Here is a 57,671-nt window from a genome sequence, read left to right as displayed (position 1 = left end):
GACGCGAAGTATAGTTGAATCCAAATAGAGGTCAGCCGGCTCGTCGGCATCGCCGGCTTTGCTGCGAGTAGCAGCATGATATCGTTCGTGCTGACCAACTGTGGCACGCGCGAAACATTCGCGATCCCTTCCAGGACGAGGAGCATCTCAAGGCAATATCGGCGCTGCGCTCCGTGCTTAGGACCGTTAAAACGTGAGGTTCTTTGGTAGTGTCAGCGATGCGGTCGCGCAGGACGACCAGCGGAGCACTGGCGCACTCAGCATCAAGAAATGTTTCGAGGATCGAGTGATCGAAAGTGACAGAGCGGGGAGCGTCGATCCCCTCGTCGATCTCACCGCTCCGACCGTCCAGCCCACATTTTCTTAAGACACGGTGCAGCGGTTCGTCCACGAGGCGGTATCTCTGACCAAGGCGCCTCGGGATGCGCTTTTTCAGCGCGCGACTGCACCACAACGCAAAAAACCTGCGCTGTAATGCTGTAGTCTGATTGTTGTTGAGCGCTCAGCGCACCTCAGCGAAGAAGCGAATAACATCGAGTGTGTGATTGTCGAGCTCCGTAGGTTCGCCGGTCGCGAGAAGGCGGGGATAGTCAGTATTCTGCACGCGAAATTGCAGGGTTCGCCTAAGGCGTTTGTTGCTTATAATGTTTCACGGCTGGACGAGTGCCTCTATCATTAAATCGATCCGCATGGCCGGGCTTGACTGGCCGGATGCTTGCCTAGAAGCGGTTCGCCAGCCGCTTCCTTCCGACGAACGGCTGCTCTGTCAAGGGAGGCACGGCAGCGCCTGACATGACCGACGTACAAAAGCTCGAGACGCTTGGCGGCGATGGCATCACAGCGCCGCTTCGCCATGCTACTTTTCGCCGCGTCTGGCTCGCGGGTCTTCTCTCAAATATGGGCGCTCTTATTCGCAGCGTTGGCGCCGCCTGGGCGATGACGCAGATGACGTCGTCGGCCGACATGGTCGCATTGGTTCAGACTGCGCTTACGCTTCCGGTTATGTTTATGGCAATGCCTGCGGGCGCGATCGCCGACATGCACGATCGCCGAATCGTATCCCTTATTTCTCTGGGAATCGCATTCGCCGGTGCCGCTGCGCTGACCACACTTGCTTGGCTCGACATGGTTACGCCGATGCTGTTGCTGGCCTTATGCTTTGTGGTCGGGAGCGGCGTGGCCCTCATGGATCCAACGTGGCAATCGTCGATAAGTGAGCAGGTGCCACCCGACGCGCTGCCTGCTGCCGTTGCACTGAACGGTATGAGTTACAATATCGCGCGCAGCGTCGGACCTGCACTAGGCGGCATCGTCGTTGCGACCGCCGGCGCTGTAGCGTCATTTGCACTGAACGCGCTGCTATATCTTCCGCTCATGGGGGCACTATTTGCATGGAACCGCGTGGCGCAGCCTTCGCGGCTGCCTCGCGAGAAGTTCAACCGCGCCATTATTTCTGGGGTGCGATACATCGCCAATTCCCCCGCCATCAAGATCGTTCTGGTCCGCTCCATGGTGATCGGGCTAATCGGCAGCTCGATAATCGCGTTGATGCCTATTGTTGCGCGAGATCTCCTGCATGGCGCCGCGCAGACCTATGGTCTTCTGCTGAGCGCTTTCGGCGTCGGCGCGGTAATTGGTGCAATCTACATTCCGGAAATGCGCAAGCGGCTAACCGGTGAAGCGGCCGTCCGGGCCTGCTCGCTCTCGATGGGCGGCGCCCTCGTCGCGGCGGCGCTGAGCCAGGACTCGATCTTGACCTCGGTCGCACTGGTCCTGGCGGGGGCCGTGTGGACGATGGCTTGGGTTCTTTTCAACGTCGGTGTGCAGCTATCGGCGCCACGCTGGGTTGCCGGTCGCTCCCTGGCAGCCTATCAGGCGGCCGGATCAGGAGGGGTTGCCATTGGTAGCTGGGGCTGGGGCAGCCTGGCTGATGTCGCCGGTGTGGAAGCGGCGCTTCTGGTGTCCGCCGTCTTAATGCTGCTCTCGCCTTTGCTAGGGCTTTGGCTACCCATGCCGCGCGTTGGTGCGCGGGGTGAAGAGCCGGAACTGCTCGAGGATCCCGACGTGAAATTGCCGCTGACCGGGAGGAGCGGCCCTCTGGTAGTCGAGATCGAATATCGAGTCGCGCAGGAGAATGCGAGGGCGTTTCACAATGCCATGCAGGCCGTCCAGCTGTTCCGACAGCGTAATGGCGCATACGGATGGTCGATCGCGCGCGACATTGCCGATCCGGACTCCTGGACGGAGCGCTTTCACTGCCCCACCTGGTTCGACTACCTGCGCCAGCGTAACCGCGCGACGAGAGCGGAGCGCGCGCTGGAGCGTGAGGCAGCAGCTTTTCACGTCGGTCCCGATCCTGTGCGGGTTCGTCGTATGCTGGAGCGACCGTTCGGATCCGTGCGCTGGAAGGAAGAGATCCCGGATCGCTCGGACAACGATGTCTTGCTGCATGAGAGCAGTCCCGGCAGGAGCCGGTAGCGGCAGCCTTACTGAAAAGCCACCAAATGCGAGACTATCGTTCGACAGGTGTAGTCATTGTCAGAGCGCGCGAAGGCGCGGCCAGCGCCCCACGATCTCTTCTGAGCAATTCGCCTTGGTTTCCCCAACACGCGCTTTGTCGCAGTTCTTACGCGTCCTCAGACCAAGAGCGACAACTTCGTGCGTGGAACCCACGAGATGCTAGGAGCCGAGTAACGTGGGACGTTCAACTGTCAGCGTGGAATGGCGGGGTTGTCCAGCGGTTCTCCGGGTGCGGCAGACTTAGAATGAAATCGGGTGCTGCATTCCTTCTTCTTGTTATCTTCATTGTACCTGCGACCGCTCAGAAGGCGCTCAGAGTCCTACTTTTCAAAGCAGCTCGCAAAATCAGGTTGAGTTCACAAACATGCGAGCGGTAGCATGATGGCAAAATAGCAGGTACCGCTTTGAGAAATGGGTGCCCGTGCATCTCCAGACGGGCTTGATCAAGGGCGGCCGCCCTCCGGGAGGATTCGACTTGTGCTCAGCTAGACACTCGACACTGCTGCCACGAGGTTTCGAACTTCCAGATCGAGTGCGCGAGAGCGGGGTCAATAGGCGACGGAATGGTCACGGAGATCACGGTCAACTCGGAACTCGTTCGAAGCTACTGTGGATCAAAGCTACGCTGAAAGGACCCCCATGAAGACTATTCGCCTGGGCTGTGGAGCCGGCTTTTCGGGGGACCGAATCGAGCCGGCCATCGAGCTCGCAGAGCATGGCAAGCTGGACTATTTGATCTTCGAGTGCCTCGCAGAGCGAACAATAGCGCTGGCTCAGCAGGCACGTCTGAAGGATGCGTCGGCGGGTTACGATCCGCTGCTGCAGGCACGCTTCAAAGCGGTGTTGCCCGCTGCGGTCAGGCAGGGCACAAAGATCATAACCAACATGGGAGCCGCCAATCCTGCAAGCGCAGCGCGTAAAGTTGTGGCGCTTGCGAAGGACTTAGGTCTAGCCGAGCTCAAGATCGCTGCCGTTGAGGGAGATGATGTCCTTAAACGCATCATAGGCAGGCAGTTTCCGTTGGTCGATGGTCAAGGCCATCTTTCTGATATCGCCGATCGCGTCGTATCGGCCAATGCATATGTTGGGGCGGCGCCGATCGTAGAGGCGCTGGCGAAGGGCGCGAACGTCGTGATCACCGGCCGGACCAGCGATACGTCTCTTTTTGTGGGTCCGTTGCTGCACGAATTCGGCTGGAGCATGGATGATTGGGATCGCCTTGGACAGGCCACTTTGATAGGACACCTACTCGAGTGCGCCGGACAAGTGACCGGGGGCTATTTTGCCGATCCTGGATATAAGGACGTACGCAACCTTGCACGCATAGGTTTTCCTCTTGCGGAAGTCAGCAAGGACGGCTCCGCGATCATCACGAAGGTCGAGGGCAGTGGTGGCGAGATCAGTCTGAGGACGTGCAAGGAGCAGTTGCTTTATGAAGTGCACGATCCCTCGCGCTATTTCCAACCTGATGTTGTCGCAGACTTCAGCAAGGTGAAGTTGGAGGAAGTTGGCCGTGATCGCGTTGCCGTCACCGGTGGTAAGGGGCATCCGAAAACAGATACCCTGAAAGTGACAGTGGGGTACCGGGACGGCTTCATTGGTGAGGGCCAGATCTCCTATGCTGGACCGGGCGCAAGGGCGCGCGCAGAGCTCGCGCTGGAGATCGTCGAAGAGCGCTTGAAGATTGTCGGGGTGCACGTCGACGAGCTTCGATTGGAGATGATTGGTGTCAATGCCGTTCATCGAGGCGCTTTCCGTGGCGAGCCTCTTATCGAGCCGCCTGACGTGCGCATCAGAGTGGCGGGACGGACGCAGTCCATTGAAGAGGCGATCCTTATCGGAAACGAAGTGGACTCGCTGTGGCTTAATGGACCAGCCGGAGGTGGCGGTGCGACCAAATCCGCAAATGAGGTTATTGCAGCCGCGTCGATCCTTGTGCCGCGTAACCTGGTGCAGCCAAGCATCACTTATGAGGTTGTGTAAAATGAAGTTGCGGGAACTCGCCCATGCCAGAGCAGGCGACAAGGGCAACATATCCAACATCTCGGTTATCGCTTTTGAAGCGGGTGACTACGCCTTTCTTCTCGAACACGTCACCGCGGAAAGGGTGAAACTCCATTTTTCCGACATCGTAGCCGGCAAAGCTGAGCGCTATGAATTGCCCGCGCTCGGAGCAGTGAATTTCGTGCTGCACGATGCACTCGGCGGGGGAGTTACACGTTCACTGTCTCTCGACGCGCACGGAAAGTCGCTATCATCATCCTTGCTGGAACTCGAACTGCCAGAGCACCATCGTCCCCCGAATCGATAGGGTTTCGATGCAGGTGACCGGACAGCCAGCGCCCCCTCTTTCGGACCTTCGTCGTTCTGCATATGTACGACGTTGCGCGGGGTACCGCGGGTTCTCATCATGAGGGGCTTGGCCCGCAGTATTTCTGCACAACATATGTGTACTCGCAGTACATCTTCATACAATGGGCCATTCTCAGGGGAAACGAATGCAAAACACGGGATAAGGCTTTAATTGCAGATCTGCGTTTGGGACTTCACAGCGGCGGTGCCGCACCAGAGAGGGGCAATCGAATTGAACCGAGAATTGCATTTCGCGAAGATTGAATTCGCCGCTCGCCTGGATGCGGTGAAACGGGAAATGGGCAAGAGGGGTATCGATGTCTTGCTCATCTCTGAACCGCCTAACATGAACTATCTGACGGGCTACGATGCGTATTCCTACTACGTCCCGCAGTTCGTCATCGTGTCTTTGAAGAGAGAGCAGCCCATTTGGATCGGCCGTTTCATGGACCGCGTTTCTGCGGTTATGACGACTTACCTCGATGAGGATAATATTCGGGCTTATGAGGACAAGTACGTCCATTCCGCGAGCTTCTCCGCGTACGACGTTATCGCTGAGACAGTCAAGGAAGTTGGCGGTGAGAAAGGGCGTATCGGCGCGGAAATGGGCGGATACTACTATTCCGCGCGCGCACACGCCGATTTTGCGCGTGCGCTCCCCTCCGCGCAATTCATCGATGCGGATCTGCTCGTCAACTGGATCCGCGCTGTAAAGAGCCCGGCCGAAATCGCGCTCATGCGTCAAGCGGGAAAGATCGCCGACGCCATGATGGCCAAGGCGATTGACGCGGTTGCGCCAGGCGTTCGCGAATGCGACATCGCGGCTGCTGTCTATTATCAGATGGCGGCTGGTACGCCTGAATTCGGCGGATCCTACGGCTGCGCCCCGCCGATGCTTTGCGTGGCCGAGCGGGCCATTGCGCCGCATGCTGCGTGGACGGACAAGCCACTTCCGGAGTCAACAACGCTCAATCTTGAGCTGTTCGGAAACCGGTTGCGCTATCAGGTTAACCTCAGCCGCTCGATCTCGGTCGGCAAACCGAAGCCCGGGTTCCAGAACCTATCCGAAATCGCTGTCGAAGCGATGAACGCTGCCCTCGATTATGTTGAGCCTGGCCGGAAATGCTCAGACGTGGCCGAGGTATTCCGCCGATCGCTAGCTCGGCATGGTCTCGAAAAGGAAGCGAGACTCGGCTATTCGATCGGTTTGGGCTATCCGCCAGGCGCAGTGGAGCGCACCGCCAGTCTGCGGAAGGGCGATGACACAATTCTCCGCCCTGGCATGTGCTTTCATATGATGCCAGGACTTTGGCTGGATGACGTTGGCATCGCAATTACTCAGTCGTTTACGGTGACCGACAAGGGCCACGAGCCGTTGTCATCGACGCCGCGCAAGCTGTTCGTCAAATAGGCTGAAGCTCGGCAGAATGCCGGCCGTAGATTGTGCTACGGCCGGTTTCAGTTGGGTGACCGCCCACTGTTCGGGCGACGACGTCAAGACGTCCTGAAGAGCTATTGTGTCCGCCATGTTAGCCAACCTTGCTCAAGGTGGTCTGCGTTGATCTTCCCGTCTGCGCGCTTGGCCACGAGCCAGATCCAGTCATCAATGATGGCCTTCGAAGCGTTTTCCGGATTCACGGCGAGAAGCTGAGTCAAGTCGACCGGGAGGTGTTTCAGCTGGCTTACATTTGGGCCAGGAAAGTCCGTGGCTCGTGAAGGACGAAGATCAGGGCGGAGCCCGGGGAAATTCTACGTGTGTAGCCGTCGCCCTTGAAGCCCGCGAGATGACCGAACGGCTCGGCGGCCGGGTGCTTAGACATACGCGATGCCTAAAGCATCGACGCGATGCAGGACCTCGTCGGCGGCATCGCCCCAGAGCTGATCTTGGCGCGCCCTCACCGGAATCGAGCACGACCGGCCTCCCCTCGATGATGCGGGCTTGTGGGCGAGAACCACGCCGCCCCGTCTCAGTCATCATTTACAGCCAAGGCAGCGATACGTGCGATTCAACCGTAGAGTCAAAGATAACCCCCTCAGGAAAATGCTGAGCCTCACCTATCCGAAGCGCCGGGAGAACAGGGCCAAAAGCTTTCCATAATGCATCATAACCGACGGAATGTCAGAAGACGCCTCTGACCTCACGTGGGCAAGTCCCAATCAGAGCAAGCTGGAGCTCTAGGCCCGACGAGTGCTGCTATGCGGCATAGCGATTGAATCTCTTCTCCAGCAGTTTAATTCCTGCCGCAGAAGTCAGGCTTGCAGCCAGATATCCGAGCGCAACGATCGTGATCGGCTCGAGGTAGCGATAATTGTAGTCCGCCTCAGCCATAGCAGAACCCATGAATTCAAGAACTGTGATGGCCGAAAGAAGCGCGCTTTCCTTGAACATGGCGATCAGATAATTGCCGAGCGGAGCAATCATCGGAGGAATTGCTTGCGGGAGTATGACGTGTATCCACGCTTGTGCACGCGTGAGGTTGCATGCCTTTGCTGCTTCCCACTGGCCAACGGATACGTTGTCGACGCCGGCCCGGTAAACCTCGGAAATATAAGCCGCATTGTGCATGGCAAGGCCGATGATCCCCGCTGTCAACGGTGAGAGCAGGACTCCAAGATCAGGCAGCACGTAGAACAAAAAGTACAGCTGAACCAGCAGTGGTGTGCGTCTGATGCCTTCCGAAAGAAGCTGCACGCTGTTTCCCACCGACTTGACGGAAGACGTCCTGGCCAAGGTAAAGATCAACCCTAGCGCGAGAGCGGCGGCATAGGAGACGAGCGTGACGAGAATCGTCACTCTAAACCCGTGGACGAGGTTGGGTGCGATTTCAGCGACGAATTTCCAGCTCCAATTCATCTCTGCCTCATGCCCCCACTTTGATAATTCCGCGACCGAACGAGCGTTCTAGCCAACGGACCACGGCCATAATCAGCGAGGCGATGGCCAGATAGCTGATCAAGATCAGTATGAAGGGAAATGCGGTTTCTCCCGTGTGCGCTCGCACGGTCTGTGCTTGAAACGTAAGCTCAGGGACCGAAATTAACGAGGCAGCGGCCGTGCCTTTCATAATTTCTATCGCGATGTTGCCGAAGCTCGGCAACATAATCACAAAGGCTTGCGGCAAGATGATCCAGCGCATCGTTTGCCAACGTGTCAAATTCACCGCAATCGAGGCTTCTCGTTGATCTCGCCCGACGGCTAAAATGGCGGACCGGACGACTTCGGCCGCATAGGCACCGCCATTGAAGCCAAGGGCCAGGGTGCCAGCGACGATAGGGCTAAGTTTCAGACCAAGAAGAGGGAGAACATAGTAAGCGACGAACAATTGTACAAAAACGGATGTGCCGCGAAATACCTCAACGTAGATGCGAGAACAGGCGCGTACCAAGAACCGCTTGGATAGCAACGCGATACCGGAAGCAAACGAGACAAACAGTGCGAGCGCGCAGCTCAAGAGTGTGATCGAAATAGTCGATCCCGCTCCCTTCAGGATGAACCACCAGTACTCTGTCATCGCCTTGCCCCCATCATCTTTGCGATGCTCATACCCTCTGCCCGGCAGCGATGACCTTCTTCAAGAAGCTCTTGGTCCGATCGTGATGAGGGTTGTGAAAAATGGTCGCGGGAGGGGCATCCTCAATAATGTTGCCTTGCTCAAAGAAAAGCACGCGGTCGGCGAAGTCCTTAGCAAAGCTCATCTCGTGCGTGACTAGCAGCATTGTCATGTCAGTCTCGTTGCGAAGTGCCGAAATAACGGCGAGCACCTCCTCCACGAGCTCTGGGTCGAGGGCCGAGGTGATTTCGTCAAGAAGCAGAATCTTTGGTTGCAACGCTAATGCCCTGGCGATCGCCACGCGCTGTTTCTGTCCGCCGGACAGCCGCGCTGGATACTCATCAGCTTTGCTAGACAGCCCGACTTTCTCCAGCAGTTGCAAAGCGCGTTCCGACGCTTCTCTTTTCGAGAGTTGACGGGTCAGGACGGGCGCTAGCGCAATATTTTCCAGTGCGGTTTTGTGAGGGAAAAGATTGAAGTGTTGGAAAACCATGCCAATGTTGGCACGGATCTTCCGGACGTACCCCTCGGAGGCAGGGACTACTTTCCCACTTCGCTCCTCATAGATCATGGACTGCCCATCGATCAGGACATCGCCGCCGGTGATGCCCTCAAGCGTCATCAATATTCGAAGAATGGTCGTCTTACCGGAGCCGGACGGACCAATCAGTGCCAGGTGCTGACCGGGCGCGACGCGGAACGATAGCTGCTCGAGAACCTTGAGGGATCCAAAGCGTTTGTCGACGTTCCGAAATTCAATCATTGGCTTTAGCAAATGGCTTTCCCGACATGGCTTGCGGTGCAGACTTATCTGTGTGTTGGGCTTTGGCGTGGGTGGCATAAGGGACCCACGCCAATGCCGGGCCCCCTCATCTTCCGCAGATCGCTGCCGTTGACGGAGCGTTCTTGATGAGGGGCACTCTTGGCCCCATACCATAGCTGACCAGGATCTTGTCGAATTCCCCGCTCTCCCTCAGCTTCTTCAAGCCGCTATTATAAGCATCCCTTAGTGCGGTATCGTCCTTCCTGAAGGCGGCAGCCGCGCAGAAGACCTCGACATCTTTTAAGGGAACAACGATCTGGAGCGACGGATTGGCTGAGAGTTGTTTCATCTTCTCCAGCGAGTAATCGGCGAGCGCGATTGCGTCAATTCGCCCGTCAGCAAGCATCTTGATCGCGCTGGCTTGGTCAGGAAATACGACTGCATTCTCCCGCTTAACACCCCGAGCAAGTGCATCCTTCTCCTGCAACCCGCCGGCAATGACTCCGATTTTCACGCCAAGTTCGCCGGCTTTGGCGTAGCTGTCGAACTCTCCGGCCATCTCCGGCCGCACAAGAAGGCCGGTCGAACCGCAAGTCACGGGCTCGGAGAAAATGACCTGTTCGCAGCGCTCCGGACGGATAGCAAGCCCACCGGAAGAGACCATCTTGACGCGGCTGGCCTGCAGTGCCGGAATCATCGCTCCGTATTTCATCACTTCGCCCTTGAATTGGGTGAAGCCGGCCTCTTTGAGTATCGCGATATCGACGTCTGGGCCAGACCCGGTAAGTGTGCCGTCGGGCTTGAGCTCGGTAAATGGCGGCTCATTCGCTATAGCAATTGAGACCGGCTCGTTTGTGTTGAGCTGCTGCGCATAAGCGCTACTGAAGCTCGCGACCAGGAGGGCAGCTGCAATGGGAGCGTTGCGCAAGGATGTGAAACTTAGTGGGTGAGAAGAAGCGCGAATGTTGAACATGATGCCTGTTACTCCTTTTGGAAGTGCCGTTGGCGAGAATATCGCATCAATTGTCGAGTCCGAATCTGCTAGTCTGGTCTACGAAAGCGCCGAAGTCCCGCCGCCGAATTGCGTCATCCTAGGCGGCGCTGACAGAGGTCTCGCCCGGCCGGAAATCGGCGCATTCAAATGTGCCGAGTTCCTCCAGCAATCGTGGCCAGGTCGAAAGGCCTTCCGCAACAGAAGCGATGCGGAAGAACTCATTCGGGGCATGCACATCTTCGTCAGGCAGATTAAAGCCAAACATCAGCGTCTGCAGCCCCAGCATTTCCTGGAAAATAACAGTGATCGGCACGGTCGCACCAAGGCGAACCAACACCGGCACCTGTCCCGTCGCCTCTTGCAGCACTTTGCTGGCAGCCATCACCAAAGGATGCGACTCCGGCAAGCTGAAGGCTGGTGCGCCCGTATCGTTGTCATGGACGGTAAGCGCGACATCGGGAGGACAGATCGCGGTCAAATGCGCCTTGATTGCATTAAGCGCTCGATGGGTATCTTGGCCTGGCACGGTTCTCAACGAAAGCTTCGCATGCGCGCTGTCCGGGATGATCGTCTTGCTGCCGACGCCTGTGTAGCCGCTCCATACACCATTTACATCCAAGGCGGGGCGCAGCGTTAGTTGCTCACGGACCGAGAAGCCCGGCTCTCCACAGGCTGCAGCACCCACCTCCTCCACGAACTCGACGCCATCGAAGGGAAATCTTGCTGTCTGATCTCGAGCCTCGCGCGTGAGGCCTGGCACGCTGTCCATCAACGCCGGAATGGCAATCGCCCCGGAGTCATCATGGAGAGAGGCGATAATCCTGGCGATTTCATGGGCCGCGTTTCGCACAGCGCCCCCGTATCGACCGGAGTGGAGGTCCTTGTCTGCCGTCCGAATTGAGAATTCGAGTTCAAGCAAACCGCGACAACCGACGTTGATCGTCGGGATTGTAGCGCTCGCGCGGCCGCCATCAGCTGAAATCATCGCGTCGGCTTGGAGGAGCGGTCGAAAGCGGCGCACAATTTCACGAAGGCTTTGGCTGCCACTCTCCTCCTCGCCCTCCAAAAAGACCTTGACGTTCACGGGGCAGCCGCCGCGCAGCCGCAGGAAAGCGGCGATTGTCTCAAGCGCGATCACCGTGGAGCCCTTAACGTCGGACGCGCCACGGGCGTATAGCTTGCCATCTCGGATGGTTGGCTCGAAAGCTGGCGCGTGCCAGGCCTCGAGCGGATCCGGCGGCATGACGTCATAATGTCCGTAGATCAGGATGGTGGGTTTGCCGGGTGCGCCATTCCATGCACCATAAACAGCAGGATGTCCGCCTCCATCCAACAGTTGAACGTTCGCGAGCCCCATGCGCTTAAGCCAATCGAGAAGAAATCGCTGGGCATCGCTCATCCCCGCGGCGAATGCAGGATCGGTACTTACACTGGGCATCCGTAGAAAGGTACAGAGGCCGTCCAATATGTCGTTCTGCCGCGCTAAGAGATCCTGGACTATATTGTCTACGTGCATGGGCATCTCCAACCTGTAACTTCTGGCATTGGCTTCCTGGAACAGCACTGTTCAAAGGTGTGCTCTCAGCTCGACGGCAACACTCTAGCTCCATCCGTATGTCCGAAGCCAAGCTCGGTCCGCGATACGGATCGTCTCGACGAAAAGGCCACGGCCATGCTTGGTGCCGCAGTCAATAGCCCAGATCCAGGTCGATCGCACGGGTTGGCACTGCGCCCTTAGAGAACTCGACCAGGCTCTGGATGCCCCACTGCAGGTGACGGTCCAAAACGTCATCCGCATTCGATGCCTGATCGATTGAACTGATGACGTTCGGGAGCTTGTGAACCTCGAGCCGAGGCATGTATCCGATCGGGAAAGCGCGGCCAAATTCATACCGCCACCACACATCGGCCGCGTATCCACGCAACCGACCGGATGTGAGTGCCTCATAAAGTGGCTTTTCCTGGATCAGGTTGCCGCGCGCAATATTAATCAGGAATGCGGACGGCTTCATCACATTCAATTCTGCTTTTCCAAAGGACTGGAATGTGTCCGGCGTGTTTGGCGTCGCAAGGACGACATAATCGGACTTGGCAAGGACGTCGCGCAGCTCGTCCATGCCGTACATCATATCGACGCCGGCGGCGGGACGGTCCTTGTTGCGACGCACGCCCAGCACGTGCATTCCAAAGCCTTTGGCGCATTTGGCGATGTGTCCGCCAATGTTACCGATGCCGACGACTGCGAGCGTTCGACCGTAGAGCATCGCCGAGCGATATTCATCCGCATAAACGGGGAACAAGCGGCGTCCCTCTTGAGCAGCGTGATGCTTAAACAAGGCCTGCTTTGCGAGGGCCAAGACAAACATGATGGCCTGCTCAGCGACCGCAATTGCATTGGCGCCGCGGGTGTTAGCGACCGTAACCCGGCGTTCCTTCAGGAGCCTTATATCGAGATCGTCACAACCAGCATGCAGCCAGCAAAGCAGCTTGAGCTTGTCCGCGATCTCGAGGAGTCCTTTCGGAATCGCCCAACCGATCATTGCGTCCGCATCTACGGCGTGTCCCTTTAGTTCCGCAAAAGTGCTTTCAAAGCGCGAGAAGTACTCCCCTTGAGGCGCAACGACCTCCGCTTCGGCAGGCAGGGCTGCCTTGAGCCGCGAAATTTCGGCGTCAGTGGCATACCACAAGCAAAGAATTTTCATTCTTCCCATCCTGCCCTGGCCGTGGAGGACCCGGCCGTCAAACCGGCGCGAAGACGCTAATCGCGACTGATCGTGGGTTTCAGGCCAAGTTTCGCCAAATATAGCCGTTTTTCTGCTTGCGTCCGCGGATACGCGCAGAAAACAGTCCGATTGGCCCACGACCTTGCCGTGGCGAGGCATGTGGGGTTAAGAAAAAGTAGCCCTACGGGAATAGCCCGCGAGTTTCCTTTGCTCCGCGAACGCGCTCGACACCTATGCCCATGGCTGCGGTGCGATTGAACAGGTTTTCGCCTTTGCTCCGCGCGAGGACCCGTTCGAAGGCGCGATCTAGAACTTGATACTCTCGGCGCATGACTTCCTCCTCCTCCCAGAACAATCGTTGGAGGTCCTGCACCCACTCGAAGTAGCTGACCACCGCGCCTCCCAAATTGCGAAGAATATCGGGAATAACGAAGATCTCTTCCTGGCGTCGTTCCAAGCTTCGGTCGGCTTCTGGCGTGGTCGGGCCGTTCGCGCCTTCGGCAAGGATGCGGCAGCTCAGGTTACCGGCAATTCGACGGTCGATGACGCGCTCCACCGCAGCTGGGACAAGCACGTCGCATGGTATTGAAAGGATCTCTGCTGGGTAGGCCGAGCTCATTGGAATAACTCTCAAGGCTATCGTGCAAACCAGCGTGCCGGATGAGCTGTGGTAGATCGAGACCGCCGGGCGGATAGAGCGCTCCCGTGTGATCGCTGATCGCGACGACTTCGACTCCCATGTTGTGCAGCTCGAGCGCGGCGATGGAACCGACATTGCCAAAGCCCTGTACAACTGCTGTCGCGCCATTGAAACGTATGTTTAGCTCGCCTGCGGTGCGCCGAACCAAATGCGCCACACCTCGACCTGTCGCTTCACGACGCCCCAATGTGCCGCCGGCACTGACAGGTTTCCTGTTACAATCTCTGTAACCGTCTAGCCCTGATTGTGAACCAGGCCACGATCTGTTCGTTCGTGCCCATGTCGGGCGCCATGACATCGGTATGCGGCCCTACAAATGGAATCATCTCTTGCAGGTTCGAGCTCGCGCTTGGACGAGGTCGATGGATCAACGCTAATTCCGCCCTTCGCCACCATAGCGTAGCCCCACCAGGGCACATTTCCAGCTCATCCAGATCGCGAGGGCAGCGACCTCACCGAGGTCGACACTCGGCGCGAACTTGGCTCCGCCTTTCGTCGGGCCAAGCGTGAGATGATGCGGTACCCGGTAGCCTTCGAAGACCGCGGTTGTCCCATCGTCACAGTGAATGGGACAGGATACGGCGACCGATCACTTGGGTAACGACAGGCGTAATCTTGCGTCATCGGGTTTCTCCCAAATAATCCGCGATGACCTCGAATTGCTTTGAGGCCATGTCAAACACCGGGCCATGGTATGCAGTCATGCGAGATCCTGAAGGTTGAGTTGAATTATAGGTGGTGATGCTCGGCGAAGGGTTCGCTGCCGATCAATGATTAGAGAGTCGATAACGCGATTTAAGAGGACAGACACAGCGAGATCGACAGCGCTTACGAGCAATCTGACGAGCGAAGCGAGACCCTCACGTGAGACCAGAATAGAACGGGAAGCGCTCCGCCGATTCGGCATCAAACGCGCATTGTTTGCGAAATCCCCTGTGAATTGCCGCAAATGAGCGACTTGCGATCTGTTCGGTCAAATGGGGATCGCAGAATTGGAGGCTCTAAGGAAAAATGACATCTCTGAGTCAATGTCGCTGTGACTACGGAACCGGGGACACGGAGACAATCTTGCATAGCCTTTGTGCGCCGTGGTCTATCGCCATCGGTTCAAAAGCAAGTAGTGAGTAAACGATAGACACCAAGCCGACGCGCAGACGCGGCCGAGTGGACCAGGTCTATCTGCTACTGCTTCCTAAGATGGCCTCCCCCGATATCAGAATGCGCGGCAGGCCGAGACGCTAGTAGCCCATTGTCGGGACGAACCCGATGCGTTTGTCGGTCCTGCGCGACGCTGCGAGGGCGTGCCGAAGCTCAGTATTCGTTGTTATTGTCTGCATGTTCAGGGCTTATCAGAATGGGATGGAGGGGCCCGGTTTGCGATCAGCGGCCGCATCCCGCTGTCGCGGAGATCGACGGAATCCACGTCGATGCGAACTCCGTCGATCTCGGCGGATTGATGAGGCGAGGCAGCGGTCCGCAGACGGTAGCGCTCCGGCACGACCCGATCGGATGAGACGTTACCAAGTCGCGCAACGACTTCGGTGTCACTTGCTCCTTCGAGCCCGGCCTGAATTGGCTTCTAATAGCTGGCCCGAGGAGACCAGCGAACCCCACGGGAAACACCGTCTTCCGATTCCGGTGTCCATACCGGACCACGATTCGCAGGCTCATCGAAGCCACCCCCTCGTCTCGTCGCTGAGCGCATCGAGCATGGAACAGACATCAGTCTCGTTGACGTTCAGCGTTAATGAGATGCGGAGGCGAGCTGTGCCTGGGGGCACCGTTGGTGGCCGGATGCCCCGGATATCAAAGCCGCGCACCTGCAGTGCAGAGGCTAGCTGCATCGTATGTGCGTTGTCGCCGACGATATATGGCACGATCTGTGACTTGGAGGGACATAGCAGGCCGCGCGTCTGCATTTCGCGGTGTGTGAATGCAACCAGTGTTTGCAGGCATTGCTGGCGCTCTGGCTCTTGCTGCAGGATCAACAGTGCCTCTCGGACCCCAACAGCAATCAGAGGGGGCAGGGCGGTCGCGAAGATGAATGGACGGCAGCGATTGATCATGAAGTCGCGTATTGCCATCGAGGTAGTCACCAGCGCCCCGGCAGCCCCCAAAGCCTTTCCGCAGCTATGAACGACTATCAAATTGTCGCGCCCCTCGTACGGCGCGGCGAGCCCCCGCCCCCGCTCGCCGTACACGCCCGTGGCGTGCGCCTCATCTACCATCAGGAACGCATCGCAACGGTCCGCAATCGTGATCAGCTCTTGGAGCGGCGCGAAATCGCCATCCATGCTGTAGAGGCTTTCGACCGCGATCCAGACGCGGCCGGCGCCACCCGCTGCCCGCCAGTCACGGATTGTGCTCTCGACCGACTGCAGGTCGTTGTGGACGCTTGTCCGGAATTCGGCGCGACCGGCTCGCGCGCCTTCATGGATGCTCGCGTGGACGAGAGCATCGACAACAAGCAGGTCGCCCCGTTGAGGCAACGTTGTTAGAACCGCGAAATTCGCAATATAGCCCCCGTTAAAGAGAAGCGCCGCCTTTGCACCAAAGAACTGAGCCGCTTCTGCTTCAAGAGCTTCGTGTTCCTCGCAATTGCCCCGGAGGAGGCGCGACCCGCCCGCGCCGATCGGTGTGCCCGCATCAATGGCCGCCAAAACGGCCATTTTCATACGGGGCGCACTCGCCAGGGCCAGATAATCGCTGGAAGAGAAATCAGTACCGGCGCGAGGCTTGAGGCCGCGCGGCGGGTCTTTCAGGGCTTGCAAGGACGCGAGATAGTTAGCGGTGTGGGATGCATGAACAGGGGTCATTCGTCACTCCAGAGTGGAGCAATAGCGCGCCGGCACCGGTTGCGTCCGAAACCAGAGCTATCAGCGTGTCGCATGGCGGTTGAAACCGTCTAGCCAGTCAGGATGCGATTGTCGCGGTCAACCAAGACAACGCGCGGTGTGAAGACCCTGGCCTCCGCTTCATCAAGGGAGGCATATGCAACGATGATGATTTTGTCTCCGGGCATTGCAAGGCGCGCGGCCGCACCATGCAAGTCTATGATGCCAGACCCGCGGGGCGCCTCGATCACATAGGTTGTAAAACGCGCGCCGGTATCGATGTTGAAGATCTCGACGCGCTCATGAGCCAACAAGCCGGCTGCCTCCAGCAGCGCACCATCGATCGAGATCGAGCTTTCGTAGTGCAGATCGGCTTGGGTCACCGAAGCGCGGTGAATCTTGCCTATCATTAACGTGAGCTGCATTCTTACCTACTGAGAAGTTGCAAGCAGCGCCGTCGCTCCTCGCTCGGTAAAACTTGTGGTCGTGGCTGAGGCGTCGGCGTGGAGGCGTTGGGACCGGCTAAGTCAGATATTGTAACTGAGCGATTCGGCTCCCTAGTGGTCCGCTGTATTGAGGGCGGCCGCCTCATACCGGTCGCACTTTTTCGCTTCCCGCAGGAGACACAGACAGTTGCCCTCGTTCATGCTGCGGCTGCAAATGCACCCCTTTGCGCAGTCTAGTAGGCGCCGAGGAGGAAAATCGATAACTTCTGCTTCTGGAGTGCATAGATCTAGCAAAGTTTGTTTGACGCAGAATTCAGTCGTCTTGGTCGGCCTCGTTCAAGCAGATGAGAGCTCAAGCGGCCGCGGGTTCTTCCGTAAAGGAAGCTCCAGATGACGCCCAGAGGCCATCGGGAGGCCGCCCGCATAGAACACGGGGAAGCATCGAATTGAACTCAGTCCCGGCTATCGAGACGATTGTCCGATTCAGGACTTGACCGCCAGTGCGTGAATGTACGCATCCGCGGTGATGGTCGGGTACAACTGAGCCGGGCACTAGCGTTGAACGCTCGGATCCTACCCGCGATGCCCGCAGATCGGCTCCGAGCACTGCCTCGTCATCGCCCACGAGTGCAATCCCGGATGGGTGAGGCCCAAGATATCGCCAGCTCCCGAACAGCTCCAGACCAGTGGGTGATCGACAAACCGCCGAGCTTCAGCTGCGCGATCCTGATTGCACCACGCGAGCACCGACGGCCGGGTCTGGCAAAGTGCCGGGCGCCACTGAGTGCTAAGTGCGCTGTCGTCCGAGTCGCAGGAGGAAGCCGCTATCGAACGCCCCAGCTCCATTTCCCATCTCGGAAATGACAGTACAATACGCGCTCCTTGTTCTCGAGGGCTCCATGTTCAAAAAGGCCCCAATGGCTAATCGATAGCATCTCGGTTCTCCGGTTTGAAAAATGATGATTCGGCCGCGCGAGGATCTTTTAATCAGGACGAGCTGCGTTTGCGGCTGCCGGCGATTTTCGTGGCGATGAGCGGCACGCCGGTAGGTGCCGCATCGGGACGAGGAGAAGCAATCCGCGCCCCTCCTGGTTGCTAGATCGATGTGGCTGCGCATCTCGAATAATCGCCCAGGTGGGAACCAGCGCGATGGCGTTCGAGACGGCGGTATGGCTTCAAAAGTGCTGGCGCATGCCACGGCGCTTCTCAATGATCTCGTCGCAGTCGTCATCCGACAAGAGCGTATGGTGCGTATAATCAATCGGCTTGCCCCTCTTGACGGCCGACGGGAGCCCTCTAGGCAATAAGCTACCCCGGATCGCCGAACAAAGCCCGCCGATTATTGGTCTCGCTTGCGTATATCCGGCAAATTGAGGTGTTTGGTGCAGGACTTCATCGTCGAGGTCGAGGACATCAGCGCGCAAGAATGAAGAGGCCTCCTTAGGAGCAGTCGTAGCGCGGTATTGCCTCGATACAGGCATACTGCCGAATCTGCGCTTCGGCTGAAATCGCCGCGCATGCCGCAGAAAGCCGGCGCGCCTGAAAAGAGCGCATCTCAGTCACCTAGCGCGAAATCTCCGCGATAAGGGCGGTCACGTTGGCGAAATTCAGCATTAACAGGCGATAACATCTGAACGAAAGATACGTCGGTCGGCAGAGCGAAAAGTTTTCGGAGCCGGTAACCAGATGAACGCCGCGATAGTCCGCGATCTACGAAACTGTGCCGCGCGCGCTCTACCGAACGGCGCAGCGCATCGAGAGGTGCCGCACCGGCTTCATGGCAACTGTTATAGACGTGCTAGAGCTCCTTCGAGGGGCGAGCTCGCACGTCATTCCCAGCACACATGGGCCGGAGGCGGCACGCGCGGTTCCATGTCGCGACCTGATCAGATGACGCGGCCAGCAGCGATGACGTTGTCATTTCAAAGTAACTCAAAAGGATGAAGCTAACATAATGACAGTCAGCAAAGGACTGCAGGCGTTCCCGCGCACAGAATATTTGCGCAGACTTGCCGCTTTGAAACCGGAAATGCGGCGACGAGAGATCGACGTATTTTTCGTAACCAGCCCGTGCAACATCACCTATCTTACGGGGCATACCGCCGCGTCGGCGTATGTTCCACAAGGGCTCGTATTTCGCTCGATGAAGAGAAGCCAAAGTTCTTCCTCCGTCGGATGGATGCACCGGCAGCAGTTCGGCAGACGTTTCCGAACCCGAATAACGTCATCGGGTATCCCGAGGATCTCGTGGGCATCCGGATACCGATGGCTACGACAAAGTGATCGAATATCTCTGTGAACGGGGCCTTGCAACCCGCGGCATAGGCCTCGAAACAGGGTCCCTGACGCTCAAGCAGTTTGGGCGAGGCCAGGATAAATTCTCGACCAAGCTACCCAAAGCAAAGAATAGTGGAGTGTTCCAAGGCGATAGACTGGATCAGGATGGTCAAATCCGATCTGGAGATATCCCTCATGCGAGAAGGCCGCGATCGCTGATGCCGCAATGTTGCGTGCGGCTGAAGTGATACGACCCGGTGTGCGGGAAGCCGATGCGGCGGCCGAGATCGTGGCGACCCCGATAAGGGGCGCGAACGGCAAGCCCGGAACAGCAATTTCGCCCATCTGCTTCTGCGCCTCGCCCTATACCGGGACAGCCCATGTGCGGTGGGGCGAGGGCGTCTTTCATGATGGATCGCAGATCAATCTTGAATGGGGTGGCGTCCGCTATGGCTACAATGCTGCCATCATGCGCACCTTCACCATTGGAACGGCTCCGGACCGGTTAGTCGCATATATGAAGCAGAGGTCGCGGGGCCCGAGGCTGCGCTTAGCACAATCCGCCCCGGAGCCACCTGCGGCGATGTCGCCAACGCATTCAATCGCACGATGGCGAAAATGGGTTTCCAGAAAGAGTCGCGCTGCGGATACCCGATTGGGATTGATTGGACCGAGCCGACCGCAAGCCTCAAAGAGGGAGACAGGACAGAGCTGAGAGCGAACATGACCTTCCACTTGGTGCTGGGCAACTGGGTTGACTTGGATTTTGGCTATGTCGTAAGCGAGACATTCCGGGTTACCGGACGGGTGTGGAAGTACTCACCAACACGCCACGAAAGCTTTTCGAACTGTGAGCGAACCGCGCTTTCGCGGGTCGGTGTGCCGCAACCGGCATACAAACCGCTTGACGCTCTGGTAACTGGACGGAAAGCCAAATTGATCGAGCAGGTCTTGGTAGATCGCCTGCGCATTCCGCATAGGCGGACGTGTTCTTCGATCCACGCCCGATGCGCTTCGCGAGCCGAACGGGCCTGGCTGCTGGTGACCGTCGCTTCCGATGTCCCAAAAGCCGGTCGGGGTGGAGGAATTTGGCCGTCCACGCTCACCGGGCCTGTGGTCACTTCCTCGGGGGAATTCGCCTCCGCACCAGCCCGCAGCGCCCGGTAACGCCGGATCGTCTTGCGATCGCCCCCCGCCATCTGTGAACCTCGCGCTGGCTGGCGGTTGGGATCGAGTGCGTAAATCGGTGCTTTGCAGGTGTGGCTCCAAGACGTTCAACTCCCCGGTCCCATGCTGGCTAAAGGGACCGAAAACAGATGTCCTTCCTGACCTGCTACCGCTGTTTTGACGGGATCATCAGGTGGGGAGTTTCAAGTGACCGTACCCGCCGGTTGACCGACCCACGGCGGCAGAGCGGATGCGCCGATCCGCAATGCTGGCACTTGGGGAGCCCCGACATTGACATCAGAGCTGTTCAGTACGTGTCGAGGGGAAATCCGCCGACAAACAGTCTCAGGGATTTAGAAGATCAAGTACGTATCTGACCGTTAGCTCCGTGGTCGGAACGACAAGTTCGTCGGAAGCTCCGAATGTCGGCGTATGCAATAATGATTCATTGCCAGTCGCGCGAGTTCCGAACCAGAAGTAGATCGATGGCACAGATGCCGCGTAGAAACCAAAGTCGTCGCTGCCCGCTGCTCGCTTTTTTGCGGTGAGCGCTTCGCGGCCGAGTGTGTCATGAACGACTTGCCGAAAGCGCTGCACCATGTCGCTATCGTTGACGACCGGAGGCTCGCCTGTACGGATGATGCACTCGGCTTGGCCGCGATGCATCCTCGCGACGCCTTCGGCCACCTCGCGCACGCGTTGGGACAGTAGTGCTCTGCGTTCTGGGCTACGGGTTCTGATTGTTCCTTCCATGATAACCGAAGGACAGATGATATTGGTCGCCTCTCCACCGTGGATAGTGCCGATCGTAACGACTGCGGCGTCATCAATCGGCATTTCGCGCGAAATCACCTTCTGCACCTCATTCACGAAGGCAGCGGCTATGGCGATCGCGTCGACCCCATTGTGTGGTGAGGCGCCATGGGCCATCTTACCGGTGATGGTAAGCATGAACTGGTCGGCGGACTTGGTGATGGGTCCTTCGCAAGCGTCCAGCATGCCGGCGGGAATATCTGGACTGACGTGGAAGCCGACTGCCCCATCGAAGCCGTCCAGCAGCTTCTCCTCTTTTACCGTTCGCCCACCGAGTGGCTCCGCCTCCTCTGCTGGCTGAAAGAACACCCGTACTTTGCCTGCAAAATTCTCCCGCATGCGGTGGAATGCGAGCGCGGTGCCGAGCGCGATAGACGCGTGCACATCGTGACCGCAAGCATGCATGATGCCGTCGACCTGAGAGCGATAAGGCAGATCATCACGGGCCTCCTGGATGGGGAGTGCGTCAATATCGCCGCGGACGGCAATCGATCGCTTCGGGCCCGAGGCGGTGCCTTCGATATCGATATAGAGACCGGTGTTGTGGAATGGCTTCGCACCTGTAATGCCGAAGCGCTGCAGCATGCGACGGATTCGCTCTTGCGTCTTCCATTCCGCGTTAGAGAGCTCAGGCTCGCGGTGCATGGCGTGGCGGAGCTCGATCACCGCTTCGCGCTCGGCGCCCGAGAGAAGACTGTTGGTGGATGCGCTCATTCTGGTTGAACCTTCATTTCGCCATTTTGCGGGCAGTTCTGGAGGGAGCTTATCTTCTCGCGAAGAACGAGAATCGACGTTTGCGCCTCCGCGCTTGCACGGATCCAGCTTGTCGGGGCCATTCTGCGCACAATATCTCCAGCAAAGTCAATTTCCCCTTGCACGCCGCTTTCGCGTTGTCATTTTTAACACATTCTCAGGAAGAACGCTGGCCGACAACGTATGTACCCGCCGTCGCCAAAGGGAAGCACAATTTGCGGAGTATATCACCGATCCCGGATGCGTAATTTGCCAGCTACAGCGGACGAGCTCGGTAGGTGACTATTACACAGGACTGATCCTATCGACGGACGCAAGAGCATGGAGCCTTGGCGCTGCGACGCCTCCCGCGCGGACGTCAGCACCGTCGCGGCTGCAGTTTGTTGGCGACGGGCTGGTCTGACGAGAACGTATTGGCCAAGCTCCGTGAGTTAGTATTGCCGGCAGTTGAGAAGGGCTGGTGTAACGAGGTATGGATCATTGACGACAGCTCGTCCCCAAAACAAAGCACTCAGTCGGCGTAAACTACCGAAATGACAGTCAGCTTAATGGCCGGCCGATTGCCAGCTCGCGGTCTCGTTATCGATCGTCAATAATGCCGCCCGCCTTCCGGTCACCCGTTAGCTGTACCCTCCCGAAACTTTACTAAAAATCGTGCCCGCGGGAAAAAGGAGTTCTGTGCGTCAAATTCAGCAAAACTGATCATGGGGTCCGGCCAAGCCATCCCCTCGGAGCCGCCGTCGCTCGCTCGCCCAAGCGCAGCGCTGGCGAGCCACGGCGGCGGAAAGGGGGGGCGTCCATCCCTTTGGTGGATCTGAGCATCGCCAGGTCGCTTGACGCTGCGTCTCCTTCTTGTGCTCCTTCAACATCCATGTTCAGATAGCGATGGTCCTCAAGCTAGGCCTCGTGGCGCCCGACGGTCAGCGCCCGCACCAGCCTCTTAGGCAGCTTCGGCGTTGGGGGCGATTCGCACCACGTAGGTGCCCCCGGATCTGCTCGTTGAGGCGCTCCAGCATGTTGGTCGACTTCGTGTCCTTGCGGGGCACCAGCGGCAGACGGAAGTTGGTCAAGGTCTCCTCGAGGTTGTCGTTCGAGACCACGCCCCCGATCGCGTTGTTTCGCTGGCCTGCGAGAGCACTCTGCGGCCTTGCGCCTGTTGGATGCGGCTTACGGCAAATTTTCGCGGGTGCGTGGCATGACCTAGTTGAGCGCGCTTTCAGGTGATCGGCATCTTGCCGAACGGTCCGATCGGGCGGCCCGGCACCAGCCGCTCGCCACATGACAAGCCGATGAGCAATACCGGTCGACCCACCGAGCCCGAAAAAAGAAAGAGCTTCTCGGTCTAACAAGCCGAGCCTAACGCAGGGAGGGCTCGGCTGACCGGTTATCCTTCGCGCGTGTGCCCATCCGCGCCGTTTGCACTACACTGATTCCCGAGAAGCTGTCGGCAGAGTGGCTTGCTGACGGTACCGCCCGAGGTGAAGCAGAGCCGACCGAAGTATTGGTTGTCGACGCTGCCGGAGAGCAGCCAGCTTCAGCAACTGGTGATCTTGCCAAGCTACCGCTGACGTATCAAGCGCAACCACCACAAGCTCTAGCAGGAGGCCGGCATGGTGACCTTGACACGCGCTACACTGCGCCGACCGTGGACGCTGACCGGCACCTCGCCATCAATGGCAGCGCGGCGAACCACGCGGCTGTGGTCACCATAATCGTTGACCGCACGATGCATCGTCGCGCGGTTGTCCCAGATAGCAACGTCGCCCTGCTTCCAATTCCATCGCACAGTGTTTTCGGGGGCTGTGATATGAGACTCGAACAGATCAAACAATCTCTGGCCATCGTATTTCGGAACGTCAACAAACCGTGTCACGTACGTTCCAAGGACAAGCGTGCGCTCTCCGGTTTCGGGATGGACACGCACGACGGGATGCTCGGTCTCGCACTTTGTTCGACTAGTGAATTCGTCATAACGCTGCTGATCTGCTTCGCTGGGTCGTGCGGTTACCGCGAAGTCGTAGGCGCTACTGTGGACGGCCCAGAGGTCGTCGGCAAGCCGTTGCACCGGTGACGGCAGATCGAGATAAGCGGCAGCCGTGTTTGACCACAACGTGTCACCCCCGACCGGCGGGATCACAACACCTCGCAACACACATATCTTCGGATACGCATCCACGCAAGATCCATCAATGTGCCAATTGTCAGCCCGCACTCCGCGCCTGGAATCAATGTCAAAGATCGAGACCGTTCCTTCGGCAGCACCTAGCGGGGGCGGCACAAGATTCCCCCAGCGGAGAGCAAACCGCTCCTGCTCGGCGTCATCAAGATGATTCTGGTCGCGAAAAAAAAGCACCTTGTGTTCCAGGAGAAGACCGTTGATCGCAATGATTGTTTGGTCGGGCAAATCGCCCGACAGTTTGATGTTCCTGATTTCGGCGCCGATGCGCGCCGCGCGTTTGATGACATCACTAGGCGGGAAGGCCTTATCGATCAAAGCCGTCTTGCTCATGGTATTCTCCAATTTGCGGTTTCTGCACCAGACGAAGCCCTTCAGCCACCCCACTCGTAAATGCTAAATTAAAGAGCTATCCAAAACCTGCGATTCTCGACCGCTGGTATGATGGCGAGCGAACTCGACCATGAACGCACGGTCCACTATCACCGATTCGGTGAGCGTCTTGCCAAGGTAGGTGGACGAAGCGCTTAGGTGCGGGTGAACAACATCTGACATTGCTGGCTGCAGGCTCGCGTTGCGAGAAATCCCCAGCAAAGGCCATGCCATTCTGGAGACCGCGCCTCGGATCGCTCGCTTACCCACGGGAATGGGTTATGCTATTAACGATAGAGTAGCCTCGACTCTAACGCGCGATCCTTTCTTGTCGTGACGCGACAAATTAGTTCGACACGCAATCAAAGCGGCGATTCGCAGGGAGCAACACCCCGTGTCTGACGCACGCTCCCCAGCGCGCTCCAGAAGCGGGTCAACCGTAGTGAGTAATGCGGGGGCCGGCGTGCTTCTTTCTAGTCCTCGGATGTTCGCGCAAGTGCTTTCTCAACGCCAACAGCTATTCCAGAGTCAGCAACTGCAACGTAGGTGCAGGCCCACTCGATGCGCCACCGCAGTCGCAAGATCGCCACTGCGCACGAAAGAGCGACCATACGTGACGGTAAATTGTGCCCCAGTGGGAGCTAAAACACTCCACGACGCGCAATCGTTCGTTGGATGAATGGTATGCCCCCTGGTGCGCGCGGTAACCCGTGACAAAAAACAGGCATCGCAAAATAACTTCCGTTGGATGCTTCAGAGTGACATATGCCTCTGCGAGCCCTCCGAACCAAGCAAATTGGTTGTTGACAAGCGACTAAGTTGGCGATCGACCTACCCTGTCCTCACTAGGCCTTTAGCTTTTCACCGATTTAGATCGACGAAAGCCGCGAGACGTCTCTGATTCGAACGGCCCAAAAATCGACTCTTGCCATTCCATCGCTGCTTTGACACCTTCCGACCTAAGGATCTCATGAAACCGTCGGAATTCCGATTCCGAATTGTTCATGAGCAAACAAGCTTGCGCCCCTTGCCGCAGAGCAGAATCGAAACCTGCGGCAAGAAGCGTGCTGTTAAGTGCCCTCTTATTCCACTTCAATGTAGGCATTGCGACGCGCGACATACGCTTTGCTATTTTCATGACTTCGTCCTCGAGCTGATCCTTGGGGAAGATACGGCTCACTAGTCCCAGTCGATAGGCCTCTTGGGCGTCAAAGGTATCTCCTGTATAAATCAGCTCGCGACAACGCTGTCCTATTATCCAGGGCAGGCCCAATGTCAGCACACCAATAGCAAATCGCGTCTCCGTGACGGCGAACTGCGCGTCGTCGGAGCAATAGCGAATGTCAAACATTGTGGCGAACTCTAGAGCCCCTCCCAAGCAGTAGCCGTTTATCATCGCGATAACTGGCTTCGAGCAGTTAAATGGGCAATAGTTAAACTTAAAATCCAGATCTTCGCGTTCCCTCCAATCATCCAAGGTTCGTTCCGCGAAGCCTTTTTGATTATCGTCGTTTAAGTCAAACCCAGCCGCGAACGCGCGTCCCTCGGCACCCGTAACCACGACAACGCGCACATTTGGATCGCGATCTGCAACCCCAAGTGCATCTTCGAACTCGGCGCAGAGCTCGAGAGAGAGCGCATTCATCTTGTGAGGGCGATTCAGAGTAACCCGGGCAACGCGGTCATCTACCTGGTAGAGAATGGTGCTGTACGTCATCTATGATCCTATGATTGCTGCCTGTGGCGACGATGGTCTTGGCACGATGAGAACAGTTTATGGACCACCCAGATCCCCTCTTCTTCGCGCATGCGGTTATCCGACACAGGTACCGCGAATTAACCGCCACCAGTCGCACAAAGTGGACGTCAGCTTTGCCGATCGCCCAACGATGGCTTTGCCCATTAGTTCGAGTCGCCTCTCAATTCAACATAGCTTATGTGTCCAGGGGAGCAGCCCCAAGAACTGGCGCGCAGGAGTTCTCGCTTAGTTGGCATAGCTGCGATTCACAGTTCGATGACTCAAAGGTGCAGTACCCGAGGCACGTTGATCTTGCGCAACACTACCGGGCCCTTTCGTAGCCCATTCCGTTCCGGGAATGGGCTAATGGTCTACGGAAAGATAAATATTGGTCACACGCGTCCAAATTCACCTCCTCCTTCACTTTGCAGTTCGCAATAGCAACCGCCGTGCCAGCGGCATTGAAGCGCAATAACCGGCCGCTTCGCCTCATCAAATTGCTCAAGGTCGCAAACAGCGAGCCGTGTTGGGGATCGAACAATTGGTATTCCGCCGTCACATCCCGCACACGCGACTGTTGCACGCAGAAGACCATACTTGCGACGACTCGCGGGGAGTTGGGGTAGAGAAATTCACTAGGATCAGGCTCGAAGCTGCCTCGACTGACGCCCCATTATTGAACTCACAAGCATTGGAGCAAGGAACACGAAATTCGCCGTTATTTGAGGCCTATTAAGACAGGGAGTAATGGTCACCCGGGGTTTCGAACGGTGGTCCGAGCCGACGGAAGACCACAGCTTGTCAAATTGTTTGGAAAGCTGATAGCGCATCCCCCGCCACAAGCGCCGAATACATGTTTCGCGGGATGTCGCCGTGATCATGAACGAGCTGCCGCACGCGTGAGTGCTCAACGTCGCTCGCGCACTGAGCCCTCCTGGACGACAGATGCTATCAACGTACCATCGTATTTGAAGATCAGTCCGCGGGTGAACCCGCGCCCAGCTTGTGCACTCGGCGACTCGAGTGCGTAAAGCAGCCATTCGTCGGCGCGAAACGGGCGGTGAAACCACATTGCGTGATCGAGGCTGGCCGATATCATGCGCCCACCGAACAGCGTACCGCCATGCCGCGCCATCACCACATCGAGTAGGGGCAAGTCCGACGCATATGCCAGGGCGCTCCTATGTAGCGCCGGATCATCTGGCAGCTTTGCGGCCGTTCTGATCCAAATATGAACGCGACCGTCGCCGATCTTCTGACCGATATAGCGGCCGATCTCCACGGGGCGCAATTCGATCCCACGATCGAAATCATAATACCGGCGTATGATTTCAGGTATCTCGGGAAATATCGGGTGCTTACTCAACTCGCCATCCGACAGTTTTTCCGGCGGGGGTACCCCGGCCATCTCAACCTGGTGGTCGATCGCGCCCTCCTCTTCCGCATGGAACGATGCCAGAATGCAGAAGACCGCATTACGATGCTGGAGAGCAGTGACGCGCCGAGTTGAGTAGCTGTTGCCGTCGCGCAACCGTTCGACCTGATAGATGATCGGCACTTTTGGGTCGCCGGGCCGGATGAAATAGCCGTGCAACGAATGAGGCAGACGGTCTTCCGTGGTGCGCGATGCGGCGATCATTGCTTGCCCGATTATTTGGCCCCCGAACACCCGCCGTGACCTGGTGGCCGGGTTGATGCCGCGAAATAGATTCATCTTGATTCGTTCGACATCGAGGATCGCAAGCAAGTCGGTCAGGCTTTTTGACATTGATGGACTTTTCGTGTGTTCGAGCTCCATTCCCACTCCTTTTGAGCCGTTCCAGAACGGCGCTTTGGGGCGTTCGGGCCTTTGCTTCGCCGAGCTCCCGTTAACGAAGCAGCAGTGAGCAGTTGTGCGCCCCTAGACCGTGATGGGTTCTCTCATTGAACTTCTCGGCTAAATGCAGGATGAGTTGGAAGGATTCCTTTCACATCCCCTGCCATCCGGCCTACTCCAGACACTTGCATATGACGATCCGCAGCAGAGCGGCAGCAACTCATGCTGCGCGTATCGTATGCCACCGCGACGCAGGAAGCTGTTGCAGCATTCGGGCCAATGCCCGGTCTTGCACGTTTTCTTGAACTAATGGGACCGCCCGGCCCGGTGCACAGGTCGAGTTCCTGGTTATGCAGAGTTTCCCGAAGCGAGCGAGCCGAGATGGCTCCCATGGCACCGCAGTTATTAACTGGCTACAGCAATCGATATACTATCTTGTGTGTGCGATGCTAAGACTGCGTGCGAGGCACGGTGCACTCGTCAATAGGTCGTGACCAGTTCTCCAGTGCGCGTCTATAGCTGCGAAAGAGAAATTGCGGAAGAGGGTGGTGGTCGACCCTGACCCGAGGCAAGCTTGACGAGCAACATGTGCAGAGCTGTAGGTTGTCGATATGAACCTTTCGCAGCCTCTGTCGTGCACATGGTTGGCAAAGGGTAGCTCTGTCCGCTCCGATGCAAGGGCTCCCAATCTAGCTGCGCTCGCTGTCGCATAGACTAACCAGACGGGCTGAAGCACTCCGGATACTCAGCCGCCAACCTCTTTCGAAATAAGCGTCTGGGGCCCGATGCTCTCGGCAAGGCCGCTAGCCCCGTACCGCCGAGCATCAGTCACACCATTGCGAGCCAAGAACAGCTGGCTCAGCTGACTTGACCAGCTGTCTTGCAGGTACCGATCGGCAGGATCCGAAGATGCTCAACCTAGCACCGTCTGCCCATGCTTGGCGACGGTAACATCGCGCCCGCGAATATGACCTTCAAACGAAATTGAGTCCCCATCTTTCCAGAGATCGATGGTGATGACCTCGCCGGGGAACACCGGGGCCGAAAAGCGGACGCGATGACGTCGGAAGGCTGATGGATCGTAGTCGGCATAGGTTTGCAACACGGCCCTGCAGGTTAGTCCGTAGGTACACATGCCGTGGAGGATGGGTCTGGAAAAACCGGCCCGGCGCGCGAATTCGGGGTCACTGTGCAATGGATTTCGGTCACCCGATAGACGGTAGATCAAAGCCTGGTCAGGCCGGGTTGGTATATCAACCGATCTGTCGGGCGGTCGGCGGGGCACTTGGTGCGGCTGGGAGATTCCCCGCGAGGGTCCGCCGAAACCGCCGTCGCCCCTCGCAAATGTCGAAGAACGGATCGTTACGATCTTGCTGCCGTCGCTATTCTTGACGATGATTTCGTTCTGAATGATCGCGCCTTTCTTATCGCCCTTGTCATACACACCATTGATCCGAGCATCCGCGGTAACACTGGCCGCGACAGGCACCGGCTTGTGAAATGTGATGTCGCGCTCGCCGTCAACGACCATGAGGTGGTTGAGGTCGATCATTCCGGGTCGCGCTCCCCATACACAAACAGAAGCAAAAGTCGGAACCACCTTCAGAGGCTTGGGTGTCGCGAATTCCTCGTTGACGAACTGCAGTTCCCTTTCGTTCAGAGGATCCGCGCCCATCCCGATGCCAAGTGCATAGAGCATCACCTCGCGATTACTCCAGGAATAGGGAATCGCTTCCGTTCGGAGTCTAAGTACCGCAGGATAGTCGATAGGCATCAATTCGTTCTCTAATGTCTTTCCGGGAACCGATATCAGTCACGGCATCGCGAGCCCCCATTCTTCACACTTGCACGAATTCAGCCCCGGCCAGAGTTGCTGCTTGTGAATAGCAATAGTCGTGCCAGAACTGAAGTGAAGCGGCTGATGTCGGAGTTGGTAAACGTCTTTGGGCATTTCTAGTTCTGTTGCATGGCTCATTATCGGCTGCTCCTAGCACACGGTTCGCAAGGACGTGACACCTACAAGTTTGCGCGTTCCGCGCCTGAGGAACCTTGGCACGGAATAGCCGTGGTTCAGCATCTGGAGCCGAATTCTGGCGGAGAGTTTGAGCCGTTGTCAGATCCAGAGTTCATCATGCTCCGCGAATCAGCCTCAGCGGCCTCAAAACCGGCACATGATCAGACCACCGAACGCTCACGCCGTCTCTTGAATACCAACATGCCCCCCCAGAGGCGCGGAGGCCGGGATGCCTCATATAGGCTATCCGCCGGTCAGAAAGGTATCGGCCAATAAGCTCCTGCTGAAGAGCCGGGCTGCAGCCGTCGTTATGCAATGCTGCGGTTTCACGTGATCAGCATAGCACTCTCGTAGCGCCGACTGACCAGTTGGAAGAACCGATGCGCCGCGTCGGGCTCCAGCGGCGGTTAGCCGAGTTGCTCGACGATCAGCAGCTTTGGCTTCGCCGGCGCGAGCAGCTTCTCGCCCAGGCGCTGCTCGCCCATGCGCCTTGGCGAGGCCAGCGATCAGCGTCGTCGCGGCGGTGAACTGCACCGTGTAACCGGCCCAGGATCCTCTCTCGGCCGATCGCGATCGACAAGCGCGTCTTTCCGATCTGCATTTACGATCATCCGCTGCGCTGCGCCCAAAGATATGATGCCCCCCTAGCTCTAAAGGGCGCGCCGCTCGTTTCGCTAGCGGTTTGCTCCGGTGCGGCTCTTGTGCTGCTTGCTGAAATGTAGTGCGCCGGCGAATGCACGACAGTGCGACGCAGTTCGGTCAATGCTGCCCCCATGCAGCAGGATCCCGCGCGATATCGGATTCGCTTCGCAAGCCGTCGTCGTAGCACAGCCGCCCCGCTCCATTCCCTTCTCTGAATCAGACCGCACGCTAGCGGCGCCCCGGTCGTCGTGATTGCGCTGGCGGCATGATGTTAGACCGTCAAGGAGCGATTTGATCCTTGCTCTGCATCGGGCCAGCCGATACGAGATGCACGATCCGATACCCGCTCTCGCGCAGATACCGCAAGAGCGCCGGCATCATGGCGGCGGTCCGGGCTTGCGCATCGTGCAGCAGAATGATTCCTCTTCGTGAGCTCTCAAGCTGGTCGGTCAAATTCTTTAATGCTTCGCCGTGAGTTATGTTCTCCCAATCGCTCGCCCAGAGATCAGCGCCGAACGCGACGATCCCGCGCGAGTGCACGAAGTCGAGCGTTGCAGGCGTCGAATCAAAATAGGGAAAGCGAAAGAAAGGCGCCGACCGGCGGTCTAATCCAGACGCCATTGAGCGCCATTTCATCGGCAGCAATGCCAAGCTCGATATCTTCCTTCGCCTGTTCGAATGAAATCTTTGAGATAATAGGATGTGAAAAGCTATGATGCGCAATGGTATGGCCGAGGGCGGCGATGCGGCGGACGAGCTCGGGAAATTTTGCGGAGGACCTGCCGACCAGGAAGAATGTGGCCCGCGCGCATTCCCCCGCGAGCGCAGCAAGCAGTTTTTGCGTGCTCCGCGGCCGCGGCCCGTCATCGAAGGTGAGAACGACCTCATGGTTCACTAGAGCGTTAACCCATCTGACTGAATCGTTTGGGATTCACAAATCGGCGGTTTGATGATTCAAGCTGGTCGCCGGATTGGAGGCCGGCGGGCATGGCAAAACCGCTGTCGATGGACCTTCGCGAACGTGTACTTGCCTGTATTGGAGGCGGCGTTTCAGGCCGGCAGGCTGGCGAGAGATTTGGGGCAGTGCGGCAAGCGTAAGCCGCTGGCGAACGCGTGAGCGGGAGCAAGGTGATGCCCAGCCGAGAGCCCAGGGCGGCGATCGTAAGTCTCACCGGATTGATGCCCATCAGGCGACGATAATGACTCTGCTTGAGGCTGCGCCCGACCTCACCATCGAGGAATTGCGCGATAGCTTGAGCAAACAAGGCCTGTCCTTTGGCTATGGCACGATCCGCCGCTTCTTCGAGCGCCACACGCGGCATCATCGCGCCCTGGGTGCTCGATGGTCCCATTAACCGCGATGCCTTCGAGACCTATGTCGAAAAGGTGCTGATCCCTGAGCTTCCAGATCGCGCCATCGTCGTCATGGACAACCTCTCCAGCCACAAGGGACCGCGCATACGCGAGCTGATCGAGGCGGCCGGCGCTACGCTCCTGTATCTTCCGCCCTACAGTCCCGACCTCAACCCGATCGAGAATCGCCAAGCTCAAAGCAAACTTGCAAAAGGCCGCTGAACGCACCGTCGACGGCCTTTGGGATGCTGTCGGGCGCATCATCGACACTTACACGCCCACAGAATCCACAAAACGGTCTGCGAAAAGCTATTCAATCCCACCCGCGAATAGGCCTTCGCATCGACAACGAGCACGCGCGACGTGCCGCGCGTGTGTGGCCGCGGGCAGTCGGCCGTGCTTGTCACGGTGACGCCAGCAAGCACAGTCGTCGCAGCGTCGGCGAGGCGCGAGCCCAATCTGCGCGGGCGCATCTTTGTCATATTCGTTAGGCAACCTTGATTGGTATATGATGCGCCGCTGATTAGAGCCGCCCAACCGCGCCGCGCAAGATGCCGAGCCGGTTGATACCATCAAAGCACCATTGTTGCGTTGGCTAGAGCTGGCAGCTTCCATTTCGCAGCGAAATCTCTAACCACCTCAACCAGCCCACCTGGAGAGACTACGCTGCGATCGAGGTGGCACCTGATCTTCGTAACGGAGAGGAGCTGCCACCGATGATGTCGGCGCGACAAAGTCGTCGTATGGAATCTTCAACTGCAATACGTCGTACCACAATGTCGGGTTCGTGACGAATGTCCAACCGTCCACGCTGTGGTTCATGTGCAGGACGAGCGCACTCGCAGAACTCCAACTGCCGCGTTCCCTTATATCCGGGTTTCGGGAACGGGCCTGTCAGTTGTCGCCATCCTCGATGCCGACCTTCTTCATGGCAGCGGCGAGGAACTTGCCGATCTCCGCCTCGCCCTTGGCCGAGATGGTGCCGACCTGGGCGATCTCGTCGTTCGAAGTGACCTTCTTGGAGTTATTCTGTAGGTCCGCAACAACGGCGTCCATGCGGGGGCGATGCCACTCTTGAGGTCCATCGGGTTCACGCTGGCGGGCGACCGATTCGGCGCATTCCTTCACGATGCCTTGGCCAGCACGGCAGCCTTGGGAGCGATCGGTTCCGTTTTTGGGCTGCGCCAGGTAATCTCTGATGAGGCGGTTCGGCGCGCGCCGCTTCAATGAGCATGGTCGCACGGCCTTCGTCAGCTTTTGGAAAGCTAGCCTGAGTACAGAGCCGTTCGGGTTATCGGGGCGTGGTAGGGACAGCGCCTACCAGAATGGGACAGCGCCGAGTCACGTTCCTGCTAACCTCAATCTGCAGCGCGGGGGCCGCAGGGATAGCGCCCGATCTATCCCCACCCGATCGGCGCCGAGCCGAGCCCACGCTGCTTCCGGTCGCTGAGACACGACCACTGCTGTCAGGAGTGTCATGCGTTTCCCGGTGACAGAACCCCGGTCAGTTTGTGCCGATGGAGACCGACCGTGTTGAAGTTAGCGGATGCTCTTTCAAGTGATCGCCTCCATCGCCTCCCGTATTACCCCGCCAACATTCTTAACTCTCGTGAGCGGCAGCGTGCCAGCCCTTTTTCACGCAGCTTTGCCATGCCGGGCCCCAATTTTTTCACAATGCTGCGGACCAGCATAGAATTACCAAACGATCTGACCAATTCAGGTAGGTGATTAGCGGTCGTTCTGGGCCTACAAGTTGGCAGCACCCTAGAGGGGGCAAAGTGTCAGGCTTGATACCGAAGCGGGCAAGTCCGGCACGAAAGTCAGCGGGGCGTGGCAGGAACAGCGCTTTCTAGGAATTGAGCGCCGTTAGCTTTTTCGTCCTTGGCACGCTAGGGACAGCGTCGTCTTCGAAGGCTTGCGCACCAGTCCAGCTAGGTGCCCTGCGGTACCTCTCAAACAATACCACTTGATGGCGCCGTGGGGCTTGACCCTCACGGGAGCAAAGGTGGCCAGCTTTGGCTGACCACAGAGGCTTGCGGCATCTGCCAGGAACAGCGCTTTCAGGGTTCAATCCCGATCGCGAGCCCCCCGCTAGTTTCGCAAGCATAGCGGCGAGCAGGAGCAGCATCGGATATGGCGCCAGTCGCATCCGCGCTGCTCTCCGCGTTCTGCAACAACTGCTGACACCCTCGTCGCTCTTGGCACCGCTGGGCAACATCGAAGTTTCTCAGCTGAGTGACGCTGGGTAAGCCGGGCCCGCGGCGTTCCCAAGGCAATCAATTACTGCCTCACGGATCGCGTCGACCAGCGGCATCAGGGTTGCGGCGGAGCCTCCCCCCCAATCTGCCACCGTCGAGACGTTATAGCGCGACAATCTGGATGGGAAGCGCGCGACAATCAGGCGCAAGCCCGACAGACGAGCTTTTCGAATGCAGCCGTTGGCAACGCATTCCTGACCGCACTAGCGCCTGTCGAACTAGATGCTTTATCGCGTTCCCGCCGGGTCCAGCAGCAGATGAACAATGCGTTACGCTCCAGCGCAGAACGTGAGCTCGAGCGCAAGCGGTACACGACGGCGCTTGCTGAACGGCAGTTCAACCGAGCTGATCCAGATAATCTGGCTGGTCGCCTCGGAACTAGAGCGTCGATGGGAAGCGGCCTTAAACGACTTGCGCGCCGCCGAAGAAGCGCTTGCCCGACAGACGCCGTCCACAGCCATCACGCGAGTAGCCATAAGCAAGGAGCTCAGCGACAAGGTCATCAACCTCACCGGCCGCCTCGCGCAGATATGGGGTGACGAGACTGTTTCGGACGCGCATCGCAAGGCTTTGTTGCGATGCCTCATTGAAAAGGTCGTGCTCGACCGTGGTGAGCACGACCTGGCCCTGGCCAGGATCGTCTGGCGCGGAGGCGCCGTGACGGAGCTCGAGGTGAAGATGAGCGTCAACTCCGTCACCGGATTGACACGAGGCGCGGAGATGCGGGAGCGCTCGCTGGCGCTCGCCCGCGACGGCGTCCCAGACGATGAGATCGCCGCAATCCTTACCCAAGAAGGCCACCGCTCTCCCCGTTGCGCCGATAAAGTGCTGCCCATCACCGTCGGGCGGCTCCGTCGTGCTGCGGCCATCAAGGTAGCTAGCTAACGCAGCCGATGGGAGCATGACGGCTCACTCCTCAGCCCGCCCGAACTGGCCCAAAGGCTCGAGATTCCGGTGAACTGGCTCTACGTACAGATCCGAACTAAGCTTTTGCTGATTGATCGCCAGCCATCTCTTCCCGAATACACCATCCGTTCTTGATGCTATCGGAGAGTTTCGAAACCACGTCAATGATCTAAGAATCTGTCAACCTAACAAGGAGGGGCATCAACATGGGTGATCGAGCAGGTAGCCAAGCTGGGCTGGGGTGACCGTCACCACGCCATCAGCCGACGACGGCCAGAGAAAGCGGCCGGGCTCAAGCCGCTTGGCATAGAGCGACATGCCCAGCCCATCATGCCAAAGGATCTTGATCAGCTTGCCGCTCTTGCCACGGAACACATAGAGGTCGCCGCCGTGCGGGTCGCGCCTAAAGGCCTCCTGCACCAGCAAGGCCAGCGAGTTCATGCCGCGGCGCATATCGGTGTGGCCACCCGCACGCCCGAGGCAATGGGGATCACCGCGGCCGTCCATCTGCCAGCGCCGCCACGGCGGCCTTCAGCGTCGCCGCGTCGGCCACACCCGTGATCCGCATCCGAGCTCCGGTCGCAAACTCGATCTCGATCGCCCCGCCGCTGCTGGCCGGCGCGACGGGACAAGGAATCGGTCCCGATTCCGGGACCACCATCGCCGACACGAAGTCAGGTTGTTGGGTGGCATCCCTCGGCTCGGCCCGAAACGAGCGTCGCCATCGCAGCAGCAATGAGCGCGAAACGCCATATCGCCGCGCTGTTGCCGCGACCTGGCGCGGCGCCTGTAAGCTCTCCAGGACGATCTTGAGCTTCTCATCCTCGGACCAGCGCCGCCGCCGGCCTGTATCCACTACTTCGAGCCGTTCGACTTGGGCACTGCGCCTATCACTGTCCATAAGGACAGTTCTCAACAACCGCCTCATTCGGCAAGGCGGCCTTCACCGGCTTTCAATTACCCATAACTTTGACCACTCGAGCTGATCCGCTGATCGGCGAAATCTTGAATCGAAAGAATCATTTGTGATTCCTTGCTGAGCACCTGATTCGCGAGGGGGTGCTCTATGGGGCTGACATTAAGGGATCGATCGACAAAAGGCTGTTTGCGGTCTTTGGACAGGGAATGTTGGATTGATCGAGAGAGTAGTGGATGCGAGTTTAGGGACGCGCGGCTCGGCGACAGATTCCGCAAACTGCTCACGCAGATTGGAAGCGCCATGGGACAAAGCATTCCGCTCGTCTGCCAGGATTGGGCGAATACCAAGGCAGCCTACCGCTTCTTCTCTAACGACCGGGTCAGCGAAGCGGACATTCTGGCCGGACATTTCCGATCGACACGTGATCGTGCCGCCGCCACTGAAGATCTCGTTCTTGTGCTGCACGATACCACCGAGTTCAGCTATCAACGCGAGAAGTCAGAAGCGATCGGCATCACCAAGAGCATAAACAGTGGACGGGATAAGGCAGGTCGCCTCAGATCGCACACCGTTTACCTGATCTCAAGAACGGCCTGGCCGGGATCGCCGTTGCTGTCTCTGACTTCGATGCGATGGAGCCCTTTGACGGCGACCTCGTCCATTTCGTCGGCGATGGTGTGATCCCCGTCTCCAGCCAAGCGGTCGACGCAGGTCCTGATCAAAATGAGTTCCGATCTTATCGCAAGATTCGCGTTCTGCCGCCGATCGGAAAGTAGAAGCGCTATCCCGCTCTCTGACCCTGACAGTGATCCATGCCGAAGGGCGCGGGAGGCCGAAAGACAGAAAAAAGATCGATTGGAAACTGATCACCGACCTGCCTGTTGGTTCCCTCACCGACGCCATCGACAAGATGGATGGTATAGTTTGAGATGGAAGATCGAGGTGTTCCACAAGATCCTCAATCGGGCTGCAAAGCTGAGGAGTCGAATCTTAGGACCGCCCAGCGTCTGACCAACCTGATCTCGCTCTTTTGTATCCTGAGTTGGCGGGTCTTCTGGATGACGATGCTCAACCACTCCGCCCCAGACGCGCCACCAACCCTCGCGTTGACTGCGACTGAAATCGGCGTGCTCGATCGCCTCGTCAACGACAAACCAAGAGCAAGACGGAAAACGCTCTCGTACTATCTGATCAAGATCGCCCAGCTCGGCGGTAATCTCGCCCGCGCCAGCGATCCGCCGCCCGGCAATACGGTCATGTGGCGCGGGCTGTCACGCCTCACCGACATCGCGCTGGGCGCGATGGTCGGAGGAGAATTTGTGGGTAATTGAAAGCTTCACCGGATGGATACACCTAGAGACGAATGGGCCTCCGACCAGAGAGAGTGGTCAGCGCTCGGCGCGTCTCACTGCTCCGGCAACCCACAGCAAGGCGCAATCGAGATCGACTATTCGGGCGAGGCGTGATGCGGATCCGCAAACGCCGCGCCCCTAAAGCTGCAGTCGCGACATTGGCAAGCTATGGCAGCGATGATCCCGATGCCGTCACCCCGATGGATCGCGACCCGAAACAACGCCTGATTGCGTGAAGATCTGAGCAACCGTCGAGCTTCACGCATCCGAAGTTGTTCCCGTCCAAGCTACAGGATTGATCAACCGATAAGAGCCGACACGGCGTTTGCGCATCCCCAAGAGAGACTAAATCCGGACCCACCATGTCCGTAATTATGGACGATGCATGTACCCGTCCCTAACACCTCTCGTTCAAGCCTGATGCCAGACGGCCGTACTGGTCGCACCCCGACCACGAGTTGTCGGGGCCGTCCGCTTGCACTATCCCGAACCCAAGGAACGTAGCGGCCGGCGCGGGCTACTACGTCTGACCACTTGATACTTTCGACGAGGTCATTCAGGCCAGCCTCCGCACTACCGCCAATCATGACCTCTCCCCCCCTGGGTATCACGTAGGCCATGCCGTCTGGATGGTCGTCGTCTCCAATATATTCGGTTGGCGATCCGTCATTGGATGCAACCACAAAGTATTGCCCTTTGTAGGGTTCAAAAGCTTCGTCGTTGACGAGGCTGGCGGCTCCCAATCCGGTGCAATTTACGACAATATCGTGTTGACAGCTGAGATCAGCCAAGCGCTCGACGTGCTGTCGCCTGAACTGCACGTTCCTCTTCTCGGCCTGCTCGACCAGCCAGTTCAGATAAGACGACATTTTCGCCGCCGGCGCCTTCAATCGGTACCCCCATTTCACAGGGGCATTCGAAAGTGAGCTCATGGAGCCATGGAGCGCGCCTTCCGGCTCATTAAACCTCCGCAGCTCGTCATCTGTTAAAAATGCGAACTCGGGTGGAATATGCGACCAAGCGGGCACATGCCTCCGCTGGGCTCTAAAGAGCTCAACGCCACGAATGATTTCGACGCCGGATTCTGGATAAAGACGGGATATATCAATCAATCGTTGCAGCGTCACCGAAGACCACTCAAGTACTTCCGCGGTTTCCGGGACGAGATACACGTGCCACACAGCCGTGGCTTTGACCGAATCAGTATCGGCTCCGAACTTGTCAGCGATGATCTGCACTTCATACCGGCTGGCTAGTACGATTGCAGTGGTAAGACCTACGACACCAGCTCCCACGACGCAGATCGACTTTGTCATCGGGAACCCCTCGTATTTAAGAGCACACGCTGAAACGCCTTGAACAATTTTTCTGCGGCCGCGGCACGATCTTTGCGCAACTCCGTTGCTGTCTGCGTCACAACATGATCCGGAGGCGTCAATGGAGATCCTCCCAGCGATAGAGCCAGAATCTGCACTCTACATGCAACTTCCATATAATGCTGCAAATAGACCGCTTCCTCGATGTTTGGGGCCACGACGAGGAGCCCATGGTTGCGCAGCAGGCCGACTCCTCCCGTCTCAAACAGTCCCATGAGCGCAGGGTCAATCTCTGCCTCACGGAACAGTCCCTGATACTCGACACAGATCGTTTCAGGAATGAGTTCGACGGCTGTCTGCGAGACTGGAAGAAGCCCTGCGGAGGTTGTGCCGACAGCTAACGCATTTTCGGAATGTGTGTGTAACGCGCTACCTGGTCGCGCCCGCACCTTATGAATCAGCCGATGAAGCTTATATCCGTCGGCATTCACACCCAGCTTTTCTGGATTCAGCTTGTCAATTTCATCGAGAGGAACCGTGATCCAGTCCGATGGCCTCATTTCAACGGCAAGAACACCATCGGGATTCATGGAAACAAAGGTGCGTCCTCGACCGTCGACCCATGCGGTTGAAATGTGATTAAATATTGCGTCGACGTAATTCAGCTTTCCAAGTATTCGCCATGCATCTGTCATCTTGGCGTTGACAAGGTGCATGTCACTGCCCTCGCTCAGCGACGCAAAGTCTTATTCCAAGATCTTCATATGCATTATATGGAGGATCAAAGCTTCTGAATGTTATTTCCGCCGCTTCGATCTCGGACGATAGCCACGAGGATCCGCGCGCAACCCGATCATCCAGGCCACAGACGTCTGCTTCTTGTCGGAATGCCTCCTCAGAGTATGGCTTTGCTTTTGAAAGCGTCCATTCCCAGACATTGCCGACGATATCATGAAGACCACTCGAATTAAACGGAAAGAGCCCTACAGCGCAGGGCCGAAGGGCTCTCGCCTCCTCGCTGTTTTCTGCCGCCCGCAAATGAGCGTTCTCGTAAGGAGCCCCCTCCGTCCAGGGATAGGGATTGTCTCCACTCAGTTGCCGGGCCACGCTCTCCCACTCGGCTTCTGTCGGCAGACGGACCTGTTGACCTTTGTCCAGTTTTCCCTCCTTGCGAAGCCGGGCGTCGATCCAGCTCGCATAGGCCAGCGCCTCCCACCAATTCACCCCGACCACAGGTTGATTGGGCCTGTTGTGTGAAGGCGCGGACCAGTACATCGGGGAAGATCGCTTTATCATTCGCTCGCATTGATCCGGGAAGTCTTCAGCAATCAGGCGCTGCCCAAGCACTTCACTTGTGAGGTGCGTCGGTGCGACGTCCCGAGCCCGGTTCAGGACGGCATTGCGGACGTCATCATCACCGCTTGCCCACGCCCATCCTTCGGCAGTCTGCCAGTGCTCCCGCTGCTTGTAGCCTCCATCATCCAGGAACTTCTTGTATTCGGAGTTAGTCACCAAGAACGCCGATAACGCAAAACGGCTTAGCATTCCCTTGATCGGTGGTGAGGCAGGAACGCTCGAATATTTCGTTATTCTGGTGATATGATTGGTTGATCGCCCAATCTGCCTGGGTCCGGTCTCTAGCCAGAATAGCCTCGAACTGAACTCGGCCTCGAGTCTCGGGTCGCCTAACGTGCCCAGAAGATCGCCGATCCGCATCCTCTTCGAGAATGGCAGCGAACGCCTGCTCAGCCACTTGAGCAGCTCGGATTGGGTCGCCAGGATTCTCTGTTTGAGGTCCCGCATCAAGTTCTGGCCATGCGTGACGGATACCACTTCGCTGAGCATTTCGGCTCTAGCCAGAGCAGCTTCGATCGTGCGGCTTCCAGGCCCCCCTCTCAATTCACCAACGAAAGCGTTTATTTCGTTCTTTCCTTCTTCGCTTGCCGCCCGCAGTCCGGCCCAATACCGTATCGGCGCATGCCACTTCTCGAGTAATGCGTAACCACGTCGCTGGGTGACCGGTCGCTTCGCCAACGCATAACCGGCCAGCACCTCGCGAAACACGTTGTGGGCGAACTCGTATTCATTTCGCCGCATCGGCTGCAAGATGCCATGTCCGCGCCGGATATGAGCCGCAATACTCGTGATGAGGTTTTCCCGGGTTTCGAAGGGCGTCGCTTCCGAGAGCCGGCACGTGTTCTTTGAGACCCGCCGAAGATCTTCGTCAGTCAGTATCTTTGTCCCGCCCTGTACGAGCCGTTCTTGCGCCGTGAAGGCGGCTTCCGCAAGCGCGTCCAGAATCCAGCTGCCATGATCGGTAACGAGAAGCTTCTGATCCCCGAACAGGTGCTTTTTCATGAAGAGTCGGTCAACGGCTCTAAGGCACAATTGACTCACAGACGACGGGGTATCCCGGCTCTCGTCCGAATAGATCGTTTGCAGGATGTTAAGCATCAACGGCGTCAAGCAAACAGCACCGAGCTCGGAGTTCGTCGAAATTGCATTGGCTACATCGAGCTTGCGCTTCTCCAGATCTGCTGTGCCAAGCCCTTCTTCTGCGCGAAGTCGAATCGCAACGTCGTGCCAGCGAACCACTGCTTCCCTTGCCTGTTCTGGCGAGAAATTAGAGATTTCAAACAGGGCCGCTGGCCTTATCTTGGTTCGATCGTCCTCGTGCCAGTCGGTCACGCGGCTGGTCACAATTGTGCTGAGGGCACCTGTACGGAAGCTTTCGTTGTTCGGGATGTTGACGCTTCGTATCAAGGAGGCAGCCTCAATCCGTGTTGGGATTTGGTCGCCGGTTCCGTGCGTCATTGGAAGCTCGTCCAGGCCGTCGAAGACCAACGTGGCGGTCTTGAGGGATTTTCCCAATTCGAGGAGCGCCCCTTCGTCCAGCACGAGACCAACAGCTCGCAGTGCACATTCTACGATCGCCCGCTGATTGGTCCTGTCCTTCAGCTTCAAAGACGCGAGTGGCACGTAGAACGCGAAGCGGTCCAGCTTGCCTGCAAGAAATTCTTGAGCAAATCTGGTGGTCAGGAACCGAGCAAGGGTCGATTTGCCATATCCCGGATGGCCAATCACGACCGCACATTGCTCTGTGGTTGTCCAAAGAGCATTTATATCCCGCTCGACATTTCGTTCATCGGCAGTTCGGAACGTCGGCGGCACCCATAGCTCGCGGAGATTGCTACGCCGGGCAGCAGCTCGACCAGACCGATCGAAGATGAATTCGGCAGGGTCTCCGTACTCCAGGCTATCCAGCTTGGCGGTCGCTGCAGCCAAATACTTTGCCTCGCCGTCGGCGAGTGATCTTCGAACGGAAGACGATGACGGCGCTACTCTGATCACTTTCTCTTCAGGAGTTCGCTCCCTTGGGGCATCCATCTGTTCCTCGCAATATCCTCTACGAATCTCGCATACGCGGAAATTGGTCCAGCGCCGCCAGACTCCCGGTCGCGGAGCGTCTCCAATAACCGCCTTCCCGAGACACAAAATACAGGACCGGTTCCGGGATCTCGCTCGGCTCCCGATCGTCCAGCAGCGGCACATTGAATGTGTTCTGGTTGGGCAAGATCGGCCTTTGCGTATCCACCAAGGGCCGGCCCTCAGCCTCGATCCGCCAAAGATAGATCGGCGCCTTTGTCAGGTTCTGTATTTCGAGATCCCATTGCCGACCCCGCACCAGATCTGTGACATCCTCTTTCACGAGCTGCGACGTAAGCCAGAAATAGACCGCCGTCTGTTCATCAATCGATTTCTGTTCTTGTTCCTTCCGATTTTTCCCAAACTGCCAGATAAGCGACGCCAACGCGGTCATCACGCCAAGAAACGTCGCGCTACCGGATACAACCTGGCCCCAGGAGCCGAATTTTTGATAATCAATTGCGCCGAGCCGAATGCCCCAGTAATTGAGCGTAACGAGCATCAAACAGAAGAAGAGCAGCAGCAGAACAGCTACCCAAAGTAACGCGAACACGATCTGGTCAGTCGTGCTGCGCCGCAGTTCAGGGCTGCGCATTTTCGGTCACCTGACCCTATAGGCGTCCTTGCCAAACTTGATCATGTTGATGATCGATGCGACCGCCCGGTTGGCCATCGCATCCCGCGCATCGCTTGTAAGCGAGGCAATATGGCCGGTTATCATCAGCCGCGCCGGTATGAGCAACTTGGCAGCAGCGGCGATCTCGGCCTGCTCGTAGAACCCATCGAAGGCTGCATAGCCGAGCTTTCCTGACGAAAGGGCGTCCAACAAAGCTGTTGGGTCAACGATCTCGGCGCGCGCGCTGTTGATCAGAATGAGCCCGGGTCTGAACCTGTCAAACTGTCCTCGCCCGATCAAACCGCGCGTTTCGGTATTGCCTGGTGTCATGACAATCAGGACGTCGACACTCTCCGAAAGCTCGTCAAGCGGCCGGTAAGTCAACCCGAGGCGCGCCTCCTCGGCTGGCTTCCGCGTTCTTGAGAAGTAAGAGACGGGACAATTAATGCCCCACCTCAGAATTTCAGCAATACGGGTGCCAATGCCGCCGAGGCCCACGATTCCGACATGCAGATTCGCCAAGTCTCTTTGTTTGTCTTCCTTCCCGGAATTTCCCTCAGAGTATGCCAGCGCGTATTGATGGATGCGGCGGGTCGAGTTCAAAAGCAGGCCGATTGTGAATTCGGCAACGGCATTGCTGAGAGTACCGGGCGTGTTGGTGACTGTGATCCCACACCTGTCAGCCGCATCGGCATCGATAAATGATTGATACCCCATTCCAAGAAAGGCGATTATCTTGAGTTTCTTTGCGCCTTGAAGTGCCTTTGCTGTTGCAAACTCGTCTCCGCCCAAGAGGTATCCCGCCTTGTCGGCCAGGGCCGCCGCGAGTTCATCCTCAGATAACAGATGAGTCGGATTCTCGACCACAAACCCCGCTTCAACCAGCGGCTTTAGCAATTCCTTGCGGACGCTCGTGCCAGTTACCAAGATCTTGTCTGACATGGTCACTTCCTTTTTTGTTAAACGCCCAGCTGCGCCTCGCGCAGCAGCTCGTCATAGTAGCGCACCCGCGCGCTGACGCCGTCCGACGCGCCGGCCAGGTACTGACGTGCGTCATAACCTAGCTTTTCAAGCGCGGTCGCCGCTTCAGCGATGAGGCGGGTATGCGCCTCATCTTCTCCAATGTTCGCGTGAAGGAAGCTTTTGTAGTCTGCTGATGGCAATGCGGCATCGAAACAAGCCTCCACGGCTCGGTATTCGGCGAGAAGCATTTGCTCATTTCCGACACCAAGAGCTCCAAGCGCTCGCATTGGGTCAGCCTCAGTTTGCTGCAAAGCCTCGATGAAAGATGCTACCGCCTCGGTTACTTTGACCGGTTGATCTGATAGCCCAATGGACCTGCACAACTTCCAAATGAGCCAGGGGTGAGAACGATCTGCAATCCCGCCACGGACTGAGCTGTGCTCGCCATCGACGACCGGCATCAGGAGTGAGCGAACGTGAACATTCGCAATCCTGGCAATCACTCGGAGCAGGATCTGCGAAAACGGGTTGGTGACGACAGCCTCCTGGCTCGCCCAAAGCGCTAGAGCATCTGGGTGATTCTTTGCGTACTCGAAAAAGGGATGTACCTCTATTCTAGCGCGCCGCTCAATCGCTTCCGCTTCGGCAATGAATGGGGCAATCGGCCAATGGACAATTGGCTGGAAATATTTGTCCACTGGAAACGCGGTCCTTGGCAACGCATCGCTATTCATAGCTTCCCTCAGCATTCCCGGTACCCCCCTCCGTGCGAGCTCATAATAGTATCAAAGTACGTATTCACCGCGATTTCATCGTCTTTCGCAGCACTCCAATCTGCTCAAGACTCAGAAGCACGCCCGTCATGACAGGTTGTGAGATTGCGGGCGCACGGCGCTCTTCATTTAGGATGCACTAACGCAATGGCGAGCGGCTGCGGGGCCCTTACAACAAATGCCACCTATTCGTCCAATACCGCCTTCCTGGTACCGGCCTTGCCCATCCCGCCGAGCCAGACCCGGAAATGTTCGCAGATGGCTGCTTGCAAGACATTGCGCATTTTCGGCGGATCGAAGCCCTACCTGCAGTTCGCTGCTCGACGGAGCTCTTTTAATTGGAACAACGACGAGAAATTGCGAAACTAACGGCCGAACGGCGCAGGAATTCAGCGATTTTTTAAGTCTTTGCGCAGCATCGAGGCCGACACCATCATCTGGAAAACGTCGCGAGCTCACGAGACCGCGGTCCCTAGGGGCGCCCCCTGGGATGTCGTGAGCCGAACCAGCTCCTGATAAGGAGCGGGCAGCGCTGGAGACCAGGCTCCAGGGCGAATCCGCCGGGTTCGCCTCGGCGCTCCGCGTCGCACTGAATGATCGACAGCTGGCGCGTACGAATGGCGGTTAGACACCTGGTCCAGGTTTGACCAAGGAGAAGGTTTCGATCGGGCTTCTGGCAACAGCTGCGTAACGGCGCCCCCCAAGAAGGCGCAGCGCAAGCATCCGATCAACAGCTAAAGAGTGGAAGATCGGCAACCTGTGCGAGGACGTAAAGACAGGGAATGACCTGGCTCTCTGCTTATCGATCTTTGAGAACGCATTGATGAATTGCAGCGGGATCTCGCGGCCGGCACGCGCGAGCGTCAAGAGATTAGATCAGACTACGGGTATCTCAAACGGCCCTGGATCTATGGGCCGATCCGGGCCGTAGGGAGAGAAGCCTACGTTCTACCAAACGGCTGGGCAAGCGGGAGAGGCTCATCCTTGGACCACACCATGCCCGGTCTCTGCTCGCGGTAGCGAAGGCCAGGGTTTAAAAAGGGGCACGCGAGCCGGGGTGGTGGCCGAGGACAGTAAAGTGGGCGCGTCTGCACGGGGCCCTCGGCACCTTCCCTGCTTTCAAATGAAGATAGTTGCAGATGCGCAGCGATGTGCCGCTGTATGGGCCACCATCGGCCAGATCTGTCGAGCCTGCGTCTCGGCCGTTCCTCGCCTCGCCACCGAGTTGCGCGAGCTCCTCAACCGGCACATCCGCGCCAACCGCTATGGCCGCGCCTAGAGCGTTTCACGGTTTAATAGAAGAGTATCCGGCGTTTTCGAAGTAGTTGCTGCATTCGTCGGGCTGGATGGTTGTGACGAGTCCGCCGATATGGCGACAAATGTCGTCAAGGGTGCGCTTCTGGGCGGAGTGCATGCAGTGCTTGATCTTGGCGAAGGTCTGTTCGATTGGATTGAGGTCGGGGGAGTATGGCGGCAGGTACCAGAGCCTGGCGCCGGCGGCTTTGATCGATATCGCCCGGCTGAAGCTGCGGGACGAGAACCTGCTGAACATAGGCGCGGAAGCATTCTCCGTTGATTGGACCGTCGAATAGGCAAGGTGCAGTGAGGCGGTCGCAGCGCAAGGCGCCAAGGAACGTCAACGTCTGCCAATGACCGTGCGGCGCGAAACTCCGCACCCGCTCGCCTTTTTGGCCCCCATCCGCGCAGTGGGGCCATGTTGGTCTTGATCCAGGTCTCGTCGATAAAGACCAGGCGCCGAGGATCGAGCTTGGCCTGCCATGAACGGCAACGCTGGCGTCTACGCGCGATGTCGGAGCGGGCTTGCTCGAGAGCGAGCAGCGTTTTTTTGAACCGCAGCCCTTCGCGGCGTAGAAACAGCCAAACGGCATTGTGGGAGACCTTAACCCCGCGCGCGGCGAGTTCGTCCTTGAGGGCGTGAAGCGTCAAATGCGGCGTCTGGCTGATTTCCTTGATGAAGGCGCGATGCGGCTCGAGGATAGGCTTGCGATGGCCACCCATCTTGCCGGGCGCCACCGAGCCGGTCGCTCGATAACGTTGCGACCACTTCACCACTGACGACACCGCAACCCCAAACCGCACTGCCACCGCGCGGCAGCTCTCACCCTTCGCTACAGCCGCCACCGCACGCTTACGCAGATCGTTGGAAATGGGTCGGACCATCGGATGCTGGCCTCCAGCCCAGCCAGCATCTTGAATCATATTCGCCCCAGTTCCGGAATCCCTTCCGATTCAATAAATCTGTGAACCGCTCTAGGCCTTCCGAAAACCAAGAGCAGGGTAGTGCTCAAGGCCAAGGCGGCCCGGCGCAGCCCTCGCTGCCCCGACGTGCTTTGCGGGGCAACAGCCATGAAATCAACTATCGACCTTGATAGTTTTCGAAGCGCAACCCGCCATATAGTCGCGCTCAGGCGCCGTAGCCTCATGAGAAGACAGTCGGGTGACGAAGAAGCATTCGCAATAGTTACTCTGCTGGCCAGCACTCTTGAGCAAATCTGAAACATGGACCGCTATTCGACTTCGCTGAACCTGACGTCCACCTCGAGAGGCCTTTAAGACACGGGAACGCGACGCAGCGCGGATATTCGCTCCGCTCAAGGGATGCTGTCGCAGCAAGCATGCGGGCAAGGCGACTGGCCGAGGATCAACAAGAGAGTGTAGAACGAGAGCACTGCCAAGCAGCTCCTGCATAGGTTCGCGCCCGTCAGTTCGATCGGCTTGCGTTTTCTCGAATCGCAGCCTCGTCAGAGGCTACGCTGCTATAACACTCTGTACGTAAGGAGAACTCATGCCGGACATCGTCGTAACGGATGTAATTGCCTCTTCCATGGTACAGGCGATCCGAGCGGCGTAATGAGGACTTCGGTGGTGTCATCACCGCCGTGGGCAACAGCCGGCCCATGGCCGTGGTATTACAGGATTCCCAAACCAAGCGCGCTCTCGGCGGTGCGATAGGACTTTCATCGGCAGGACTGCTGTTCCTGGACTCGTTCTTTCTGCCATGGCAATTGCGCGAAAGGGGTTTGGGAAACGCGATCTTGAAGGCATTTGAAGAAGAGGGCCGACAGCGCGGCTGTCGATCGGCCTTCCTTTACGCCGTCAATTTTCCGGATTTCTACACGCGGAACGGATGGAAGGCCTCCGGCCGAACGCCTTGCGACCCGCCCGGAGCATTCCGCGTTTTTATGATCAAGAGCCTGGAAGCGCGCTCGTAGCCTTCTGCCGGAGATCAGATGGATAAACCAGATGATTGCCCAAAAGAGTACCCCAAATCGTAAATTCGGATGGCTATGGTTCGCTGTTGTGACTCACAGCTGCGCGGATGTGGTCGCAAGAAGAGCGAAACAGACGGATGGCGTCTCGGAACCGAACTCCAAAATGAACTGTATGATGCAGGCCTGAAATCGGCATCAAGCCGAACAAGAAATGCACTTGCAAAGCTAGGAATGCGGCCTACTGAGCAGGGCTCGTCCCGACGCCGTACTCTCACTGGAACGCATCCCCAGCGTGGCACCGGTCAATTTGAGCCGTGCCCTAACGATCAAAGGCCGATATCATGTTGTCTCGGGAAGGGCCGGTATTGGGAGCAAATTTCTCCAGCTCGGCCAGACGCCAACCAAGGCCACATGTCGAGACTCTTGCAGTAGTGAGGTGGCGTGCCCTGCACTGCGCGACGCAGTTTCAGCCGGGCTTGGCCGGCTCGGATGGGCGTCGCCGGCGCGCTGCACTCGCTCGAGTCGTAATCAGCATTGAGCACCGTTAGATCTCATTGTTCTGGCAGATCGTCCAACCAGCAGGCAGCCTCGACGTGAGGCCGGGAAAAGATCTGTCCGATCTTCTCGGGAACTTTATTTTGGTGGTATCGCATGTACACGCGGCCATCGTCTGCCAAATCCAGTATTTCGATCTTTCCCGTGTAATGAGACATGATGTATTTGAACGTCTTCTCGATACCACTAAGGCGCTGGTTGACGCCGCGCGCAATCTCTATTCCCCGTCGGAGCGCAACCTGAAAATGGGATGCGCCCTTCACCGGCCTCGCTTGAAAGAGGTAGTAAGGGCGCACTCCGGTATCGTGGCATTTGGCGAACGTTTCTGCGAGGATTTTAGGGTCATCGTTGACCTTCGCGAGAAGTACGGCCTGGTTGAGGAACTGCACGCCTTGCGCTCGCAACGAGCGAACTTTGTGCTCCGCATCGGACGAGATTTCACCCACGTGATCGAAATGGGTGACGATTATCGGAGTTTTGCCTGCCTTGTGAATCCGCTCGAACAGTGTCGGCAGAGCGGAATCTTCAAACCGCCTTGGTTGATAGGCCAGCATTTTTGTGCCAAATCTGATCGAACTCAAATGATTGATAGGCAGCAGGTGGTCAAGGATCCTGTTCAGCTTGGCCGTACTAAGCACGAACGGGTCGCCTCCCGATAGTAGCACGTTGGTCATCTCAGGATGGCGAGTAATATACTGCGCGACCTGATCGAAGTCCGGTGCGATTTCATCGGAAGCCTTGCCCACGATACGCTTGCGAAAACAATAACGGCAATATGAACCGCAGCGTTCCGTCACCAGCAACAGGCCGGTCTGCGGGTACTTGTGCTGCAGTCCCGGAACGACCGTGTTGTCGTGTTCGCCGCTCGTATCCAAGGTGCCTGGGCTCTCGAACTCGTCCAGTGAGGGCTCTACAATGCGCTTCAGCTGATCGTAGTACCTGCCTTTGGCAATCTGCTCGCGATAGAACTTTGTGACATGATAAGGCGTGATGTTGTTGATCTGCAGTTCGCTCTCGCTAACTTCGCGCGTTTCTTCGATGAACTTCAGTACGCGTGCTTTGCAATCCAGCGGATCAGCTATGGTTTCCATTGCAACACCTCGTCCGTCCTGATCAGCGCATTTGATCGGTACGATCTGCTCGTCTACAGTACAGCACCAATAGTAGATCGATACCTACCTGGTGTGGTGAGGGCTACCAAATGCGAGAGTTGAGAGAGGCACTCTCGTACTCGCCGGATAGCGGGGTGCCGGGGATCAGGGCGCAGCGGCGTGCCTAAATCGTTGCCATTAGTCGACCGCGCGAGCATGCCGAAGGTACGCGACAAGCGCGCGCAAGCTTTGCCGCGCGTACAAACCCGATCGCCGCCTGCTGAAGCAAGGTGAACACCAACCCTGATTTCGAAGCGCTTTTTGAAACGCGCTCATCGATGATCAGAGCTCTGTTCTTGCGGGCCTCATATTCATGAGGTTCTTCACTGTGCTAGGCCCCTTTTGGACAGCGCCTCGCAGCCACAGGCTCGACCGCTCCATCTTTTCACTATCCAGCACAGATCCAGAGAACGCGGGCAGCCAGAACGCCTCGCCCCCGGGCGAGATCAAATCGGAAAGGTGGGTGACGTCGTCTCAGAATCGCCGCGCGACTTCATCGGAATCAGCACTGGGTTCCAGATACTGCTTGACCAACATCTGCGCGACGCGGTCCGCGACGACCAGAATGTCAGAGGACGGATGCCGCCGTTGCCTTGGGAATCTACATGCGCCTTACCGCTGGCGCGAAGTAGCTTCCCGACACAAAGCGATTCCGGGGATTGTAGAGGTTGTTTCCAAGATCCCGCGCAAATTCTCCAAGCTCTGACCATCGACGCCCGCCGCCTTTCCATTCAATGCCACCAGCTGGTAGGCCTCCCAGACCATACGCTTGATGATGGGCAACGGTTTGTCCGGCGTGATAACGCTCCTCCTGACAAAGCCTTGGCGTCCGATGTCGGACAGGGTAACGCATCCCCTTCGCTCCATGGCTATTGCAGCCACTTCAACGCTACTACAAGCTGCACCGCCCCTGTCTCGGAGTATTGGTATTCTCCCTCGTGGTGAGCGCCACTTGCGGATTTCACTTAACACCCCGAGCCAAATTCCCTCGTTCCCCATTGAAGCCTGTGATGAGGTCATGCCGCCTATACACCCCGTTATGACAGCGTCTGGACCCATTTCGATGCCTCATCGGCGGTTCGCTTGCGCTCATCTTCTCATCGCTCACCTGATGGCGTAGTCCGCCGCCTTTTTCCCCAACGCTCACCACTACGTCTCTTAAACGCAGCAGCGTGGGGTGGTTTGAAGTCCGCCCCTGCAGGCCGGCTCCGGGAGGGCAACTCCCGTCTTCAACACAATTGCGGCGGCAGATACGCACCAGCTATGAGGCACACGGAAATACGGGTCGCCGACCCAGCGCTTGCACAGCCCCTCATGACAGCCAGTAAATGTGCTTGAGCAGCAACGGCCGGATCATGAAGCAGGTCGCGATCCCGGGGTGACCATTCTCGCTGTAGAGCAGCGCGGCGCGATCTCGCAGTCGATCCAGTCCCAATCGACCTTGCCGGCGAGCTGAACCAGCTCGTGCTTCATATTGATGATCTGGTCCAGCCTGGCCCGGAACAGATCCCCCGATCACGTCGTACTGTGCTTCTTCGGTCGCATCGCCAACTCCGATGCGACGACGGAAGCACAACGGGCGACTCGACGGAATCTTGAGTGTTCTGTGAGGTTCGCGGGGCAAAGACCAGCGGCGCGCTGTGCCGCGGGTGGCGACCTCATAGAGGCCGGGATTGAACGAAGCCGCGATTTGTAAGCCGTATGGCTATAGTGCAGCCAGTGCGGCTGCAGGGAAGGCGCGCCTGTGGTCGTCGTGCGGTGGTGATCCTCTAGCCAAAAATGCTCCAGTGTGCAGGCCGCAGCTAAGCGCCGCTGGACCGAAGCTTCAGGGGCAGGTCATCGGGCGAATAGCGCGCAATCACCGCCCCCCAGCGAACATCGTGTGCGGCGCGACCATTGGCGCCAAAAAGGCCTCCGATGGGCATACCGGAGGCCTTTCTTTGGAGGTTTACCGTAGAACTACTTTTCTCTCCTTCCGTTCACCGAACAATCTCACCAATTGCGCTGAGCACGGAGCAGCAGACTAACCGTGTTTTGGTCCTTCAGCTCGTATGTAGCTGCGGGCTTTGCCACAAGTGGAACAGCCGCCGTCGTCGTAATTGTCCCGTCAAACTTTTGGTCGAGGTGAGTCCAGACCACGTCTGCCGAGAACGTAAGGTTCTTCACCGGCGTCCAGCGGGTTATAAGACCGAGCTGTGCGACATTGAAATCCGGATTGCACGTGGTGATACCAGCAGTCGGTGCGCCCAAGCCCAGGATCGCAGCGCAAACGAGAGCCGAACCACCGCTACCGTACTTCAGCTGAGCGTACGCGCCGTAGATCGCACTGTTCCAGTACGGATTCCAGTTGTGGGTATAAGCGCCCCGGAAGCCCCAAGTCTGGACCGTGGAAATGCCAGCTCCGGGCCCAAACACACCGTCAGCAGCGGCTGCAAGCCCAATGCTCTGGTAGGCACCCGGAACGCTGGTACCGCCAAACATAGCAAAGTTTTGCGGAGCCAAGCTCTGGAAGTTGTAGCGGGTAGCACCATCGGTGTAGACCGCTTGCATGTTGATGGTGTCACCGGGGCCGGTCGGAAGATTCTTGATCGACAATGCCAGCTGAGCAGCCCAACCCCATTTGTCGCCCGGATGACCGGTCGGCTCTGTCGCGCCGTAGTACGCAGCATGATTGTTATGCGCTGCGACCGACGCCTGAAAAAGGCCCCAAGCCTGATCGACGCGGAACATGCCCTGTATATCAGGAGCCCTCGTTCCGCCAAAGTCATTGGCGCCAAAGTTGCCAGAACCGAAGCCTGCCACTGACGTAAGGCCGGCACCGACATTATATAGGTTACTCTGGTAGTAAGCGGTCGGATCAACAGCCGAGATCGATGCGGTGATGCCCTCGCCGAAGTCTGCGGTGTAGGTAAGCTGGTTTACTCCAGTCACTGTGCCGCCGCCGCCGACCAGACCGTCGAAGTTGTTGCCAGGGTAATTAGTCCAAGGCGCGTCGAACTGCGAGACGGCCTTACCTATGGTGAACCCAGCGAATTGGATGAAGGCGTAGTACACGCCAAGCGTGCCGCCAGCAACCGCGCCCGCATTGGCGTTGCTCGGCGCACCAACGCCCGTGCTGCCAAGCTGTGAGTACACCGTAGCACCGGCAGTAGTACCACTTCCCGAGTATGCGTCGGTTGTCCAACTGAACGTCGCGTCAAAGAACGTGCGGACCACGCCGTACTCGGTCGCGGTGCGCGTATCGATGTTGAAGTCTTCGCGCGCCTTAGTGAAGTAGTAGTTCGTCAGGCGGTTCTGAGCACCCTGAACACCACTGTAGTTACCGTTAAATACGCTCGCACTGAGAGACGTTTCTGCACGCAGGTAACCACCCAACTTGATGCAGGTATCAGTGCCCGGGATGTAGTAGAACCCGGCGCCGTACAGGGAGCAAATCTTCACAAACTCGACGGCTTTTGCCTTTACTGGTAGGTCGGCCGCCTAAGCCGTCCCCATGCCGATCAATCCGGCGGTTGAGCCGAAAAGAACGCTCCTCACGTTAATCATGTATTAGACCTCCAAGTTGCCTCAACTCAAAAGAAGTCGGCTCGACGTTTTCCGACGACTACCAACTGCTTTCGCCCCCAATTCATCCTTGACTTGCGGGGCCACCTCGAACGCCACCGATCGATTGACCAGCTGACTAGCGTCGCGATACGGATGATTCCGCTCTCGCCAAACAATGCCTGATCGAGCTCGTGAACGGCGCACTAACTTTGTACGAAACAAACAAACACGCGGGTTGGCTTCACAGCTGTGATCAATTGGAGGCACAACCGTCCGATCCGTACATAGAGTCGCAACGAGTGACTCGAAAACTCGCTGTGCGCGACAGCATTGCAGAGCGCCAGTGCGGTGATGAGTGGGCCTGGATCTGAGCGACCTATTGCGGAGCTCTTCGCACCACTCGCGGCGCCAGCATGGTGATCGCGATCACTACCAGCTGACGCTATCTGCACGTGGATCGGGTTTTTTGACCACAGAGCACGGTGCGATGGGTACCTACCAAGTGGCGGGATCTTACCGATATCGAGGTCGGGTCGGCCCCGCGGCGTGATCGGCAATCGACAGCCCAGTTTGCTGCAGACACGCTGGCGCAACCACGAAGCCGCGACCGCGCTTTGCCTTGATGTCACTACGGCGCCTCTTGCCTTCGAGACGGCGCTGCTTGGAGGCGAAGGTCGACCGCTTCGCGTGGCGCGGCCTCGGCCGCGCCACGGCCTTTTTGAGGATTTCCACGAGGCAGCCGACGGCGTCTTGGCGGTTGCGCTCCTGGGTGCGGAAGCGCTGGGCGTGGATCACGATGACGCCGCCCTTGGTCATGCGCTGGCCGGCGATGCGGGCGAGCCGGATCGCGGCATCCTCGGGCAAGGTTAGCTTGCGCGTGTCGAAGCGCAGCTGGGCCGAGGTCGAGACCTTGTTGACGTTCTGCCCGCCCGGGCCGGAGGCGCGGACAAAGCCGATCTCGAGTCGTCCTCGTCGATGACGAGTTCGCGGGATATCCGCAGCATGATGGCACCGTTCGTGATGTCCGGACATATCGCGGACGTCCACGTTCGGCAAATGGCGGTCATGGGAAATGCAAATGGCCGGGGCGGGCCCGGCCATTTCAGGAAGCAAGAAGCGGTCAGTTCGACTGCTAGTTCGAATTGCTAATTCGACTTGGGCGACGTGGCCGCCGGTTGCGCGGCGGCCTGCGGGGCGCGGCCGACGACGACCGTCAGCAGGCCCTGGCCCCAGAGCCGCTCGGCGGCGACCTTGGCATCATCCAGCGTCACCGCATCGACGAGGGCATTGCGCTTCTCGATATAGTCGATCGGCAGCTTGTCCTGCTGGTACTGCAGCAGCGCCTGGGCGAGCTTGGAGGAGGTGTCGAGCGCCAGCATCTGCGAGCCCTTGAGGTAGGACTTGGCCTCGTCGAGCTCCTTCTGCGTCGGGCCCTCCTCGGCGATGCGGCGTACCTCCTTCTCGATGGCGTCGATGGTGTCGCCGGCACGGTCGGCGCGGGTGCCGGTATTGCCGATAACGACCGCCGAATGCTCCATCCAGAGCAGCGATTCGAACACCGAATAGGCGAGGCCACGCTTCTCGCGCACCTCGCGATAGAGCCGCGACGACAGTCCGCCGCCGCCGAGGATGTGGTTGACGACATCGGCCGCCATGAAGTTGGGATCGCTGCGCTTCACGCCGGGGCCACCGAAGGTGATGACGGTCTGCGGCACGTCCAGTGGAACGAAGGCGCGCTGTGGCGGCTTGGCCGCCTCGATGTCGGGAACCGGCGTGAGTTTGGCTTTTGCGGGCAGGCTGCCAAAAGTGTGGTCGAGCAGCTTGCCGAGGGTCTCGGGATCGACGTCGCCGACCACCGCGATCTTCAGCCCATCCTTGGCGAGCACGCGGCCGACATAATCCTTCAGATCGGCGACCGTGAGGGTCGGCACGCTGTCCAGCGTGCCATTGGTCTGCCGGCCATAGGGATGGTCGCCGAACGCGACCTCCAGGAATTTGCGGCTCGCCAGCGACGACGGATTGGTGGTCTCGCGGCGCAGGCCCGAGATCACCTGTGAGCGGATGCGCTCGACGTCGGCGGTGTCGAAATGCGGCGAGGTCAGCGCGCTCCTGAGCAGGTCGAAGGCCTCGTCCTTGTTGTCGCGCAGCATCCGCAGGCTGCCGCGGAACGTATCGCGGGTGGCGCTGAAGGAGAGCTCGATGGCGCGGCGGTCGAGCCGCTCATGGAAAGTCTTGGAGTCGAGATCGCCGGAGCCTTCGTCGAGGAGGTCACCGACCAGATTGGCGACGCCGGACTTGTCCCTGGGGTCCTGCGCCGAGCCGCCGGCAAAGGAATATTCCATGGCGATCAGCGGCACCGTCGCATCCTGTACGAACCAGGCTTCGATGCCGCCCGGCGAAGTGAGGTGCTGGATTTTTGCGGCCGCCTGTGACGGCGAGACCGTAGCCAGCGCGAGCGCCGCGCCGGTGGCAAGCGAGAATGCAACGCGTCGAAGGAAGGGATAGGTCACGAACGCTTCTCCTCGCGCTTGGCGGCACTGGTGTCCTTGATCAGATAGCCCGTCACCGAACGTTTCTTCTCGAGCCATTTCTGCGCGACGGCGCGCACCTGTTCGGCGGTGACCGCGCGGATGCGGTCCGGCCAACTCCTGATGTCCTCGATCGACAGGCCTGTGGTCAGGGCGCCGCCATACCAGCTCGCCAGCACGGCCTGATCGTCCTGGGCGTAGATCGCTTCCGCAATGAGCTGGGTCTTCACCCGCTCCAGGTCCTCGGCGCGGATCGGGTTCTGCGCGATGTCTGCGATGACGCCGTCGATCACCTGCTCGACCTCGGCAAAGCTGACGCCGGGCTTCGGCGCGGCCGAGATCGAGAACTGGGTCGGGTCGAGCGAGATGCTCGAATAGCTGGCGCTGGCGGAGACCGCGAGCGGCTTGTCGACCACGAGGGCGCGGTAGAGATAGGAATTGCTGCCGCTGCCCATCAGCTGCGCCAGCACGTCGAGGGCTGCGCTCTCGCCGGCTGCGGCCGTCGTTGCGGAAGGTGCCAGATAGTAGCGGCGCAGGCTCGGCTGCTCCACGAGCGGGTCGGCCAGCGTGACGGTGCGCGGGGCGGCGGGCTCGGGCTCCTGCGGGCGCACGCGGCGCGCCGGTATCGCGGGCTGGGCCGGAATGGCGCCGAAATTGCGCTCGACCAGCGGACGGATGTCGGCGGCTTCCACGTCGCCGGCGATCACCAGGATCGCGTTGTTCGGCGCGTAGAAGCGGCGGTAGAAGGCCAGCGCGTCCTCGCGATCGAGCTTCTCGATCTCTTGCCGCCAACCGATGATCGGCCGTCCATAGGGGTGATTGAGATAGAGCGCTCTCTCGATCTGTTCGTTCAACCGCGCTCCGGGGCTGTTGGCGACCCGCATGTTGTACTCTTCGAGCACGACGTCGCGTTCCGGCAGCACGTCCTCATTCTTGAGGATCAGGCCGGTCATGCGATCGGCCTCGAACTCCATCATGGTCGGCAACTGCTCCTTCGGCACGCGCTGGTAGTAGTTGGTGCCGTCGACCGAGGTCGAGGCGTTATCGTTGCCGCCGACCCGAAACACGTTTTGGGAGAATTCGCCGAGCGGGTGCTTCTCCGTGCCCTTAAACATCAGGTGTTCGAGAAAATGGGCGAGCCCGGATTTGCCCGGCTCCTCATCTGCGGAGCCCACTTTGTACCAGATCATCTGCGTCACCACCGGTGTCCGATGGTCAGGGATTACGACCACCTGCAGGCCGTTGCCAAGCGTAAAGCTGGTGAGGGGCATGGACTTCGCAAGAGTCTCGGCTGAGGCGCCATCTATTAAGAAGGCGCGCATCAGCACCAGTGCTAGAACGCAAACGACCGTTCGAGGTGAGGACGTCGGCAGCATTGACAGCAGTCGCTGTCGAATTTTCGAAAGGAAAGACCGATCGTGCGGCCGATTGGATGCGGCATCATTATCAATATCGTTCGTCAGCTGCGGGATCGGGACGGCTTTTTGCAAGCTACATTGCATTTCGGTCTGGATGAGGAATGAGGTCATCATCGAAGTCATCTAGAGGATGCTCCATGCTTTTGGCTATCAATCGACAGATCGCGCTTGCTCCAGGGGATACCATCGGCCGGCGCGTCGGCGGCTAACCCAAAAGCATCAGTCGTGCCAAAGAAGAAACTGTTTAAATTACAGCGTGGTCACCCGAAGCACTCTGTCCGTATCTTTACACATCGTCGTACATCAGACACGGTGTGGCTATCTAGGGACCCCTCTTTTGCGGACCCGCTTGGCGTTACTGGTGCCGACCACTATGTGTAGCAGGAGACTCTAGAATGGCATGATCGAGTGCATGGGTGGCCGCGATCAGCGCCAGTCCGAGAGCTTGTGCAAGGTCCCCGTGCAGTGCCACAAGCGCGCGAGTTTTCATGCGCTAGACTAAACATGCGATGGCAATTCCTCGTGACGTCGAGGGGACAGTTTTGCACCGCGCGCGACATCAAGCATTCACGTGTCGAAAATCGTCGCGATGTTTCTTTTTCTGATAAAAGCGGCGGCATTTGTGAATGCGTATAGCGCGACGATCTGGGTCGGAAGAGCGCGGCGATCAGGATGGCGAGTCAGTGTCGCGGCGCGATGATGATCGC

The 57,671-nt window shown here is 58.2% G+C and carries 38 protein-coding genes and 12 pseudogenes; 14 read left to right on the top strand and 36 right to left on the bottom strand.

What is annotated here, in order from left to right; translation table 11 throughout:
- The first annotated feature begins 792 nt into the window (after positions 1-792).
- The 4 genes from IF809_RS26690 (at position 793) to IF809_RS26675 (ending at position 6,283) form a co-directional block, all read left to right on the top strand.
- Complete coding sequence (locus tag IF809_RS26690) at positions 793-2,478, top strand: MFS transporter (RefSeq protein ID WP_441258684.1); 1,686 nt, start codon at positions 793-795, stop codon at positions 2,476-2,478.
- 681 nt (positions 2,479-3,159) lie between these two features.
- Positions 3,160-4,503, top strand: coding sequence for an acyclic terpene utilization AtuA family protein (locus tag IF809_RS26685; RefSeq protein WP_441258683.1), 1,344 nt, complete (start codon positions 3,160-3,162; stop codon positions 4,501-4,503).
- A 1-nt stretch (position 4,504) separates the two neighbouring features.
- Positions 4,505-4,831 carry an AtuA-related protein gene (locus tag IF809_RS26680; protein WP_441258682.1) on the top strand — a complete coding sequence of 109 codons (327 nt, stop codon included), beginning with the start codon at positions 4,505-4,507 and terminating at the stop codon, positions 4,829-4,831.
- 213 nt (positions 4,832-5,044) lie between these two features.
- Positions 5,045-6,283, top strand: a complete 1,239-nt coding sequence (locus IF809_RS26675) for a M24 family metallopeptidase (RefSeq protein ID WP_441258681.1) — start codon at positions 5,045-5,047, stop codon at positions 6,281-6,283.
- Between the two features lie 783 nt (positions 6,284-7,066).
- Here the strand turns inward: IF809_RS26675 and ehuD are convergent.
- The 11 genes and pseudogenes from ehuD to panD all read right to left on the bottom strand — a co-directional run bounded on the left by ehuD (position 7,067) and on the right by panD (position 16,862).
- Entirely contained in the window at positions 7,067-7,726 is a 660-nt protein-coding gene (gene ehuD / locus IF809_RS26670; protein WP_441258680.1) for an ectoine/hydroxyectoine ABC transporter permease subunit EhuD, read from the bottom strand.
- Positions 7,727-7,733: 7 nt separating this feature from the next.
- Positions 7,734-8,384 (bottom strand): ectoine/hydroxyectoine ABC transporter permease subunit EhuC, encoded by a 651-nt coding sequence (ehuC, locus tag IF809_RS26665; protein ID WP_441258679.1) that lies wholly within the window; start codon positions 8,382-8,384, stop codon positions 7,734-7,736.
- A 28-nt stretch (positions 8,385-8,412) separates the two neighbouring features.
- Positions 8,413-9,198, bottom strand: coding sequence for an ectoine/hydroxyectoine ABC transporter ATP-binding protein EhuA (gene ehuA / locus IF809_RS26660; protein ID WP_441258678.1), 786 nt, complete (start codon positions 9,196-9,198; stop codon positions 8,413-8,415).
- A 94-nt stretch (positions 9,199-9,292) separates the two neighbouring features.
- On the bottom strand, positions 9,293-10,159 hold the full coding sequence (gene ehuB, locus IF809_RS26655; protein ID WP_441258677.1) for an ectoine/hydroxyectoine ABC transporter substrate-binding protein EhuB: 867 nt from the start codon (positions 10,157-10,159) through the stop codon (positions 9,293-9,295).
- A 118-nt stretch (positions 10,160-10,277) separates the two neighbouring features.
- Complete coding sequence (locus IF809_RS26650; RefSeq protein ID WP_441258676.1) at positions 10,278-11,696, bottom strand: M20/M25/M40 family metallo-hydrolase; 1,419 nt, start codon at positions 11,694-11,696, stop codon at positions 10,278-10,280.
- Positions 11,697-11,868: 172 nt separating this feature from the next.
- A complete protein-coding gene (locus IF809_RS26645) occupies positions 11,869-12,882 on the bottom strand; it encodes an NAD(P)-dependent oxidoreductase (RefSeq protein ID WP_441258675.1) in 1,014 nt (337 codons plus the stop codon).
- 202 nt (positions 12,883-13,084) lie between these two features.
- Positions 13,085-14,307 (bottom strand): annotated as a pseudogene (locus tag IF809_RS26640) (Glu/Leu/Phe/Val family dehydrogenase).
- A gap of 537 nt (positions 14,308-14,844) precedes the next feature.
- Positions 14,845-14,940: pseudogene (locus IF809_RS26635) on the bottom strand (pantoate--beta-alanine ligase); the annotation flags it as partial.
- Between the two features lie 2 nt (positions 14,941-14,942).
- A complete protein-coding gene (locus IF809_RS26630; RefSeq protein WP_441261194.1) occupies positions 14,943-15,176 on the bottom strand; it encodes an AAA family ATPase in 234 nt (77 codons plus the stop codon).
- A 94-nt stretch (positions 15,177-15,270) separates the two neighbouring features.
- A complete protein-coding gene (locus IF809_RS26625; RefSeq protein ID WP_441258674.1) occupies positions 15,271-16,419 on the bottom strand; it encodes an 8-amino-7-oxononanoate synthase in 1,149 nt (382 codons plus the stop codon).
- A gap of 89 nt (positions 16,420-16,508) precedes the next feature.
- The gene (panD, locus tag IF809_RS26620) at positions 16,509-16,862 is read right to left on the bottom strand and encodes an aspartate 1-decarboxylase (RefSeq protein ID WP_441258673.1); all 354 of its coding nucleotides are present in this window, start codon (positions 16,860-16,862) and stop codon (positions 16,509-16,511) included.
- Positions 16,863-18,837: 1,975 nt separating this feature from the next.
- On the opposite strand from panD, the gene IF809_RS26615 reads away from it, so the two are divergent.
- From IF809_RS26615 to IF809_RS26605, 3 genes and pseudogenes are all read left to right on the top strand, one after another.
- Positions 18,838-19,182, top strand: coding sequence for an aminopeptidase P family N-terminal domain-containing protein (locus tag IF809_RS26615; protein ID WP_441258672.1), 345 nt, complete (start codon positions 18,838-18,840; stop codon positions 19,180-19,182).
- A 204-nt stretch (positions 19,183-19,386) separates the two neighbouring features.
- Positions 19,387-19,602: pseudogene (locus IF809_RS26610) on the top strand (M24 family metallopeptidase); the annotation flags it as partial.
- Positions 19,593-19,901: pseudogene (locus IF809_RS26605) on the top strand (M24 family metallopeptidase); the annotation flags it as partial. The pseudogenes IF809_RS26610 and IF809_RS26605, both read left to right, overlap by 10 nt.
- A 123-nt stretch (positions 19,902-20,024) precedes the next feature.
- On the opposite strand, the pseudogene IF809_RS26600 reads toward IF809_RS26605, so the two are convergent.
- From IF809_RS26600 to IF809_RS26560, 9 genes and pseudogenes are all read right to left on the bottom strand, one after another.
- Positions 20,025-20,438, bottom strand: a pseudogene (locus IF809_RS26600) (IS21 family transposase); the annotation flags it as partial.
- A gap of 234 nt (positions 20,439-20,672) precedes the next feature.
- Positions 20,673-21,854, bottom strand: a complete 1,182-nt coding sequence (locus tag IF809_RS26595; RefSeq protein WP_441258671.1) for a M20 metallopeptidase family protein — start codon at positions 21,852-21,854, stop codon at positions 20,673-20,675.
- Positions 21,855-22,723: 869 nt separating this feature from the next.
- Positions 22,724-22,981, bottom strand: a pseudogene (locus tag IF809_RS26590) (transposase); the annotation flags it as partial.
- A gap of 506 nt (positions 22,982-23,487) precedes the next feature.
- Complete coding sequence (locus IF809_RS26585) at positions 23,488-24,402, bottom strand: TauD/TfdA dioxygenase family protein (protein WP_038937398.1); 915 nt, start codon at positions 24,400-24,402, stop codon at positions 23,488-23,490.
- Positions 24,403-25,294: 892 nt separating this feature from the next.
- On the bottom strand, positions 25,295-26,158 hold the full coding sequence (locus IF809_RS26580; protein ID WP_441258670.1) for an enoyl-CoA hydratase/isomerase family protein: 864 nt from the start codon (positions 26,156-26,158) through the stop codon (positions 25,295-25,297).
- A 928-nt stretch (positions 26,159-27,086) separates the two neighbouring features.
- Positions 27,087-27,947 (bottom strand): acyl-CoA thioesterase, encoded by an 861-nt coding sequence (locus IF809_RS26575; protein WP_038937395.1) that lies wholly within the window; start codon positions 27,945-27,947, stop codon positions 27,087-27,089.
- 961 nt (positions 27,948-28,908) lie between these two features.
- Entirely contained in the window at positions 28,909-29,769 is an 861-nt protein-coding gene (locus tag IF809_RS26570) for a MaoC/PaaZ C-terminal domain-containing protein (RefSeq protein WP_038937394.1), read from the bottom strand.
- 1,161 nt (positions 29,770-30,930) lie between these two features.
- On the bottom strand, positions 30,931-31,302 hold the full coding sequence (locus IF809_RS26565; protein WP_441258669.1) for a polysaccharide deacetylase family protein: 372 nt from the start codon (positions 31,300-31,302) through the stop codon (positions 30,931-30,933).
- Complete coding sequence (locus IF809_RS26560; RefSeq protein ID WP_441258668.1) at positions 31,217-31,546, bottom strand: polysaccharide deacetylase family protein; 330 nt, start codon at positions 31,544-31,546, stop codon at positions 31,217-31,219. The genes IF809_RS26565 and IF809_RS26560 overlap by 86 nt, the downstream gene beginning before the upstream one ends.
- A gap of 92 nt (positions 31,547-31,638) precedes the next feature.
- On the opposite strand from IF809_RS26560, the pseudogene IF809_RS26555 reads away from it, so the two are divergent.
- Positions 31,639-32,290: pseudogene (locus tag IF809_RS26555) on the top strand (transposase); the annotation flags it as partial.
- Positions 32,291-32,913: 623 nt separating this feature from the next.
- Here IF809_RS26555 and groEL read toward each other — a convergent pair.
- A pseudogene (groEL, locus tag IF809_RS26550) lies at positions 32,914-33,135 on the bottom strand (chaperonin GroEL); the annotation flags it as partial.
- Between the two features lie 1,448 nt (positions 33,136-34,583).
- Here groEL and IF809_RS26545 point away from each other — a divergent pair.
- Positions 34,584-35,147: a hypothetical protein gene (locus IF809_RS26545; RefSeq protein ID WP_441258667.1), complete on the top strand. Its 564-nt coding sequence runs from the start codon at positions 34,584-34,586 to the stop codon at positions 35,145-35,147.
- Between the two features lie 222 nt (positions 35,148-35,369).
- Here the strand turns inward: IF809_RS26545 and tnpB are convergent, their stop codons facing one another.
- A complete protein-coding gene (gene tnpB, locus IF809_RS26540; protein WP_014497881.1) occupies positions 35,370-35,675 on the bottom strand; it encodes an IS66 family insertion sequence element accessory protein TnpB in 306 nt (101 codons plus the stop codon).
- Positions 35,659-36,069: an IS66-like element accessory protein TnpA gene (gene tnpA, locus IF809_RS26535; RefSeq protein WP_441258666.1), complete on the bottom strand. Its 411-nt coding sequence runs from the start codon at positions 36,067-36,069 to the stop codon at positions 35,659-35,661. Before tnpA ends, tnpB begins: the two co-directional genes overlap by 17 nt.
- A gap of 165 nt (positions 36,070-36,234) precedes the next feature.
- Here tnpA and IF809_RS26530 point away from each other — a divergent pair, with 165 nt between their 5' ends.
- The 3 genes from IF809_RS26530 (at position 36,235) to IF809_RS26520 (ending at position 37,675) form a co-directional block, all read left to right on the top strand.
- Positions 36,235-36,768 (top strand): IS4/Tn5 family transposase DNA-binding protein, encoded by a 534-nt coding sequence (locus IF809_RS26530; RefSeq protein ID WP_441258665.1) that lies wholly within the window; start codon positions 36,235-36,237, stop codon positions 36,766-36,768.
- A gap of 248 nt (positions 36,769-37,016) precedes the next feature.
- The gene (locus IF809_RS26525; RefSeq protein WP_462838993.1) at positions 37,017-37,418 is read left to right on the top strand and encodes a hypothetical protein; all 402 of its coding nucleotides are present in this window, start codon (positions 37,017-37,019) and stop codon (positions 37,416-37,418) included.
- A gap of 134 nt (positions 37,419-37,552) precedes the next feature.
- The gene (locus IF809_RS26520) at positions 37,553-37,675 is read left to right on the top strand and encodes a hypothetical protein (RefSeq protein WP_259227855.1); all 123 of its coding nucleotides are present in this window, start codon (positions 37,553-37,555) and stop codon (positions 37,673-37,675) included.
- Positions 37,676-37,738: 63 nt separating this feature from the next.
- On the opposite strand, the gene IF809_RS26515 is transcribed toward IF809_RS26520, so the two are convergent.
- Genes IF809_RS26515 through IF809_RS26490 form a run of 6 tightly spaced genes read right to left on the bottom strand, consistent with a single transcriptional unit; the run spans position 37,739 to position 44,494 of the window.
- Positions 37,739-38,755, bottom strand: a complete 1,017-nt coding sequence (locus IF809_RS26515) for an FAD-dependent oxidoreductase (protein ID WP_375790956.1) — start codon at positions 38,753-38,755, stop codon at positions 37,739-37,741.
- Positions 38,752-39,471 carry a class II aldolase/adducin family protein gene (locus IF809_RS26510; RefSeq protein ID WP_375790957.1) on the bottom strand — a complete coding sequence of 240 codons (720 nt, stop codon included), beginning with the start codon at positions 39,469-39,471 and terminating at the stop codon, positions 38,752-38,754. The genes IF809_RS26515 and IF809_RS26510 overlap by 4 nt, the downstream gene beginning before the upstream one ends.
- 1 nt (position 39,472) lies before the next feature.
- Positions 39,473-42,142, bottom strand: coding sequence for an SUMF1/EgtB/PvdO family nonheme iron enzyme (locus IF809_RS26505; RefSeq protein ID WP_441258663.1), 2,670 nt, complete (start codon positions 42,140-42,142; stop codon positions 39,473-39,475).
- A 19-nt stretch (positions 42,143-42,161) separates the two neighbouring features.
- Positions 42,162-42,776 (bottom strand): hypothetical protein, encoded by a 615-nt coding sequence (locus tag IF809_RS26500; RefSeq protein ID WP_038937229.1) that lies wholly within the window; start codon positions 42,774-42,776, stop codon positions 42,162-42,164.
- 6 nt (positions 42,777-42,782) lie between these two features.
- Positions 42,783-43,739, bottom strand: coding sequence for a 2-hydroxyacid dehydrogenase (locus IF809_RS26495; protein ID WP_038937228.1), 957 nt, complete (start codon positions 43,737-43,739; stop codon positions 42,783-42,785).
- 17 nt (positions 43,740-43,756) lie between these two features.
- Complete coding sequence (locus IF809_RS26490; RefSeq protein WP_038937226.1) at positions 43,757-44,494, bottom strand: iron-containing redox enzyme family protein; 738 nt, start codon at positions 44,492-44,494, stop codon at positions 43,757-43,759.
- A 1,162-nt stretch (positions 44,495-45,656) separates the two neighbouring features.
- Here IF809_RS26490 and IF809_RS26485 point away from each other — a divergent pair.
- Positions 45,657-45,812, top strand: a complete 156-nt coding sequence (locus IF809_RS26485) for a hypothetical protein (RefSeq protein ID WP_157158170.1) — start codon at positions 45,657-45,659, stop codon at positions 45,810-45,812.
- 6 nt (positions 45,813-45,818) lie between these two features.
- Here IF809_RS26485 and IF809_RS26480 read toward each other — a convergent pair.
- Positions 45,819-46,714 (bottom strand): annotated as a pseudogene (locus IF809_RS26480) (IS630 family transposase).
- Positions 46,715-47,451: 737 nt separating this feature from the next.
- Here IF809_RS26480 and IF809_RS26475 point away from each other — a divergent pair.
- Positions 47,452-47,766, top strand: coding sequence for a GNAT family N-acetyltransferase (locus IF809_RS26475; protein WP_080588789.1), 315 nt, complete (start codon positions 47,452-47,454; stop codon positions 47,764-47,766).
- Positions 47,767-48,317: 551 nt separating this feature from the next.
- Here the strand turns inward: IF809_RS26475 and IF809_RS26470 are convergent.
- The 6 genes and pseudogenes from IF809_RS26470 to IF809_RS26445 all read right to left on the bottom strand — a co-directional run bounded on the left by IF809_RS26470 (position 48,318) and on the right by IF809_RS26445 (position 56,868).
- The gene (locus tag IF809_RS26470) at positions 48,318-49,412 is read right to left on the bottom strand and encodes a KamA family radical SAM protein (RefSeq protein WP_049803171.1); all 1,095 of its coding nucleotides are present in this window, start codon (positions 49,410-49,412) and stop codon (positions 48,318-48,320) included.
- Positions 49,413-50,744: 1,332 nt separating this feature from the next.
- A pseudogene (locus tag IF809_RS26465) lies at positions 50,745-50,978 on the bottom strand (IS5/IS1182 family transposase); the annotation flags it as partial.
- Between the two features lie 486 nt (positions 50,979-51,464).
- Positions 51,465-53,018, bottom strand: a pseudogene (locus tag IF809_RS26460) (porin).
- Between the two features lie 597 nt (positions 53,019-53,615).
- Positions 53,616-54,022: pseudogene (arfB, locus tag IF809_RS26455) on the bottom strand (alternative ribosome rescue aminoacyl-tRNA hydrolase ArfB); the annotation flags it as partial.
- A gap of 141 nt (positions 54,023-54,163) precedes the next feature.
- The gene (locus IF809_RS26450; RefSeq protein ID WP_014497898.1) at positions 54,164-55,528 is read right to left on the bottom strand and encodes a M16 family metallopeptidase; all 1,365 of its coding nucleotides are present in this window, start codon (positions 55,526-55,528) and stop codon (positions 54,164-54,166) included.
- Positions 55,525-56,868 (bottom strand): M16 family metallopeptidase, encoded by a 1,344-nt coding sequence (locus IF809_RS26445; RefSeq protein ID WP_225895103.1) that lies wholly within the window; start codon positions 56,866-56,868, stop codon positions 55,525-55,527. The genes IF809_RS26450 and IF809_RS26445 overlap by 4 nt, the downstream gene beginning before the upstream one ends.
- Between the last annotated feature and the right edge of the window lie 803 nt (positions 56,869-57,671).

The sequence above is a fragment of the Bradyrhizobium sp. UFLA06-24 genome (genome assembly GCF_054967145.1).
The sequence above is the reverse complement of the archived record's forward strand: the minus strand, read 5'-3'. Positions and strand labels throughout refer to the sequence as shown.

What these genes read in the sequence shown, in the direction of transcription:
- IF809_RS26690 (WP_441258684.1), top strand. Translation starts at nt 793, where the DNA reads ATGACCGACGTACAAAAGCTCGAGACGCTTGGCGGCGATGGCATCACA.
- IF809_RS26575 (WP_038937395.1), bottom strand. Translation starts at nt 27,947, where the DNA reads ATGTCAAAAAGCCTGACCGACTTGCTTGCGATCCTCGATGTCGAACGA.
- IF809_RS26525 (WP_462838993.1), top strand. Translation starts at nt 37,017, where the DNA reads ATGGAAGATCGAGGTGTTCCACAAGATCCTCAATCGGGCTGCAAAGCT.
- ehuB (WP_441258677.1), bottom strand. Translation starts at nt 10,159, where the DNA reads ATGTTCAACATTCGCGCTTCTTCTCACCCACTAAGTTTCACATCCTTG.
- IF809_RS26530 (WP_441258665.1), top strand. Translation starts at nt 36,235, where the DNA reads ATGGGGCTGACATTAAGGGATCGATCGACAAAAGGCTGTTTGCGGTCT.
- IF809_RS26685 (WP_441258683.1), top strand. Translation starts at nt 3,160, where the DNA reads ATGAAGACTATTCGCCTGGGCTGTGGAGCCGGCTTTTCGGGGGACCGA.
- IF809_RS26680 (WP_441258682.1), top strand. Translation starts at nt 4,505, where the DNA reads ATGAAGTTGCGGGAACTCGCCCATGCCAGAGCAGGCGACAAGGGCAAC.
- IF809_RS26470 (WP_049803171.1), bottom strand. Translation starts at nt 49,412, where the DNA reads ATGGAAACCATAGCTGATCCGCTGGATTGCAAAGCACGCGTACTGAAG.
- IF809_RS26615 (WP_441258672.1), top strand. Translation starts at nt 18,838, where the DNA reads ATGACAGTCAGCAAAGGACTGCAGGCGTTCCCGCGCACAGAATATTTG.
- IF809_RS26625 (WP_441258674.1), bottom strand. Translation starts at nt 16,419, where the DNA reads ATGACCCCTGTTCATGCATCCCACACCGCTAACTATCTCGCGTCCTTG.
- IF809_RS26490 (WP_038937226.1), bottom strand. Translation starts at nt 44,494, where the DNA reads ATGAATAGCGATGCGTTGCCAAGGACCGCGTTTCCAGTGGACAAATAT.
- ehuD (WP_441258680.1), bottom strand. Translation starts at nt 7,726, where the DNA reads ATGAATTGGAGCTGGAAATTCGTCGCTGAAATCGCACCCAACCTCGTC.
- IF809_RS26485 (WP_157158170.1), top strand. Translation starts at nt 45,657, where the DNA reads ATGAAGATAGTTGCAGATGCGCAGCGATGTGCCGCTGTATGGGCCACC.
- IF809_RS26650 (WP_441258676.1), bottom strand. Translation starts at nt 11,696, where the DNA reads ATGCACGTAGACAATATAGTCCAGGATCTCTTAGCGCGGCAGAACGAC.
- IF809_RS26475 (WP_080588789.1), top strand. Translation starts at nt 47,452, where the DNA reads ATGGCCGTGGTATTACAGGATTCCCAAACCAAGCGCGCTCTCGGCGGT.
- ehuC (WP_441258679.1), bottom strand. Translation starts at nt 8,384, where the DNA reads ATGACAGAGTACTGGTGGTTCATCCTGAAGGGAGCGGGATCGACTATT.
- tnpA (WP_441258666.1), bottom strand. Translation starts at nt 36,069, where the DNA reads ATGGACAGTGATAGGCGCAGTGCCCAAGTCGAACGGCTCGAAGTAGTG.
- IF809_RS26645 (WP_441258675.1), bottom strand. Translation starts at nt 12,882, where the DNA reads ATGAAAATTCTTTGCTTGTGGTATGCCACTGACGCCGAAATTTCGCGG.
- IF809_RS26570 (WP_038937394.1), bottom strand. Translation starts at nt 29,769, where the DNA reads ATGCCTATCGACTATCCTGCGGTACTTAGACTCCGAACGGAAGCGATT.
- IF809_RS26445 (WP_225895103.1), bottom strand. Translation starts at nt 56,868, where the DNA reads ATGCGCGCCTTCTTAATAGATGGCGCCTCAGCCGAGACTCTTGCGAAG.
- IF809_RS26515 (WP_375790956.1), bottom strand. Translation starts at nt 38,755, where the DNA reads ATGACAAAGTCGATCTGCGTCGTGGGAGCTGGTGTCGTAGGTCTTACC.
- tnpB (WP_014497881.1), bottom strand. Translation starts at nt 35,675, where the DNA reads ATGGACGGCCGCGGTGATCCCCATTGCCTCGGGCGTGCGGGTGGCCAC.
- IF809_RS26510 (WP_375790957.1), bottom strand. Translation starts at nt 39,471, where the DNA reads ATGCACCTTGTCAACGCCAAGATGACAGATGCATGGCGAATACTTGGA.
- panD (WP_441258673.1), bottom strand. Translation starts at nt 16,862, where the DNA reads ATGCAGCTCACGTTAATGATAGGCAAGATTCACCGCGCTTCGGTGACC.
- IF809_RS26500 (WP_038937229.1), bottom strand. Translation starts at nt 42,776, where the DNA reads ATGCGCAGCCCTGAACTGCGGCGCAGCACGACTGACCAGATCGTGTTC.
- IF809_RS26505 (WP_441258663.1), bottom strand. Translation starts at nt 42,142, where the DNA reads ATGGATGCCCCAAGGGAGCGAACTCCTGAAGAGAAAGTGATCAGAGTA.
- IF809_RS26585 (WP_038937398.1), bottom strand. Translation starts at nt 24,402, where the DNA reads ATGAGCAAGACGGCTTTGATCGATAAGGCCTTCCCGCCTAGTGATGTC.
- IF809_RS26580 (WP_441258670.1), bottom strand. Translation starts at nt 26,158, where the DNA reads ATGACGTACAGCACCATTCTCTACCAGGTAGATGACCGCGTTGCCCGG.
- IF809_RS26495 (WP_038937228.1), bottom strand. Translation starts at nt 43,739, where the DNA reads ATGTCAGACAAGATCTTGGTAACTGGCACGAGCGTCCGCAAGGAATTG.
- IF809_RS26595 (WP_441258671.1), bottom strand. Translation starts at nt 21,854, where the DNA reads ATGAGCGCATCCACCAACAGTCTTCTCTCGGGCGCCGAGCGCGAAGCG.
- IF809_RS26520 (WP_259227855.1), top strand. Translation starts at nt 37,553, where the DNA reads ATGCGGATCCGCAAACGCCGCGCCCCTAAAGCTGCAGTCGCGACATTG.